Source organism: Pseudomonas sp. AP3_22 TE3818 (genome assembly GCF_053628995.1).
The window spans coordinates 4,201,869-4,258,915 of record NZ_JBRJHL010000001.1 but is presented as its reverse complement, the minus strand read 5'-3'; the positions used below and the strand labels follow the sequence as shown (position 1 = coordinate 4,258,915).

General features: G+C 60.3%; 53 protein-coding genes (2 of these 53 cut by a window edge). 21 read left to right on the top strand and 32 right to left on the bottom strand.

Features of this window, described 5'->3' with window-relative positions:
* The 9 genes from AB7M25_RS19170 to AB7M25_RS19130 form a co-directional block, all read left to right on the top strand.
* Nucleotides 1-1,466, top strand: partial view of a type VI secretion system Vgr family protein gene (locus AB7M25_RS19170; protein WP_454237844.1) — the 3' portion only. Its footprint begins 952 nt before the window's first position; the window shows 1,466 of its 2,418 coding nt (coding positions 953-2,418); its start codon lies beyond the left edge, outside the window; the stop codon is at nt 1,464-1,466.
* Nucleotides 1,467-1,504: 38 nt separating this feature from the next.
* On the top strand, nt 1,505-4,267 hold the full coding sequence (locus tag AB7M25_RS19165; RefSeq protein WP_454237843.1) for a hypothetical protein: 2,763 nt from the start codon (nt 1,505-1,507) through the stop codon (nt 4,265-4,267).
* Nucleotides 4,264-4,824 (top strand): hypothetical protein, encoded by a 561-nt coding sequence (locus AB7M25_RS19160; RefSeq protein WP_429519390.1) that lies wholly within the window; start codon nt 4,264-4,266, stop codon nt 4,822-4,824. Before AB7M25_RS19165 ends, AB7M25_RS19160 begins: the two co-directional genes overlap by 4 nt.
* A 167-nt stretch (nt 4,825-4,991) precedes the next feature.
* On the top strand, nt 4,992-5,702 hold the full coding sequence (locus tag AB7M25_RS19155; protein ID WP_429519389.1) for a hypothetical protein: 711 nt from the start codon (nt 4,992-4,994) through the stop codon (nt 5,700-5,702).
* A 261-nt stretch (nt 5,703-5,963) separates the two neighbouring features.
* Entirely contained in the window at nt 5,964-6,758 is a 795-nt protein-coding gene (locus tag AB7M25_RS19150; protein WP_429519387.1) for a hypothetical protein, read from the top strand.
* Nucleotides 6,759-7,157: 399 nt separating this feature from the next.
* Nucleotides 7,158-8,321: a hypothetical protein gene (locus AB7M25_RS19145; protein WP_429519386.1), complete on the top strand. Its 1,164-nt coding sequence runs from the start codon at nt 7,158-7,160 to the stop codon at nt 8,319-8,321.
* A gap of 220 nt (nt 8,322-8,541) precedes the next feature.
* Nucleotides 8,542-9,831 (top strand): NAD(P)/FAD-dependent oxidoreductase, encoded by a 1,290-nt coding sequence (locus AB7M25_RS19140; protein ID WP_454237842.1) that lies wholly within the window; start codon nt 8,542-8,544, stop codon nt 9,829-9,831.
* A gap of 25 nt (nt 9,832-9,856) precedes the next feature.
* The gene (locus tag AB7M25_RS19135) at nt 9,857-10,411 is read left to right on the top strand and encodes a helix-turn-helix domain-containing protein (RefSeq protein WP_007976194.1); all 555 of its coding nucleotides are present in this window, start codon (nt 9,857-9,859) and stop codon (nt 10,409-10,411) included.
* A gap of 20 nt (nt 10,412-10,431) precedes the next feature.
* Nucleotides 10,432-11,778, top strand: coding sequence for a glutamine synthetase family protein (locus AB7M25_RS19130; RefSeq protein ID WP_095967701.1), 1,347 nt, complete (start codon nt 10,432-10,434; stop codon nt 11,776-11,778).
* 284 nt (nt 11,779-12,062) lie between these two features.
* On the opposite strand, the gene AB7M25_RS19125 is transcribed toward AB7M25_RS19130, so the two are convergent.
* From AB7M25_RS19125 to AB7M25_RS19105, 5 genes are all read right to left on the bottom strand, one after another.
* Nucleotides 12,063-13,421, bottom strand: coding sequence for a purine-cytosine permease family protein (locus AB7M25_RS19125; protein ID WP_429519385.1), 1,359 nt, complete (start codon nt 13,419-13,421; stop codon nt 12,063-12,065).
* 5 nt (nt 13,422-13,426) lie between these two features.
* On the bottom strand, nt 13,427-14,104 hold the full coding sequence (locus AB7M25_RS19120; protein ID WP_429519384.1) for an isochorismatase family cysteine hydrolase: 678 nt from the start codon (nt 14,102-14,104) through the stop codon (nt 13,427-13,429).
* A gap of 91 nt (nt 14,105-14,195) precedes the next feature.
* Nucleotides 14,196-14,348 (bottom strand): hypothetical protein, encoded by a 153-nt coding sequence (locus AB7M25_RS19115; protein ID WP_429388692.1) that lies wholly within the window; start codon nt 14,346-14,348, stop codon nt 14,196-14,198.
* A gap of 200 nt (nt 14,349-14,548) precedes the next feature.
* Entirely contained in the window at nt 14,549-15,592 is a 1,044-nt protein-coding gene (locus AB7M25_RS19110) for an LLM class flavin-dependent oxidoreductase (RefSeq protein WP_102701572.1), read from the bottom strand.
* Between the two features lie 229 nt (nt 15,593-15,821).
* Nucleotides 15,822-16,307 carry a flavin reductase family protein gene (locus AB7M25_RS19105; protein WP_429388691.1) on the bottom strand — a complete coding sequence of 162 codons (486 nt, stop codon included), beginning with the start codon at nt 16,305-16,307 and terminating at the stop codon, nt 15,822-15,824.
* Nucleotides 16,308-16,630: 323 nt separating this feature from the next.
* Here AB7M25_RS19105 and AB7M25_RS19100 point away from each other — a divergent pair, with 323 nt between their 5' ends.
* Entirely contained in the window at nt 16,631-18,037 is a 1,407-nt protein-coding gene (locus tag AB7M25_RS19100) for a purine-cytosine permease family protein (RefSeq protein ID WP_454237841.1), read from the top strand.
* A gap of 70 nt (nt 18,038-18,107) precedes the next feature.
* Here AB7M25_RS19100 and AB7M25_RS19095 read toward each other — a convergent pair whose 3' ends face one another.
* Complete coding sequence (locus AB7M25_RS19095) at nt 18,108-18,728, bottom strand: glutathione S-transferase family protein (RefSeq protein WP_454237840.1); 621 nt, start codon at nt 18,726-18,728, stop codon at nt 18,108-18,110.
* Between the two features lie 460 nt (nt 18,729-19,188).
* Here AB7M25_RS19095 and AB7M25_RS19090 point away from each other — a divergent pair, with 460 nt between their 5' ends.
* Nucleotides 19,189-20,289 (top strand): polyamine ABC transporter substrate-binding protein, encoded by a 1,101-nt coding sequence (locus AB7M25_RS19090; protein ID WP_454237839.1) that lies wholly within the window; start codon nt 19,189-19,191, stop codon nt 20,287-20,289.
* Between the two features lie 209 nt (nt 20,290-20,498).
* Here the strand turns inward: AB7M25_RS19090 and AB7M25_RS19085 are convergent, their stop codons facing one another.
* Nucleotides 20,499-21,287 carry an AraC family transcriptional regulator gene (locus tag AB7M25_RS19085; RefSeq protein WP_429388684.1) on the bottom strand — a complete coding sequence of 263 codons (789 nt, stop codon included), beginning with the start codon at nt 21,285-21,287 and terminating at the stop codon, nt 20,499-20,501.
* A gap of 84 nt (nt 21,288-21,371) precedes the next feature.
* Here AB7M25_RS19085 and AB7M25_RS19080 point away from each other — a divergent pair, with 84 nt between their 5' ends.
* The gene (locus tag AB7M25_RS19080) at nt 21,372-22,370 is read left to right on the top strand and encodes a bile acid:sodium symporter family protein (RefSeq protein WP_218480554.1); all 999 of its coding nucleotides are present in this window, start codon (nt 21,372-21,374) and stop codon (nt 22,368-22,370) included.
* Here AB7M25_RS19080 and AB7M25_RS19075 read toward each other — a convergent pair.
* The 7 genes from AB7M25_RS19075 to ribBA form a co-directional block, all read right to left on the bottom strand.
* Nucleotides 22,283-22,585, bottom strand: coding sequence for a hypothetical protein (locus AB7M25_RS19075; RefSeq protein WP_454237838.1), 303 nt, complete (start codon nt 22,583-22,585; stop codon nt 22,283-22,285). The two genes, AB7M25_RS19080 and AB7M25_RS19075, sit on opposite strands and share 88 nt — an antisense overlap.
* A gap of 337 nt (nt 22,586-22,922) precedes the next feature.
* A complete protein-coding gene (locus tag AB7M25_RS19070; RefSeq protein WP_429388682.1) occupies nt 22,923-24,638 on the bottom strand; it encodes an amidase in 1,716 nt (571 codons plus the stop codon).
* A 415-nt stretch (nt 24,639-25,053) separates the two neighbouring features.
* Nucleotides 25,054-26,208, bottom strand: a complete 1,155-nt coding sequence (locus AB7M25_RS19065; protein ID WP_429388681.1) for an ABC transporter ATP-binding protein — start codon at nt 26,206-26,208, stop codon at nt 25,054-25,056.
* A 16-nt stretch (nt 26,209-26,224) separates the two neighbouring features.
* Nucleotides 26,225-27,034: an ABC transporter permease gene (locus AB7M25_RS19060; protein WP_007976227.1), complete on the bottom strand. Its 810-nt coding sequence runs from the start codon at nt 27,032-27,034 to the stop codon at nt 26,225-26,227.
* A 6-nt stretch (nt 27,035-27,040) separates the two neighbouring features.
* Nucleotides 27,041-27,985, bottom strand: a complete 945-nt coding sequence (locus AB7M25_RS19055; RefSeq protein ID WP_167399510.1) for an ABC transporter permease — start codon at nt 27,983-27,985, stop codon at nt 27,041-27,043.
* Nucleotides 27,982-29,007: an ABC transporter substrate-binding protein gene (locus tag AB7M25_RS19050; RefSeq protein WP_429398636.1), complete on the bottom strand. Its 1,026-nt coding sequence runs from the start codon at nt 29,005-29,007 to the stop codon at nt 27,982-27,984. The genes AB7M25_RS19055 and AB7M25_RS19050 overlap by 4 nt, the downstream gene beginning before the upstream one ends.
* 302 nt (nt 29,008-29,309) lie before the next feature.
* Complete coding sequence (ribBA, locus tag AB7M25_RS19045; RefSeq protein ID WP_429388676.1) at nt 29,310-30,419, bottom strand: bifunctional 3,4-dihydroxy-2-butanone-4-phosphate synthase/GTP cyclohydrolase II; 1,110 nt, start codon at nt 30,417-30,419, stop codon at nt 29,310-29,312.
* A 70-nt stretch (nt 30,420-30,489) separates the two neighbouring features.
* On the opposite strand from ribBA, the gene AB7M25_RS19040 reads away from it, so the two are divergent.
* A complete protein-coding gene (locus AB7M25_RS19040) occupies nt 30,490-30,786 on the top strand; it encodes a DUF1330 domain-containing protein (protein WP_429388674.1) in 297 nt (98 codons plus the stop codon).
* A gap of 200 nt (nt 30,787-30,986) precedes the next feature.
* Here the strand turns inward: AB7M25_RS19040 and AB7M25_RS19035 are convergent, their stop codons facing one another.
* From AB7M25_RS19035 to AB7M25_RS19015, 5 genes are read right to left on the bottom strand one after another with little or no spacing between them, the layout of a single operon-like run.
* Nucleotides 30,987-31,700, bottom strand: coding sequence for a hypothetical protein (locus tag AB7M25_RS19035; protein ID WP_454237837.1), 714 nt, complete (start codon nt 31,698-31,700; stop codon nt 30,987-30,989).
* Nucleotides 31,697-31,915 (bottom strand): hypothetical protein, encoded by a 219-nt coding sequence (locus tag AB7M25_RS19030; protein ID WP_454237836.1) that lies wholly within the window; start codon nt 31,913-31,915, stop codon nt 31,697-31,699. The genes AB7M25_RS19035 and AB7M25_RS19030 overlap by 4 nt, the downstream gene beginning before the upstream one ends.
* A gap of 29 nt (nt 31,916-31,944) precedes the next feature.
* Nucleotides 31,945-32,406: a curlin gene (locus AB7M25_RS19025; RefSeq protein ID WP_429388673.1), complete on the bottom strand. Its 462-nt coding sequence runs from the start codon at nt 32,404-32,406 to the stop codon at nt 31,945-31,947.
* Nucleotides 32,407-32,466: 60 nt separating this feature from the next.
* Nucleotides 32,467-34,716: an Ig-like domain-containing protein gene (locus tag AB7M25_RS19020; protein WP_454237835.1), complete on the bottom strand. Its 2,250-nt coding sequence runs from the start codon at nt 34,714-34,716 to the stop codon at nt 32,467-32,469.
* A 35-nt stretch (nt 34,717-34,751) separates the two neighbouring features.
* A complete protein-coding gene (locus tag AB7M25_RS19015; RefSeq protein ID WP_429388670.1) occupies nt 34,752-36,098 on the bottom strand; it encodes a hypothetical protein in 1,347 nt (448 codons plus the stop codon).
* A gap of 279 nt (nt 36,099-36,377) precedes the next feature.
* On the opposite strand from AB7M25_RS19015, the gene AB7M25_RS19010 reads away from it, so the two are divergent.
* From AB7M25_RS19010 to AB7M25_RS18990, 5 genes are all read left to right on the top strand, one after another.
* The gene (locus AB7M25_RS19010; RefSeq protein WP_454237834.1) at nt 36,378-37,823 is read left to right on the top strand and encodes a sensor histidine kinase; all 1,446 of its coding nucleotides are present in this window, start codon (nt 36,378-36,380) and stop codon (nt 37,821-37,823) included.
* Nucleotides 37,824-38,008: 185 nt separating this feature from the next.
* Nucleotides 38,009-40,816, top strand: a complete 2,808-nt coding sequence (locus tag AB7M25_RS19005) for a multicopper oxidase domain-containing protein (RefSeq protein ID WP_429388667.1) — start codon at nt 38,009-38,011, stop codon at nt 40,814-40,816.
* A gap of 17 nt (nt 40,817-40,833) precedes the next feature.
* The gene (locus AB7M25_RS19000) at nt 40,834-41,946 is read left to right on the top strand and encodes an SCO family protein (RefSeq protein WP_429388665.1); all 1,113 of its coding nucleotides are present in this window, start codon (nt 40,834-40,836) and stop codon (nt 41,944-41,946) included.
* 103 nt (nt 41,947-42,049) lie between these two features.
* A complete protein-coding gene (locus tag AB7M25_RS18995) occupies nt 42,050-43,543 on the top strand; it encodes a sensor histidine kinase (RefSeq protein ID WP_429388663.1) in 1,494 nt (497 codons plus the stop codon).
* Nucleotides 43,512-44,945, top strand: a complete 1,434-nt coding sequence (locus tag AB7M25_RS18990; protein ID WP_429388661.1) for a sigma-54-dependent transcriptional regulator — start codon at nt 43,512-43,514, stop codon at nt 44,943-44,945. The genes AB7M25_RS18995 and AB7M25_RS18990 overlap by 32 nt, the downstream gene beginning before the upstream one ends.
* A gap of 18 nt (nt 44,946-44,963) precedes the next feature.
* Here the strand turns inward: AB7M25_RS18990 and AB7M25_RS18985 are convergent, their stop codons facing one another.
* Nucleotides 44,964-45,344, bottom strand: a complete 381-nt coding sequence (locus tag AB7M25_RS18985) for a hypothetical protein (protein ID WP_429519376.1) — start codon at nt 45,342-45,344, stop codon at nt 44,964-44,966.
* Nucleotides 45,345-45,516: 172 nt separating this feature from the next.
* Between AB7M25_RS18985 and AB7M25_RS18980 the strand changes: the two genes are divergently transcribed.
* A complete protein-coding gene (locus tag AB7M25_RS18980) occupies nt 45,517-46,329 on the top strand; it encodes a class I SAM-dependent methyltransferase (protein ID WP_454237833.1) in 813 nt (270 codons plus the stop codon).
* 14 nt (nt 46,330-46,343) lie between these two features.
* Here the strand turns inward: AB7M25_RS18980 and AB7M25_RS18975 are convergent, their stop codons facing one another.
* The 4 genes from AB7M25_RS18975 to AB7M25_RS18960 all read right to left on the bottom strand — a co-directional run bounded on the left by AB7M25_RS18975 (nt 46,344) and on the right by AB7M25_RS18960 (nt 48,957).
* Nucleotides 46,344-46,652, bottom strand: a complete 309-nt coding sequence (locus tag AB7M25_RS18975) for an addiction module antidote protein (protein ID WP_429388657.1) — start codon at nt 46,650-46,652, stop codon at nt 46,344-46,346.
* Nucleotides 46,653-46,654: 2 nt separating this feature from the next.
* A complete protein-coding gene (locus AB7M25_RS18970; protein ID WP_454238368.1) occupies nt 46,655-46,903 on the bottom strand; it encodes a type II toxin-antitoxin system RelE/ParE family toxin in 249 nt (82 codons plus the stop codon).
* A 31-nt stretch (nt 46,904-46,934) separates the two neighbouring features.
* A complete protein-coding gene (locus tag AB7M25_RS18965; protein ID WP_454237832.1) occupies nt 46,935-47,726 on the bottom strand; it encodes a ChbG/HpnK family deacetylase in 792 nt (263 codons plus the stop codon).
* Between the two features lie 190 nt (nt 47,727-47,916).
* Nucleotides 47,917-48,957 (bottom strand): AraC family transcriptional regulator ligand-binding domain-containing protein, encoded by a 1,041-nt coding sequence (locus AB7M25_RS18960; protein ID WP_454237831.1) that lies wholly within the window; start codon nt 48,955-48,957, stop codon nt 47,917-47,919.
* Nucleotides 48,958-49,028: 71 nt separating this feature from the next.
* Here AB7M25_RS18960 and AB7M25_RS18955 point away from each other — a divergent pair, with 71 nt between their 5' ends.
* The gene (locus tag AB7M25_RS18955; protein ID WP_454237830.1) at nt 49,029-49,943 is read left to right on the top strand and encodes a LysR family transcriptional regulator; all 915 of its coding nucleotides are present in this window, start codon (nt 49,029-49,031) and stop codon (nt 49,941-49,943) included.
* 186 nt (nt 49,944-50,129) lie between these two features.
* Here AB7M25_RS18955 and AB7M25_RS18950 read toward each other — a convergent pair whose 3' ends face one another.
* Entirely contained in the window at nt 50,130-51,050 is a 921-nt protein-coding gene (locus tag AB7M25_RS18950) for a LysR family transcriptional regulator (protein WP_429519372.1), read from the bottom strand.
* A 94-nt stretch (nt 51,051-51,144) separates the two neighbouring features.
* Here AB7M25_RS18950 and AB7M25_RS18945 point away from each other — a divergent pair, with 94 nt between their 5' ends.
* Complete coding sequence (locus tag AB7M25_RS18945) at nt 51,145-51,984, top strand: AraC family transcriptional regulator (protein ID WP_429561674.1); 840 nt, start codon at nt 51,145-51,147, stop codon at nt 51,982-51,984.
* Between the two features lie 341 nt (nt 51,985-52,325).
* On the opposite strand, the gene AB7M25_RS18940 is transcribed toward AB7M25_RS18945, so the two are convergent.
* From AB7M25_RS18940 to AB7M25_RS18910, 7 genes are all read right to left on the bottom strand, one after another.
* A complete protein-coding gene (locus AB7M25_RS18940; RefSeq protein WP_454237829.1) occupies nt 52,326-52,682 on the bottom strand; it encodes a hypothetical protein in 357 nt (118 codons plus the stop codon).
* Nucleotides 52,683-53,042: 360 nt separating this feature from the next.
* On the bottom strand, nt 53,043-53,606 hold the full coding sequence (locus AB7M25_RS18935) for an NUDIX hydrolase (RefSeq protein ID WP_218500422.1): 564 nt from the start codon (nt 53,604-53,606) through the stop codon (nt 53,043-53,045).
* Nucleotide 53,607: 1 nt separating this feature from the next.
* Complete coding sequence (locus AB7M25_RS18930) at nt 53,608-54,360, bottom strand: GntR family transcriptional regulator (protein ID WP_015095667.1); 753 nt, start codon at nt 54,358-54,360, stop codon at nt 53,608-53,610.
* 88 nt (nt 54,361-54,448) lie between these two features.
* Nucleotides 54,449-54,838, bottom strand: a complete 390-nt coding sequence (locus AB7M25_RS18925; RefSeq protein WP_007991919.1) for a carboxymuconolactone decarboxylase family protein — start codon at nt 54,836-54,838, stop codon at nt 54,449-54,451.
* Nucleotides 54,839-54,948: 110 nt separating this feature from the next.
* Complete coding sequence (locus AB7M25_RS18920; RefSeq protein WP_454237828.1) at nt 54,949-56,400, bottom strand: NAD-dependent succinate-semialdehyde dehydrogenase; 1,452 nt, start codon at nt 56,398-56,400, stop codon at nt 54,949-54,951.
* Nucleotides 56,401-56,547: 147 nt separating this feature from the next.
* Nucleotides 56,548-57,033, bottom strand: coding sequence for a flavin reductase family protein (locus AB7M25_RS18915; protein WP_007978701.1), 486 nt, complete (start codon nt 57,031-57,033; stop codon nt 56,548-56,550).
* A gap of 12 nt (nt 57,034-57,045) precedes the next feature.
* Nucleotides 57,046-57,047, bottom strand: a 2-nt sliver of a protein-coding gene (locus AB7M25_RS18910; RefSeq protein ID WP_429389770.1) for an aldehyde dehydrogenase. Its footprint extends 1,480 nt past the window's final position; just 2 of its 1,482 coding nucleotides fall inside the window; its start codon lies off the right edge, out of view; the stop codon is cut by the window's right edge — 2 of its three bases fall inside, at nt 57,046-57,047.

The following is a 57,047-nucleotide window of genomic DNA, read 5'->3' as shown; positions in this document are numbered from 1 at the left end:
TTTTCTATGCGCGCCTGCGCCACGAACGCTACCTCAACAACCAGACCCACCTCAGCGGCACCAGCAGCAGCGCCACCCTGGCCCCAGGTCAGGTCCTGACCATCAGCGGCGACGCCCCCAAGGCCTTCGCCTCCCGGGTGGTGATCACAAAGATCACCACGCGCGCCGCCCGCGACCGCAGCCTGACCTGCGATTTCGAAGCCATGCCCTACGCCTTGCGCCTGTGCTTTCGCCCAGAAGTACCGCCCAAACCACAAATCGCCGGCACCCTGCCAGCGCGCGTTACCCACCCCCAGAGCAACCCCCTGTACACCGAAATCGACATGCAAGGGCGCTACCGGGTCAAGTTCCTCTTCGACCGCGACACCTGGCCCGCCGGCCGCGAAAGCAAATGGCTGCGCCAGGCCCGCGCCTACGCCGGCGACACCTACGGCCTGCACCTGCCGCTGATCGCCGGCACCGAAGTGGCCATCGCCTTCGAACAGGGCGACCCGGACAAACCCTACATCGCCCACGCCCTGCACGACGACCAGCACCCCGACCTGGTGACCCAGCGCAACGACCACCGCAACGTGCTGCGTACGCCGGCCAATAACAAGTTGCGCATGGACGACACGCGGGGGCAGGAGCACATCAAGCTCAGCACCGAGTATGACGGCAAGAGTCAGCTGAATCTGGGGCATCTGGTAGATGGCCAGCGGAAGAAGCGTGGGGAAGGGTTTGAGCTGAGGACGGATCAGTGGGGGAGTTTGCGGGCGGGCAAGGGCCTGTTCATCAGTGCCGATGCACAGGCCAAGGCGCAGGGCCCGGTGCTGGACATGGACGCTGCCGTCGGCCGCCTGCAACAGGCCGGCGAACAGCTGCAAAAGCTGTCGGTCGACGCCCAGGCCGCCAATGCCAATCCGGCGGACGTGGCAGCACAGCTGAACCTGCTGCGCCAGGACCTCGAACAGCTCAAGTCCCAGGTCCTGCTGCTCAGCGCACCGCAAGGCATCGCCCTCACCAGTGGCCAGCACCTGCAACTGGCGGCCAAGGACAACCTGATGCTCAACGCCGGTGGCGAGGCCGACCTCAGCGTGGTCAAGCGCCTGTTCATCGGCGTCGGCCAGGGGCTGAGCCTGTTCGTGCGCAAGCTCGGGATCAAGCTGATCGCCAATCAGGGGCCGATAAGCGTCCAAGCGCAAAACGACAAGCTGGAACTGATCGCCCGCCATGGCCTGGAGATCACCAGCACCGAGGACGAAGTCCGCATCACCGCCAAGAAAAAAATCATCCTCAATGGCGGCGGCAGTTACCTCACCTTGGAGCAGAGCGGCATCGAATCGGGCACAGCGGGCGACCACAAGGTCAAGGCGGCGCATTTCGAGTACAGCGGTGCGGTCACGCAAGTACCGGAGATACCCGTGCTGCCGCCATTGCACGATTACGCGACCAAGCATCTGGGCTTGACCAAAATCTCCGGTTAATCCGGAACGCGCTGCTTCATCACAAGGAACGGATAAACATGCTCGGCTACATTTTTGAGGTTATCAAGGACGAGATCAGCTATCGACGCGAGCGAGACCGGCGCGCCGCGCTGCCACCTCCGACCCCCGATACACAATCGCCTCCTGCGACACCATCACTCGGCATGCGCATACTCTCGCCACCAGCGCGACCGACAGTGTCAACGGCGCCGCTGAAGAACTGGAGACACCCCTTCGGCGACCGTGGCAACCCGTTGCAGCAGTTGACCCAACTGGCCAACGCCCAAGCCGGTTACTACCCGTTGGGTCGCAATGGCATGTGGCATGGCGGCGTGCATTTCGATTCCAGTACCACAGGCTCCGATGCGCTGTCTCAGGTGCACTGTCTGGCTGACGGCGAGGTCGTGGCCTACCGGGTTCCCGAGCACACACCGCTTAGCACCTTTTATCCAGCGGCAGGGGGCACCCTCAAAGCGCCGTTTGCTTCGGGGTTCGTGCTGGTCCGGCATCACCTGCAAGCACCGAAGATGGATGGCAGCGGCGAAGAACCGCCTGGTCTGACCTTTTACAGCCTGTACATGCACCTGGAAGATTGGGCGCATTATGAAGCGGCCCCACAGGTGCCACGGCCAAGCTTCTGGTCTTATAACCCGGTACTTCGCGTCAAGCCCGACGCGCCCGACAGAATGCCTGGCCACCCGGAACAACGGGGGGCGAATGTCCGGCACAAGGATCGTCAAGGCCAAGTGATCGACTTTCTGCCCGTCGGTACGCCAGTGACGATCAGTGGCAACGGCAACTTTCGCAAGTTGGAAAACAGCCATGGCCCGGCGTTTCTACGTACTGCGGATGGCTCGTTACAGGGCTATGTGAAATTCAACTCGCTGGAACGTTTGCCGAGTGGCGAATGCTGTGTGGTCACTGACGAATTGAGTGTTTACCCGGAGCCGAGTTCTGAGGAAATACCGCTGGGCAAGTTGTTGAAAGGGGCATCTGTAACCCTCAGTGGCGAAGGCGAATTCCGCAAGCTGGAACGCGTCGCCCAGTATGTGTACTTCGACTCGTTGCAGAGTGAGCGCAAACCGAAGATTTTCGATGACGTGGTAGTACTCGACCAGCCAGCGCCCATCAAGGCCGGCGAGCTGATCGGGCATCTCGGCCCGTATCAGGAATGCGACGGAACCGCGCCACAGCAAAAGCTGCACCTGGAGGTCTTCAGCGATGATGACGTGGAAGCCTTCTTCGCCGCGAGCCGTGTCTGGGCCCAGCGCCTGCCGGATAAACACAAGACCTGGCTGAAGCTGGCAAAGGGCACGCCCGTGTCGGCGCATCAAGATCACATCAGCGCCCGTCTTTTGCCCATCTGGAGCCGCGACAATCCCGGCAGCGATGCCGACCTGCTGGTGCCCAAAAGCCTGCTCGACGGCTTGCCGAACGAGCGGAAAATCCGGGTGCCTACCGGTGCCAGCGGCAAAACCTACAACTGGTACCGCCTTGAGGGCCTGCTCTATGACGCAGCCGGAAAACCGCTGGACGGCTGGGTGCGTGAGGAAGTGGGCGTCACACCCTGGGTCAGTCCCTGGTCCTGGGACGGTTACGACGTTCTCTACAACTACGCCCTGCCGCAGTTGAGCCTGTCCTATCTGTTCAGTGTCACCGGCGTACTCGGTGAAGAGTCGAAGGAGCGCCTGCGCGCCCGGGCGGAAAAGTGGGACAAAGGGCGGATGCAGACGCGCCTGTACGAAATCATCGACCGAGACCGCAACGGCAAAATGACCGCCGACGAATTGCAAGCGGCATTGCGGGTGCCCGCGCTGGCGCAATCGTTGGCACAGTTGGTGATCCTCAGCGAAAGCGAATGGTTATACCGGCAGAGCAAGTGGGATGCACTGGATGAAGTGTTGGGGCATACCAATTCGGCACCGATTTTGAATTGGGTGGCGGAGAAACAGCGAATGAAGCAGTTGAGCTGGTGGGGTGAGGTGGCGGGGAAAGTTGGGTTGTCTAAGGAAGGGATGGTGTTTCACATTCATCCGATTGGATTGTGGGGCAATTTCATGAGTAAGAGGTTTACTTTTACACTGAAAATCATGAGGCAGATATATCCGAGGTTGGGGCTTGATCGCGATAGTGATCTAAAAGAAATTGCAGGGGAACTCAATGCCAATATTGAATTCTACAAATTAGACACGCCCTTGCGACGAGCACACTTTTTTGCGCAAATCCTGCAGGAAACAGGAGATCAATTAGCCACTGAAGAGAGCTTTGTTTACAAGGTTAATGATTTGATTCGGTTGTTTAAATATTTTAAGAACAATCCAGAAAAAGCAAGTGCACATGGATATAAAATAGATCGTGGAAAAATAAAAGAAAATGGTTCGCCCATGAATAAATTTGATTTTGAGGTCATTGCCAATGGCGCATATGGCGCACGAAGGGAGCTTGGAAATAGAGGGTATTCAAGTGGGGATGGTTGGAAGTACCGTGGGAGAGGACTTAAACAGTTAACAGGACTGCATAACTATACTGAATTTAATAAGTGGTATCGACTAAATGCCATTCAATGGCTTGGTGATGAACAGGACTTTGTGGAGAATCCAGATCTTCTTAGAAAGATGAAGTATGCTACGCGATCAGCTGCGAGTTTTTGGTTGATAAATAAACTGTATGAAGTCGCAGATAAAGGTAGTTCGCCAGAGACTGTTGATAAGATAACAAAAATTGTCAACTTTCACACGGATAGTCATCCCGACAGAAGAAGGCGATTTATTCGTATTTGGGGTGAGGGGTTTCTTCAATGATTAAGTTTAAGTACGCCCATCTTCTAATTTTATTGCCCGTAGTGGATGGTGCTTGGGCGAAAGATCCTTACGTCGACATTGATACTACTATGTGCAGAGAAGGTGAGGATATTTATATAAGCTGCGCATTAGATGGCGGCGCTGATCCGTATAGCTATGATGGCCCAGTGGCTTCTATTTGCGCCAAAGCTAATGTTTCTCCTGATGTCGGATACGTGCAGTATCGCTATGGAAGGCCAGTTGATGGTGCGCTAGAACAAAAAATAGAAATGCAGTTTCCAGAAAAAAAGACTCCACCTAGAGGAATATTTAGGGTTTATAGTTCTAGAAATATTGACGGCGCTGATACTGCTTTGCGTTTCTCTAGTGGAAAGTATAGTTATTCGTTTGAAAGTCACGGTCTTGATGGTTATAAGGTTGTAGTAAGGAATCAAGGTCGAGAGGTTTTCAATAAAAATTGTACTTTGCCAGGGAAAAATTATTTGATTGATAAAGCATATGATGGAATAGAGTACATGGATCTTGGTAATCAGAAAATGTCCGAACTTAACGAGTAACGTTGAATTCGTATTGTGATAACCAGTTGGGAAGTCGCTGCGACACCGTAACTAGGCATGCGCATACTTTCGCCATCAGCGAGACCGACTGTGTCATCGCCGCCGCTGAAAATTGGAGCCCCCCCCCTTGGACGCGTTAGGTACGACGTAAAAATTAAGGAGTGCCTATGAAAATCTCAAACAAAATTGGTAGGGTGTTAGTGGCGGTAACTATGCTTATAGCATTCGAAGCTTTAGCGAATGAGTGCAAGAAAAGCATTTCCAGTTCACGTGTATTTCACCAATTAAAAACAGAAAGAAATCTTATTTGCATTGTTTCTGACAATGGCAAGGTTGTCATATCTGTATATCGGAACAATGAGTGGGTTGCGCCGATTTCAAAAAATGCGGTATTGCTAGATGAGTCTGATTTGGCAGATGATGCTGTTCGTCTTGAGCCCGCAGGCGATGGATTTCAGATATTCTTGGAGTATCCCAATAATATTTATCTCGTTGGATTTGATGCGGATGCGCAACGTGTTGTCGAATCATATGTATTGATAAGACTGAATTCCATTTCACCGAGCGCCCCTCCTCAACAAATGCACCTTGCATTAACTTCGGAACAACGGGCGGCACTAAAATTTGAGAGTCTTGCCAAAGCCAATGTTTTCGATCAAGAACATTTAAGTCTTGAGCAGCCGTTAAATGCAGTGATAACCGCGAAAAAATCACAAGTTTCATATTTTTTTAATGAATCAAGCTCCTCGGGTAATTATTTGATTTATGGTGACGACGTAAAAGTAGTTGACTTCAATAGTGGGTGGATAAAAATTCGGTATGGATCTTCGCAACATAACGAACGCAGTGGGTGGGTTCCGTTGGCGGATATATTGTGATGGTTGACGCGTTAAGTGGTGGGAGAGATTTTTAGTCGCGCTATTGCGGGCAGCTTACACTTGGCTATTGCTGTTTCGTGTTGATTTTTGAGAAAAAGGCGCGGTATATAAAAAGCATGAAGCTAAAGGTGATATCAATATCCTGATTGATAAGGAGCCGCTCAATGTAAGCCTTGTCACGCTTGCCGTAAATGGCGGAAGTAACGGGTTGAACGAACGAACCGATATATTTAATGCGCTAATGAAAGAATGGGGGCTGAAGTGAAATTTTATCAAGTAAAAATCTTCTCGTTGATCGTTTGTTTGATGGGTGTAGATTTTCTGCGTAATGTCACTTTTGCTATTGAAACAGTTCCAGTGGTGAAAATAGAAAGGCAATCACCTCTTTCTGTTTCATTGCTAGAGCAAGGAGTAACGCACAAACTTTCAATTTCAAAAAATATACATGATGAAATCGATGAGATATACACTGATTTTCACCTGCAAGATCTTAATGGCGATGGTGTGCATGAAGTTGTGGCAACGCTGGATGATCATGGAAGCGTAAACCAATGTTCAAAAGCTTACATAGTAAATCTGGCAGATTACTCACTGGATAATCTGGTTTTCGGTAATGGCCCATTGTGCAACCATAAAGTTGACCAAGAATACTTGATTAGCTCGTACAGAGATGGCGCGATCTGGAAACAGGACATCTACAAAGTTGAAGGGCGTGCGACACAAATAGTTTTTGCGGATAGCTGTATAGGGTGTGGCGAAGTTGTAAGAAAAAAATACGACTTGGATGGAGGTTATTTTCAATATCTTGCGCATGACAGTAGAAACTTTAAAGAGCGCCATCCAATATTTGCAATGGTTTCATCGATGAGGGCCGAAGTTTTTAGCAGTCCCGGAGTCTTGTCTGGAAAATATTTGACACGCTGGGATAAGGTGGTAGTGGTCCAAGTAGATGATTCAAGTTCAGGCATTCCCTGGATTAAATTCAGATTTGAAGGGGAGGTAATTACCGATGGGTGGATTAAGTGCGGCGACATTGAAGATTGCAATAATTTGTAGATCTAAACAATGCCTGGCTAATTTTTAGTGTGCAAAGTTTAATCGTCAGCAGCCTTCATTGTCCCAACCATCTTTTGAAGAACGGGAGATCAGAGTGCTGGCAGCTCACAGAGAAGAAGCGACTAAATTTGGGAAAGGTTTAAAATGCGATTGCTGGGATTGATTACGTATTATTTTAGTTTTTTTTTGGATTTTGACTGCTATTGCCGCAGAGAGACATCCGGCGATTAAACAAAACGACATTCCAGTCGCCTTAGACGATCATTTATGCGCCCGTGGTTGCGTATTGATTTCTTCGTTGTCTGAAATGGAAGCGAATTAGCCATGCCGGTCAGACTAGATAGAGTACCTCCTCTCGCACTGCGTCCTGCACAACCTGGGCTTTTGCGTTGGCTCGGCTTGCTGTTGCTGTTGCTGTGTTTGTTGGTGGGTGTGGGCGGAGGGGTAGTATTTAATGATGACCCCTTGCCCCAGTGGCCTGTTGATTTCTGGGGCTTGGCCGTAGGTGTACCGATCTTCGGTTGGTGTGTGCTGGGCTTCTTGCGAGTGGCGGTGTATTTCGGCCAACAAGGAGCAGCCGATGGGTGGGATGCAGCCCGTGAGGAAGATCTGATTCGTAAAATTCGTCAGGGTCGGCGCTCTCAGCAATTGTTGAGTGTGAGCCTGCACACCGCTTTTCGAAGTCCAGAAGACCAGCAAGATGAGCAGTTGAATAAGTTGGACAGCGGTACTCAATCTCTGAAGGCTCAACCGACACGACTGGGCGAAGGACCATTACGCCACAGTCGTTTGCATTGTGGTGCGGATGAATCGTTGAACGACTTGCTGCTGCGGGTGATGACGCAGGTACTCAGCGACTTGGCGCAAACCCTGGCTCAGGTGCCTGACGATAGGCCATTGGCTTTGTTGTTAGAGATCGAAAGCAGCTTTTCGGAAGATTTGTTGTGCCGAGTGTGGCAACAGGCGTGGGCTGAGTCGGGTATTCGCCAAACAACGGTACCCGTCGAGGGCTGTGGATTGGCCGCAGTTGATCAGTGGCTCGACCAACGCATCAACGATCAGGCGATGCTGATGATTGTAGCGTTACAGCTTGCGCCGGAGCAGACCGAAGGCACCGCGGAAGTCGCCGTTGGTTTGCTGTTGGGCAACCGCCTGACGCAATCCACCCTGGCACCCATCGCCTACCTCCACCGTCCTGAGCAAGAGCGCGAGCCGACCGACGCCGACCTGCTCTACGCCACGCGCCAGGCCCTCGACTGGGTGCCGCTGCAAGCGCAGGCGGTCGAGCGGGTCTGGCGGGCGGGGATCGATGCGCAACGTCATGCCGCCATCGCCACCGTGTTGAGGGAGGTGCCCATGCCGGTCCAGCTGCCACAGGGTGTGTGCAACCTCGATGCGTTGCTCGGGCAGCCGGGGAAAACCTCCCCCTGGCTGGCCATCGCTGCCGCTGCACGAACGGTTGAGTGCGGTGCCGGGCCGCAATTCATTTTCAGTGGTGGTGGCGCTGCCACGACTGGGCTTTGGGGCGCGGTGTTGATGCCGGTGTCTGCACTTCCGATATAGGAAATCTCGAATGCAGTTTCGACGCTCTGTAAGGGGCCGGCGGGCTGTTGCTCACCGGTCTGGTCTCGGAGGAATTGCTCTAGCATGACATTCAAGAAGCGCAACGCCGAGTCCCGCACCTATTGCAGAATCTTTTCTTTTACGACTTGAAACATTGCCTGTGTGAAATTAACCGTGTATTTTTTCATGAAATTAAAAATACAAAATTTCACGAGGCCGTATGTTTCAGCAATCCACCCGGCATGTCGCCAGTTACTACGCCCATAGCTGCGCCGATCAACTGGTCAATCGGACCACACTGGAAGGTGAGCAAGACACCGAAGTGCTGATCATCGGGGCCGGTTTCAGTGGATTGCACACGGCGTTGCGCCTGGCGCTGGCCGGCAAGCGCGTGACCTTGCTCGAAGCCAGCCGGGTGGCCTGGGCCGCGTCCGGGCGTAATGGCGGGCAGGCGATTCTCGGCTGGTCGTGTGACATGCCGCCGCTGGAAGCGGCGCTGGGATACGAGCGAGCGCGGCGATTGTGGGACGGCATGCGCTGGGCCGCGCGCGAATTGCGTGATCTGTCTGGCCGTCATGAATTCGATTGCGACTATCGCGCCGGCCACCTCTGGACTTCGGTGATGCCGCGGCGAGTGGGGCTGCTGACCGAGTGGCAGCACGAGGCCAGCCACAAGTGGGGTCACGACAAACTGCAATTCATCCCCCGGCAACAGCTGCCGGAATGGGTGGCCAGCGAGCGTTATCAGGCCGGCCTGTTCGACCCCGAGGGCGGGCACTTGAACCCGCTGAAACTGGCGCTGGGCCTCGCGGAGGCGGTTGAGCGGGCTGGCGGCCGTATCTACGAGCAAAGCAAGGCGCTGAGTTATGGCGAGGAGGGCGAAGGCTTTGTGGTGACGACCGAGCGCGGTCGTATTCGCGCCGATGTGCTGGTGCTGGCGTGCAACGCTTACCTCGATCGGCTCGACCCGCAACTGGCGAGTTGTGTGTTGCCGGTCGGCACCTATCAGGTCGCGACCGCGCCGCTCACCAGGGACCAGGCCACTGCGCTGCTGCCGAGCAACGTGTGCGTGACCGACAACCAGTTCGTGCTCGATTATTTCCGCCGCACCCCGGATAACCGCCTGCTGTTCGGCGGCGGTTGCACTTACCTGGGCGGGATGCCCAAGGACATCGCCGCCGCGACCCGGCCGTTCCTGGAGCGGGTGTTCCCGCAACTCACGGGCGTCGAGCTTGAGTTTGCCTGGGGCGGACACATCGACCTGACCCTCAAACGCACGCCGGATATCGGACGGCGCGGCGATCTGTACTGGATGCAGGGCTATTCCGGGCATGGCGTGCTGCCGACACTGGCCGCGGCGCGGGCGGTGTCCGACGCGATCCTCGGTCAACCCGACGAACTGTCCCTGTACCAGGGCCTGAACAACGGCAGTTTTCCCGGCGGCAAATACCTGGCCGCGCCGCTGGAAGCCATCGGCAAAGCCTGGTATCGACTGCGCGACAGTATTTGAAGCGACACTTTCTGGAAGCCTCTTGATGGACATGCAAGAAGAAATCTCGGCGCTGGCGATCCTGATCCAGGACCTGCGCAAGCACAAGAAGTACACCCTCAAGGAACTGGCGGACAAAATCGGCCGCTCCGTCGGTTTTCTGTCCCAGGTCGAGCGCGGCCTGTCGCGCCCGACGGTGGCGGACCTGACCGCGATCAGCGAAACCCTCGGCGTGCCGACCACCTATTTCTACAGCCTGCCCAAACCCATGGCGTTGTCCTGGGTCACTCGCCCGGACGAGCGCCGCACGCTGTACTACGCCGACGGCATTACCGACATCCTCGTTTCGCCAAAAATGCGCGCGTCGTTCTCGATGCTTGAAAGCCAGCTCGAACCCGGCGCCAGCAGTGGCGACCGGCACATGAAGGACAGCTCGGAGCAGGGCGGTTATGTCCTCGAAGGGCAACTGACCCTGTGGCTCGACGACAACGAACCGGTGACCCTGCATCCCGGCGACAGCTTTCAACTGGCCAGCCATGCGCACTGCCGCTACGGCAACCTGTCCGACCAACTGACCCGCGTGCTTTGGGTTTACACCTGATAACAACAAGGACCAAAACGATGGATGCCGTGTGCTCTGAACTGCTGGCCGAAGTTCGCAACTTCCGCCACTGCAACCCCGAAGTGCGTTATGTCGACCTAATCTCCCTGGACATTCCGGGGCATTTCTACGGCAAGCGCTACCCGATCGAGATGCTGGAGAAAGTCGCTGCCGGCAGTGCACTGAAACTGCCGCAAAACTGCGTGCTGCTCGGCACCCAGGGTGGGCTGTTCAAGATCGGAGACTACTGCTTCAACGATGGTGACCCGGATGCGTTGCGGCGTTTGGTGCCTGGCACCTTGAAGCTGGTGACCTGGGAAAAGCAGCCTCTGGGCCAGATGCTGATCACCTCCGACGGCACGGAAAAACCCATCGAATTCGAACCCCGTGAAGTGCTGGCCCAGGTGTTGAACCGCCTGCACCGTAAAGGGATTTTCCCGGTGGTGGCCTTCGAGCTGGAGTTTTACCTGTTCGACAGCCGCTTGAAGGACGGCCTGCCTCAGTTCCCCCGTGATGAATTGACTGGCGATGCCGATGATCAGCCGAACATGCACATCGAACGCTTGTCGCGCTTCGCCCCGGTGCTCGATGAGATGGTCGAGACCGCGCGAGCCCAAGGCATCGATGCCACGGTGATTACCGCCGAACTCGGCCCGGGCCAGTTCGAAATCAACTTCGGCCATTGCGATGACGGCCTGCGCGCCGCCGACTGGGCGGCCCTGTTCTGCCGCAGCACCCGGGGCGTGGCGCTCAAGCACAACCTGCGTGCCAGTTTCATGGCCAAACCTTACCTGCAACACCCCGGCAGCGGCATGCACGTGCACGTCAGCCTGTATGACCAGGCCGGCAACAACTTGCTGGCGGCGAACGGTCAGCGGGCGCTGCGCCATGCCGTGGCCGGTTGCCTGGAGGTGTTGCCGCACTGCATGCCGATCTTTGCCCCGAACCACAATGCCATGCGTCGCTTGAGCGGCACGGTGAACGTCGCGTCCCGCGCCAGTTGGGGTTTCGAGGACCGCGATGCGTGCTTGCGTATTCCGGAGTCGGACGTCAAGAACCTGCGCATCGAACATCGCCTGGCGGGCGCCGATGCCAACCCGTATCTGGCGCTGGCGGCGATCCTGGTGGGGTTGGAGCAGGGCCTGGAAGGGGAGCGCGAGCCGATTGCACCACTCAACGAAGACCGCAGCAGTGGCATCGATTTCCCGTTGGAAATGCTCGAAGCGGTGCAGTCCATGCAACATCATTCAGCCGTGCGCGAAGGCTTGGGGGCGGAGTTTGTGGACGTCTATTGCGAAAACAAACGTCAGGATCATCTGGCATTTCTGCATGACATCAGCGCGCGGGAATATCGCTGGTTCTTGTAGTCGCCCTTAGAAAACATGTGGATATATAAAGGCTTAGAGCATTTAGTAACTGGATAGTGAATAAAAATATCTTGTTACAGGCCGAAATATTCCGTAATATCCGCGCCGCGTTCACCACCACGGTTTATGCATTTTTAAGTCCCGGGCGTCCATCAGCTGCCCGGGATTTTTTTTGCCTGAAATTTATGGATCCTGTAGGAGCCGGCTTGCTGGCGAACCGGACGATGCGGTGTGTCAGGCAGGGCGCTTTCGCTGGCAAGCCAGCTCCTACAGGTTTTGCAGTGTCAGGCAGGTCCTGGTACTGACACGCGAACGGAGCGACTCATCAGCCAGTAATAACTCACCGCCGGCACCAGCAACCCGACCACCCACGCCAGATCCACCCCGTCCAGCGCCGTGGCCACCGGGCCGACGTACAGCGTGGTGTTCATGAACGGAATTTCCAGGGCGATCGCCAGCAGGAAACTGCCGCAGGCAATCCGGTTGACCCGCCCGTAGATCCCGTTCAGGTCGAAGATGTCGTCAATCCGGTACTGCCCTTTGCGCAGGCAGTAGTAGTCCACCAGATTGATCGCCGTCCACGGGATCAGGAAATAGCTCATGAAGAAAATGAAGTTCAGGAAGAAGTTGATGAAGTCGTCCTGACTGATGGTGCACAGGGCCGTGGCCACCAGGCTGATCAGCAGCATGAACACACCGCGCACCCGTGGCGTCACCTTGAGTCGGGCGAAAGGCTCGATCACGGTGATGGTCGACATGAACGCGCCGTACAGGTTGAACACGTTGATCGACACCTGGCCATAGACGATGAAGGCGAACAGCAGCACCGCGCCAGTGCCGAACAAACCGGCGACGTGCCCGCCGACATTGCTGGAAAAGTCGCCGATGCCGACGCTCAGGATCGCCCCGAGAATCATCATCCACGCGCCGCCGCTGACCGTGCCGGCATAGCTGTACCAGAACACCTGGGCGGTCGGCGTAGTGCTCGGCAGGTAGCGCGAGTAGTCGGCGACGTAAGGCGCGTAGGACAGTTGCCAGGTCACGGCGATGCTCACCGCCACCAGGAACTTCGACAACGAGAAGCCGGTCGGCAGCCATTGTTCGGCCGGGATCGGCAACTGCAAGGCGAGCACCGTGGCGGCCACGAACACCACCAGCGACAGGATCGACAGCAGCTTCTGCAAGCGGTGAATCAACCGATAGCCATAGAGGGCGACGACGAAGCACAACGCGCCGATCAGGTAGATGTTGCCGGACATCGGCAGCGGGCTGACGGACTCCAGCGCCTGGGCCGCGAGCAAGGTGTTGCTGACGAAGAAGCCCAGGTAGATCAGCATCACGAACAGCAGCGGCAACACCGCCCCCAGCACGCCGAATTGCGCCCGGCTCTGGATCATTTGCGGAATGCCCAGCTTCGGTCCCTGTGCCGAGTGGGAGGCCATGAAAATCGCCCCCAGCAACGAGCCGACGATGATCGCCAGCGCACTCCAGAACAGGTTGAGCCCCATCACCACCGGCAGCACGCCGGAGGCGATGGTGGTGATGTTCATGTTGGCGCCGAACCAGATATAGAACAGCGAACCCGGCTTGCCGTGGCGTTCGGTTTCGGGGATGAAATCGATGCTTCTTTTTTCGACTTGCATGGCGATCACTCCTGAGTCCGGACGAGACGGGATTGCAGACGGGCGATGGTGCCGGGCAGCTCATGGGGCTGATGGGCAAACAGGTCCGGACGCTCGGGGATCAGGCTCAGGTAGTCGCGCTGTTCCAGGGCGCGCAGGCATTCGGTCGTGGTGAGGATTTCCAGCGAGTAGACCCAGTTGGCCATGATCAGCAGCGCCGAATAATGCCCGGCCTCGGTGGTCGTGGTGCAGGCATCACTGACCAGGCGTACGCGATAGCCCAGGGCGAAGGCATCGAACACGCTGGTCAGTACGCAGACGTCGGTCAACACGCCGCAGACGATCAGCGTGTCGACCTCCATGGCCCTGAGTCGGGCATCGAGGTCGGTGCGGTGAAAGGCGCTGTAACGGCCCTTGTCGATGATCCATTCACCGGACTGCGGCGTCAGCGACTCGATGATTTCCACTTGCCGGGTGCCGGCGCGGTAACCGCCGGGGCCACCGTCGGCGGCCAGGGGTTCACCGTGGGGCAGGTCGCTGCCGTCGGCCTGATTGATGTGGCGGGTATAGAGGACAGGCATCCGCTGATGGCGGGCGGTATCGAGCAGGGCGGCGGTATGGGCGAGCACCCTGTCGAAGTTTTCCAGGACGAAACCGTCCTCCTGCTGCATGTCGATGATCAACAGCGCGTTGTTATTGTTCATTGGGCAAACCTGATCAAAGGCGAAACACAAGGCACCGCACGCGCCAGGCCATGGCGAGACGCGGGGTGCGTGATTGGCTGTTCGGGTGGGCTCAGTGAACTATTTGCCAGAAGCCGTTCTGCTTGGCCGAAACGCAGGCGCGCAGACGCTTGAAATGCAGGTGCGAGGCGGTCCATTCACCGCGCAGGTAAGCCCGCGCGGCGCCGGAGGGAAGGGCGAGTGATGGGAGGCGATCAGTGAACATGGAAATCGACCCCCTGTAGGAGCGAGCTTGCGAAAGCGGTGTGCCAGGCACATCAATCCCTGTGGGAGCGGGCTTGCCCGCGAAGGCGTCATCACAGCCAGCATAGATGTTGACTGACCCGGCGCTTTCGCGAGCAAGCCCGCTCCCACAGTTGAGGTGGGCTGACCCCCGGCCTCGCATTCGGGAGCAGGGTGGCGCAATCAGCGAAACGCTGGCACCACATGCTTGATAAACAGCTCCAGGGATTTTTTCTTCTCCGCGTGGGGCAGGCTGTTATCGCACCAGAAGCTGAATTCGTCGACCCCCAGTTCCTGGTAGTACTTGATGCGCGGAATGATTTCTTCCGGGGTGCCGATCATGGCGGTCTTGTGCAGGCTCTCGAGTTCGAACTCGGGGCGACCGGCGAATTTCTCTTCCGGGCTCGGCGCGAGGAAGCCGTTGACCGGGGTGGTCTTGTTGCCGAACCAGGCATCGAAGGTGCGATAGAACTTCGAGATCGCCTTGGCCCCGACTTCCCAGCCCTGCGGATCGTCGGCGGTGTGCACGTGGGTGTGTCGCAGCACCATCAGTTGCGGGCGCGGCACGCCAGGATTGTTGTCCAGGGCCGCCTGGAATTTGTTCTTCAGGTCGAGGACTTCCTCGTCGCCTTTCATCAGCGGCGTGACCATGACGTTGCAGCCGTTGGCCACCGCGAAGTTGTGGGAGTCCGGGTCGCGGGCTGCGATCCACATCGGCGGGTTCGGCTGCTGGATCGGCTTGGGCACGCTGGTGGAGGTGGGGAATTTCCAGATGTCGCCGTCATGGGCGTAGTCGCCGTTCCACAAGGCCCGCACCACCGGAACCATTTCCCGCAACGCCTGGCCGCCGGAGGAGGCGGGCATGCCGCCGGCCATGCGGTCGAATTCGATCTGGTAGGCGCCACGGGCCAGGCCGACTTCCATGCGCCCGTTGCTGATCACGTCGAGCAACGCGCATTCACCGGCCACCCGCAGCGGATGCCAGAACGGCGCGATGATGGTGCCGGCACCGAGGTGAATGGTAGTGGTCTTGCCCGCCAGATAAGCCAGCAACGGCATCGGGCTCGGCGAAATGGTGTACTCCATGGCGTGGTGTTCGCCGATCCACACGGTGCTGAAACCACCGGCTTCGGCCATCAGCGTCAGTTCGGTCAGGTCTTCGAACAACTGGCGGTGGCTGACGCTTTCGTCCCAACGTTCCATGTGTACGAACAGGGAAAACTTCATGACGCTTACCTCGGATCTTTTGTTGTTGGCCTGTCGACTGCGGGCCTGATGGATATTGGTATACCATAATACGGAATGACTGCAAAACATTTCTCTGCCGGCAACCCCGGGTTCTGTGGGAGCGGGCTTGCCCGCGAAGGCGGAGTGTCAGGCGACATCGATGTCGAGTGTGCCGGCCTCTTCGCGAGCAAGCCCGCTCCCACAGGGGGATGCGGTGATATCAGAGGGATCAGGCCAGAACAGGCAGGGCACCCATCTTGCCGTGGCAATACACCAGTGGCCCGCTGCTCTGCCGGGGCACGATCAGGTTCTTCACCGCGCCGACCATGATGGCGTGATCGCCACCTTCATATTCGCGCCACAACTCGCATTCGATGACCGCCGTGGCGTTGGCCAGGATCGGGTTGCCCAACTCGCTGAGCGTCCACTCGATCCCCTGGGCCTTGTCCTTGCCTTTGCGCGCGAAGGCATAGGCTTCGCTTTGCTGGCCGCCGGAAAGCACGTGGATCGCAAAACGTTTGTTCCTGATCAGGACCGGATAGGAGTCGGAGCTGTAGTTGGGGCAGAACAGCACCAGGGCCGGGTCCATCGACAGCGAGCTGAAGGCGCTGGCGGTCAGGCCGACGATTTGCCCATCTTCATCGAGCGTAGTGATCACGGTCACTCCGGACGGGAACGAGCCCATGACTTGTTTGTAGATGGCGGCATCGATCATTGGACGGTCCTCGGGTGGTGTGACGCGTTTTTATGTGTTTGTAGGTCTGATGGTATACCGTAATACATCGATTGCAAGGTCTTTTTGAGTGAACCGATAAACGTACGGCTTTCGTCGCAAACCCAATAATTACGGGACTATTGGCTAGAAAATGTGGGCGTGAATCGGGCAGGATACCGGCTCAGAGGCTTGTTCAAAGACCGGATCAGTCTTGTTTAAAGTTTGGAATACCATAATATGGTCCGCATCTGAGGGGCGGCCAGAGAGTCCCCCCGGTTTGGCTTCATACAAAGATAAGAACAGACAAACTCGAGTTCATGCACATGTCCCAGATGTCCCGGCAAGATCCGTTGATCGAGAACCACACGGTCGACTACGTTCCACTCGCAGAGCGCCATGGGAAGGCCCGCGATCTTTTCACCCTGTGGTTCAGCACCAACATCGCGCCACTGCCCATCGTCACCGGCGCCATGGTGGTCCAGGTGTTCCACCTCAACCTGTTCTGGGGCCTGCTGGCGATTGCCCTCGGGCACATGGTCGGCGGTGTGGTGATTGCGCTGGCGTCGGCCCAGGGGCCGTGCATGGGCATTCCGCAGATGGTCCAGAGTCGTGGTCAGTTCGGCCGCTATGGCGCGCTGCTGATCGTGTTTTTCGCCGCGTTGATCTACATCGGTTTCTTCATTTCCAACATCGTGCTGGCGGGCAAGTCGATTGTCGGCATTGCGCCGTCGGTTCCGGTGCCGGCGAGCATTCTCATCGGTGCCCTCAGCGCCACGGCCATCGGGGTGATCGGTTATCGCTTCATCCATACCCTCAACCGCATCGGCACCTGGGTCATGGGCAGCGCGTTGCTCGCCGGTTTCCTCTACATCTTCGCCCATGACCTGCCGGCGGACTTCTTCACTCGCGGCGGGTTCAACCTGTCGGGCTGGCTGGCCACGGTCTCGCTGGGCATCATCTGGCAGATCAGCTTCTCGCCGTATGTGTCGGATTACTCGCGCTACCTGCCGGCGGACATCGGCATCACCCGGCCGTTCTTCGCCACTTACCTGGGGGCGACCCTGGGCACGATCCTGTCGTTCACCTTCGGTGCCGTGGCGGTACTGGCGACGCCCGAAGGCACCGAGGCGATGACGGCGGTCAAGCAGTCCACCGGTTGGCTGGGGCCGATCCTGATGGTGTTGTTCCTGCTCAACATCATCAGCCACAACGCCCTGAATCTGTATGGTGCGGTGCTGTCGATCATCACCTCGATCCAGACCTTCGCCAGCCAGTGGACGCCGAGCATCAAAGTGCGCGTGGTGTTGTCGGGCATCGTCCTGGCGGGTTGTTGCGTGGTGGCGCTGGGTGCCTCGGCGAACTTCATTTCGCAGTTCATCGGCCTGATTCTGGCGCTGCTGCTGGTGCTGGTGCCCTGGGCGTCGATCAACCTGATCGACTTCTACCTGATCAAGCGTCGCCGCTACGACATCGCCTCGATCTTCCGCGCGGACGGCGGCATCTACGGGCGTTTCAACCTGCACGCGATCATCGCCTACTTCATCGGCATCATCGTGCAGCTGCCATTCGCCAACACTTCACTGTATGTCGGGCCATACGCCAATCTGGTGGACGGCGCGGACCTGTCGTGGCTGGTGGGGCTGGTGGTGACATGCCCGTTGTACTACTGCCTCGCTACGCGAAGCCAGGCGCAGGAAAGCCGTGCGATGAAGTTCGGCTACACCGACTGAGGCAAAATCGTTTGGCGTTCGATTGAAAATGCCCGGCGCGTCGCCGGGCATTTTTGTGTTCGCTGACCGCTCAGGGATGCTTGAACACATTCAGGCCGCGTTGTACCGCCGGCCTGGCTTCGACCGTGTCGAACCAGCGCGATAGCTGTGGAAGCCGCTTCCAGTCCAGCCGGTCACGGAATGCCATGGCAATGGTGAACGCCGAAATGTCGGCCATGGAAAACTGTTCGCCGGCCATGAATTCGCCGGTCAAAAAACTTTCCGAGTAGGTCAGTTGTTCGATCACCCGCAGATCGATGATCGCCGCCGCTTTGTCCTGGCCTGCCTGGTGCAGAAAAAACGCGGCATGGCTGGGGGCGATGACGTCGGTCACGAAAAAGAAATAGCGGTCGATCACCCGGGTACGCACAGGTCCCGGCTGCGCCGGTGCCAGCTTTCCGGGGGCAATGGAGTCGGCGTACTGGATGATGGCGTTGGACTGGTTGATGACCAGCGTCGGCGTCGTCCCGTGATCGATCAGGGTCGGCACTTTCCCGGCCGGGTTGAGCGCCAGGTAGTCAGGCCCGCGGTGCTCCTGTGCATACAGGTCGAGCTTGCGTGCCGTGTAGGCGATGCCCGCCTCTTCGAGGGCGATCGCGGCCCGCAGACTGTTGCCGGAATTGGCGCCGAACAGCTCTATCCGATCGTTCATGGGCATTGCTCCTTGGGGTGACACACAGGCAGCCAGCGAACACTGCCGATGAGGTCAGTATGATGAAAATCCGCCGCACCGATATTCAAAAACAGTGATCGTCCATACCCCTGCGCGACAAGCCGTATCCTGCTACGAAAACAACTTTCACCGCGTTTGATAATAGCCAGCCGAAATGTTTTAAGAGTTTTGTCTACCTGCCCACCGTCCCACAGAAAAAACGATGTATGGGTTGGCCGCCGCACCGTCGGCGAAACGTCCCGCGACGCTGATCAATGCGGACAGGTATTTTGGCCGTTTCGATCTCCTTTTGGCCTGACTCACGCTGTGAACCGGCCCCGCCCTCGGCAAGAATCACAACCAGAAACTTCACTTCCTTGCCCTTGGCAATTTTCAAGGCCGCTGCCGTGTACAGAACATAAAAACCATCGAACTCACGCCACACTTGGGGAAATGATCCATGGACTCAATGAAACGCATACTGGGCGCCACCGTTTGCGGACTGTCGCTGCTGGCCAGCGCGGTGCACGCCGAACAGCAGAAATTGCGGGTGTACAACTGGGCGGACTACATCCTGCCGTCCGTACCCAAGGATTTTGCCAGGGACACCGGGATCAAAGTGACCTGGGACACCTTCGACACCAACGAGTCCCTGGAAGCCAAGCTGCTTACCGGCAACTCGGGCTACGACCTGGTGGTGCCCTCGAACCAGTTCATCGAAACCCAGATCAAGGCCGGCGTGTTCCAGAAACTCGACAAGTCCAAACTGCCGAACTGGTCGCACCAGGACCCGGCGTTGCTCAAGCTGCTGGACAAAAACGACCCGGGCAACCAGTACGGCGTGCCCTACATGTACGGCACCGTGCTGATCGGTTTCAACCCGGCCAAGGTCAAGGCGGCGCTGGGCGAGAATGCGCCGGTGGACAGCTGGGACCTGGTGTTCAAGCCCGAGAACATGGAGAAGCTCAAGGCCTGTGGCGTAGCGATGCTCGATTCGCCATCGGAGATCCTGCCGCTGGCCCTGCATTACCTGGGGCTGGACCCGAACAGCCAGAACCCGGATGACTACGAAAAAGCCAAGGCGCTGATGCTCAAGGTCCGCCCTTACGTTACCTACTTCAACTCCGCCAAGTACATGACCGACATCGCCAACGGCGATATCTGCGTGGCCATCGGGTATTCCGGCAGCTTCTATCAGTTCGGCAACCGCGCCAAAGAGGCGGGCAACGGTGTGGTCGTCGACTGGCGCCTGCCGAAAGAGGGCGCGCCGATCTGGTTCGACACCTTCGCCATCCCGAAAAGCGCCAAGAACGTCGCCGAGGCCCACGAATTCCTCAACAACCTGCTGGACCCGAAAGTCATTGCGCCGATCAGCGACTTTCTCGGTTACCCGAACGCCAACAAGGACTCGCTGGCGCTGATCGACAAGAACATCACCGGCAACCCGAACCTGACACCCACCAGCGAGGCATTGAAGACGCTGTACGTCGTGCAGCCATTGCCGCAAAAGCTCGAGCGGGTGCGCACGCGGGTGTGGACCAGCATCAAGTCCGATCAGTAACCCCGGAAACTGGTGGGAGCGAGCTTGCTCGCGAAGGCGTAGTGTCAGTCAATGCAGGTGTCGACTGATCCACCGCCATCGCGAGCAAGCTCGCTCCCACAGTTGAATGTTGTTGTGCACAAATTCTGCGTACGACATAAAGCCCCCTGTGGGAGCGAGCTTGCTCGCGATGGCGGACTGACAGGCAACAGAGATGTACGGCGCAAGGCTCAGCGAAAAAACTCACCCGGTGTCTCGCCGAACTGCTGACGAAACGCCGCAATAAACGCCGACGTCGAGTCATAGCCACAAGCCAACGCCACATCCGTCACTCGCTCACCCTGTTCCAGGGGTGTCAGGGCGCCGAGCAGGCGCAAACGCTGACGCCAGGCGCGAAAGGTCAGGCCGGTGTCGCGCAGGAACAGGCGACTGAGGGTTTTCTCGGTGACGCCGAATTGGTCGCTCCAGTGACTGAGGGTGGTCTGTTGCTCGGGGTGCGACTCCAGGCTTTGCGCGATTTGTCGCAGTCGGCTGTCCTGGGGCAGCGGCAGCATCAGGTCGATCTGGGGTGCCTCAGCCAACTGATCGAGAATCACCTGGGCCAACCGGCCGTGCGCTCCGTCCTGATCGTATTCCACCGGAATCTGACTGAAGGCACGGATCAACTCGCGCAACAGATCGCTGACCCCCAACACATGACAGCCCGGCGGCGCCCAGGTCGAGACACTGCAATCGATGTACAGGCTGCGCATTTCCGTGCGCGGCGAACTGAACACCCGGTGCGGCATGCCCGCCGGAATCCACACCGCACGCTCCGGCGGGGCGACGAAGCGCCCGGCGCCGGTCTGGATTTCGAGCACGCCCTGGATCGCATAGGACAACTGCACCCACGGGTGGCTGTGGCGCCGGGTCAGGGCGCGATTGGGCAGCGATTCGGTACGGCCGTAGAGCGGTCGAGGCAGGCTGGACAGCCCGGGAATACTGCGCCGGATACTTTTGTCATGTCCTTTAGGCGGCATCGGTGGGCTCATCGGCGTTAGTCGGTAATATCCAGTCACGTTAGAGTCGCTTTCACGTACTGGCAACCCCCGGATGATCAACCCATGACGCGCCCCCGTTTGTTACCCGACAACTTCACCCTGACCCTGATCGGCGTGGTCGCGCTCGCCAGCCTGCTGCCTGCCAGCGGTCAGGTCGCGGTCGGTTTTGGCTGGCTGACCAACATCGCCATTGCGCTGCTGTTTTTCCTGCACGGCGCCAAGCTGTCCCGCGAGTCGATCATTGCCGGTGCCGGGCACTGGCGCCTGCATTTGCTGGTGTTCAGCCTGACCTTCGTGCTGTTCCCGCTGCTCGGCCTGGCGCTCAAGCCGCTGCTGTCACCGCTGATCGGCAACGACCTGTACATGGGCATGCTCTACCTGTGTGCGCTGCCCGCCACGGTGCAGTCGGCGATTGCCTTTACTTCGCTGGCGCGGGGCAACATCCCGGCGGCGATTTGCAGCGCGGCGGCGTCCAGCCTGTTCGGGATTTTCCTCACGCCCTTGCTGGTGACCCTGCTGCTCAATGTGCATGGCGAAGGCAGCTCGACCCTCGACGCCATCCTCAAGATCAGCGTGCAGTTACTGCTGCCGTTCATTGCCGGGCAGATCGCGCGGCGCTGGATCGGCAACTGGGTGGCGCGCAACAAGAGTTGGCTGAAGTTCGTCGATCAGGGTTCGATTTTGCTGGTGGTCTACGGCGCGTTCAGCGAGGCGGTGATCGAAGGCCTCTGGCACCAGATTCCGCTGCTGGATCTGGTCGGGCTGGTGGTGGCGTGCTGCGTGGTCCTGGCGCTGGTGTTGGTGGCCTCGACCGTATTGGGCAAGGCGTTCGGCTTCAATCAGGAAGACCGCATCACCATTCTTTTCTGCGGCTCGAAGAAAAGCCTGGCGACCGGTGTGCCGATGGCGCAGGTGTTGTTTGCCGGTAGCACCATTGGCGTGTTGATCCTACCGTTGATGTTGTTCCACCAGATTCAACTGATGGTCTGTGCGGTGCTGGCGCAGCGTTTTGCCAATCGGCCGGAATCGATTCCGGAACTGATGGCCCAGGTCGATCCCTGAAAATCCCGGAAAACTGTAGGAGCCAGCTTGCTGGCGATGGACTCAAGTGCTCCGCGTTTATCCAGCTCACACGCGTTATCGTTAACGACCATCGCTGGCAAGCCAGCTCCTACAAGGGGCCATGCCCACGCTGAACCTGTAGGAGCCAGCCTGCTGGCGATGGACTCAAGTGCGCCGCGTTTATCCAGCTCACACGCGTTATCGTTAACGACCATCGCTGGCAGGCCAGCTCCCACAAGGGACCATGCCCACGCTGAACCTGTAGGAGCCAGCCTGCTGGCGATGGATTCAAGTACGCCGCGTTTATCCGGTTAGCACGCGTTATCGTTAACGACCATCGCTGGCAAGCCAGCTCCCACAAGGGACCATGCCCACGCTGAACCTGTAGGAGCCAGCTTGCTGGCGATGGATTCAAGTGCGCCGCGTTTATCCGGTTAGCACGCGTTATTGTTAACGACCATCACTGGCAGGCCAGCTCCTACAAAGGACCGCGTTTATCCAGCTCACACGCGTTATTCGTTGACGACCATCGCTGGCAAGCCAGCGCCTGCATTAGCGCTGGTCAGCCGCCAATGGCGGGGTGCGCGGCGGGATCATGCGTTTGCTGCCGGTGGACTCGAACGCCGATGCCAGGTGCAGCAGTGACGAGTCGTCATAGGCGCGCCCGGCAAACGTCAGGCCGACCGGCATGCCGATGTCCGGCATCACGCCCATCGGTACGGTGACCGTTGGCACGCCGAGGTGGCGGATGGCGAGGTTGCCGTTGGCGACCCATATACCGTTGCTCCAGGCGATATCCGCCGAATGCGGATCGACGTCGGCATTCGCTGGCGCTACATCGGCGACCGTCGGGAACAGCACCGCGTCGAGGCCCAGGCGATCCATCCAGTCTTCCAGATCGAGCTTGCGGGTCTTCTCCAGTCCGCGCAGGCCGTCGGGCACTGTGCTGATCTGGTCCCACGGCGTGATGCCGCGCTCGGCCATGCGCACGTATTCGTCCATGCCGGCGACCAGGTCGCCCTCGCGGTTGGGCAGGGTGCCCGGGTCGTGAGGGAAGATCAGCGGGCCGTCGACATCGACCAGGCGATTCAATTTCGGATCGCCGTTGGCCTGCAGGAAGTCATCGAACGCCCAGGCGGTCAGGTCCCACAGTTCATGGTGCAGAAATTCCTTGGAGACGATGCCGCGATTGAACACGGTCGGCGCGCCAGGGCGATCGCCTTCGCAATTGGAGACCAGCGGGAAGTCCACGTCGATCACTTGCGCCCCGGCGTCTTCGAGGGCCTTGCGCGCCTGTTCCCAGAGACCGATCACCGAAGGACGGGTGTTGATGCGCTGGCCGGTCGGGCCACCGATGCCCGGTGCTTCGGAGGTGCCGGCTTCAGGGTCGGCGTTGATGTACATGCGCGGAATGCCGAACTTCTTGCCTTTGAGCGCTTCGCTGTTCGCCGCCAGTGCGGCATAGGATTGCGGGCGTACCTCGGACGATTTCGGAATGGGCACCCAAGGCTGCAAGCGCCACAGGTCACCACGAGTGTCCGGGTCATCGGCCACCACCACGTCGAGCACTTCGAGCAGGTCGGCCATGGTCCGGGCAAACGGCACGACCACGTCCATGGTCGGGGTCAGCGGCCAGTTGCCGCGTACCGAGATCACCCCGCGCGAAGGGGTGTAGGCGCACAAACCGTTGTTCGAGGCCGGGCCGCGACCACTGGACCAGGTTTCTTCCGCCAGGCCGAAAGCGGCGAAGCTGGCCGCGGTGGCCGTGCCGGCACCGTTCGACGAACCGGAGGCGAAAGGGGCGGTGAGGTAGCCGGCGTTGTACGGGCTCTCGGCGCGGCCGTAGACGCCACGCTGCATCCCGCCGTTGGCCATCGGCGGCATGTTGGTCTTGCCCAGACAGATCGCCCCGGCGGCGCGCAGGCGTTCGATGGTGAACGCATCGCGATAGGCGACCAGGTCCTTGAAGGCCGGGCTGCCGGAAGCGGCAGTGAGGCCCTTGACCAGATAACTGTCCTTGGCGGTGTAAGGGATGCCGTCCAGCGGACCCAGCGTCTGGCCCTTGGCGCGACGGGCGTCGGCGGCCTGTGCTTCGGCGAGGGCCTCGGGGTTGCGCACCACCACTGCGTTCAGTGCCGTGGGCGTCTCGGGGCCGTCATAGGCGTCGATCCGCGCGAGATAGGCCTGGACCAGTTCAACCGAGGTGGTCTGGCCGGATTCGAGTGCGGCGCGCAGCTCGGCAATGGAAACTTCGGTGACTTCGATCATGCTGCCACCGCCGCTTGCAGGTGGAGGGTCCCAAACACTTCACTTTTCTCGAAATGGACTTTCATATCGTTATTCTCGTTGCACTGTGTGGCACGACAGGGTCGGGTGTTAAAAATACTGAGCACTATTTAGCATTAAACCGGGATTTTAGGAATCCGTTGTCCAATTTATCTTACAGGTGACTTCACGCCATCCCTGGAACCTGTAGGAGCCGGCTTGCCGGCGATGGACTCAAATGCGCCGCGTTTAATCAGATCACACGCGATATCGTTAACGACCATCGCTGGCAAGCCAGCTCCTACAACTGATCTGATCTTCAAACCTGTGCAAGCCCCAAAAAAAGGCCACCACAACCCGACGTTGTGGTGGCCCGAGGGTGACTCATTATAGTGGCCCGCGCGCGCAGGCCAATGGATCAGTGAGCGCCGGCAGCCTTGTTCAGGTCGCTTTCGGCCCATTCGGTGTAGACGCAGGCGTCTGCGGTGGCCCAACGCACCCGCACCGAGTCGCCCGCCTTGAGCGGCATGCCGGCGGCGGACAGTGCCTTGACCGTCATCGAGGTGCCGCCAGCAGTGATCACGCTGCAGGTCTGGCTTTCGCCGAGGAACAGCACTTCCACGACCTTGGCCGAGACTTCGTTCCAGCCGGCGGCCAGCGGTTCGGCAAGGGCTTGTTCATTGCTCAGGGCCAGGGCTTTTTCCGGGCGTACCATCAGCAGCACGTCCTGGTCGGTTTGCAGGCTGGCGGTGAGTCGGATCGACAGCGCTTGCCCCTCGAAGGTCGCCACCGCATTGCCCTGGGCCTTGAGCTTGAGGAAGTTGGAGTTGCCGAGGAACGAGGCGACAAAGGCGTTCGGCGGATTCTGGTAAAGGTCATAACCGCTGCCCAGGCCAACGATCTTGCCGTGGCTGAAAATCGCGATGCGCTGGGACAGGCGCATGGCTTCTTCCTGATCATGGGTCACGTAGACGATAGTGATGCCCAGGCGCCGATGCAGCTGGCGCAGTTCATCCTGCAAGTCTTCGCGCAGTTTTTTGTCCAGCGCGCCGAGGGGTTCGTCCATCAGCAAAATGCGTGGTTCGTAAACCAGTGCGCGGGCGATGGCGACGCGCTGTTGCTGACCGCCAGAGAGTTGCGAAGGGCGGCGATGGGCAAATTGCTCAAGCTGCACCAGCTTGAGCATCGCATCGACCCGGCGTTCGCGTTCGGCCGTGGCCAGTTTGCGAATGGCCAGTGGGAAGGCGATGTTGTCGCGCACGGACAGGTGCGGGAACAGCGAGTAGCGCTGGAACACCATGCCGATGTCGCGTTTGTGCGGCGGCACGTTGATCAGCGACTGGCCGTTGACCAGGATCTCGCCGCTGCTCGGCGTTTCGAAGCCGGCGAGCATCGACAGCGTGGTGCTTTTGCCCGAGCCGCTGGAGCCGAGGAAGGTGAGGAATTCACCGTCCTTGATGTCCAGCGAGATGTTGTCCACGGCGGCAAAATCGCCGTAGTGCTTGTTCAGGTTACGCAGGCTGACCAGGGGTTTGTCATTTTGCTGCGCGGAATCTTTGATCACTGCACTCATGTCGTACTCCTGGCGCTCAAGCGCTGATTTCGTTGCGCCGGCGCAGAGCGGCGGCGATCACCATGACCAAGACCGAGAGGCCGATCAGCAGCGTCGAGGCGACGGCGATCACGGGCGTCAGGTCCTGGCGCAGGGTGGTCCACATTTTCACGGGAAGGGTTTGCAGGGTCGGGCTGGCCATCATCACGCTCAGCACCACTTCATCCCACGAGACGAGGAAGGCGAAGAGGGCGCCGGCAACCATGCCCGGGCGGATCGCCGGGAAAGTCACCTTGAACACCGCTTGCAGGCGCGAGGCGCCGCAGATCACCGCCGCATCCTCGATCGACTGATCGAACAGCTTCAGCGAGTTGATGATCGAGATGATGGTGAACGGCAACGCCACGATCACATGGCTGACCACGAAGGCGAACATGGTCCCGGTGTAGCCCAGTTTCAGGAACAGCGCGTACACCGCCACGGCGATGATCACCAAAGGCACGATCATCGGCAGGGTGAACAGGCCGTAGAGCATTTCGCGGCCGGGGAAGCGGCCGCGCACCAGGGCGAACGCGGTCGGCAAGCCCAAAGCGACGGCGAAGAACGTGGTCAGCACCGCGACCTTGAGGCTGGCCATCGCCGCGTTCATCCAGTCGGCGTTGGAGAAGAACTGGCCGTACCATTTCAGCGTCCAGCCCGGCGGCGGGAACACCAGCCATTGCGACGATCCGAACGACAGCAGCACGATGAACACGATCGGCAGCAGCAGGAACAGACCGATCAGCCCGGTGGTGGCATAGAGGCCGAAGCGCATCCGGCGGCTCATGGCATTGGGGGTCAGGAGCATGACGGCTTACCTCGCGTTGCTGGCGCCAACCGGGGATTCCGGCTGGAGCTTCAGGTAGAAGTAGAACAGCACCAGCGTGATCACGATCAGCAACGCGGCGCCGGCGCTGGCCAGGCCCCAGTTGAGGAACGACTGCACCTGCTGAATGATGAACTCGGGCAGCATCATGTTCTGCGCACCGCCCAGCAGTGCCGGGGTCACGTAGTAACCGAGGGACATCACGAACACCATCAGGCCACCGGAGAACAGCCCCGGCCGGCACAGCGGCAGGAACACCCGGAAGAAGTTGGTCCAGGGGCTGGCGCCGCAGATCGAACCGGCCTGCAGGATCATCGGGTCGATGGCCTGCATGGTCGCCTGCAACGGCAGCACGATGAACGGGATCATGATGTAGCTCATGCCGATCACCACGCCGGTGAGGTTGTGCACCATCTCCAGCGGTTGATCGATGATGCCCATCGCCATCAGCGCCTTGTTGATCACCCCGGAGGCTTGCAGCAACACCAGCCAGGAGTAGGTGCGGGCGAGCAGGCTGGTCCACATCGACAACAGCACGATGTTGAGGATCCAGCGCCCCCAGCCACGCGGCACCAGGGTGATCGCCCAGGCCAGCGGGAAGCCCAGCAGCAGGCTGAACAGCGTCACCAGGCCCGCCACCGAGAAGGTGTTGAGCAGGACCCGGGCATAGGCCGAGTTGGCGAACAGTTGCTCGTAGTTGCCCAGGCCCGGCACCGGCTCCAGCACGCCGCGCAGCAGCAGGCCAATCAGCGGCGCGAGAAAGAACAGGCCGAGGAACAGCAGGGCGGGGACCAGGTTGCTGGCGCCACGCCAACGCTGCTTGAGCGACGGCGAGGGTTGCTTCGCAACGGTCTGGCCGACTGCCGAACCGGCAGCGCCGATGGCGCTCCCGGAGGCCGTGGAAGGTCGAGGCGCGGTTGCCGTCATTTTCATTTGACCAGCCATTCGTTCCACCGTGTCGCAATGGCCGGACCGTTCTTGGCCCAGTATGCGAAATCAAGAGTGATCTGATCCTTTGCGTAAGCGGTCGGCAGGTTCGGGGCCAGCGCCGAGTCCAGGCGCGCCACGCTGTCGACGTTGACCGGGGCGTAGGCGGTCAGGTTGGAGAAGTCGGCCTGTCCCTTGGCGCTGCTGGCGTTGGCCAGGAACTTCATCGCCGCGTCCTTGTTTTTCGAACCCTTGGGAATGACCAGGATGTCGGCCATGACCAGGTTCTGCTTCCAGCTTACGCCGACCGGGGCGCCGTCTTCCTGCAGGGCATGAATCCGGCCGTTCCAGAACTGGCCCATGCTTGCTTCACCGGAGGCCAGCAGTTGTTGCGACTGCGCGCCGCCGCCCCACCAGACGATGTCTTTCTTGATGGTGTCGAGTTTCTTGAACGCACGGTCCAGGTCCAGCGGGTAGAGCTTGTCCGCCGCTACACCGTCGGCCAGCAGCGCCAGTTCGAGCACGCCAGGGCTTGGCCATTTGTAGAGGGCGCGTTTGCCGGGGTAGGTCTTGGTGTCGAACAGCGCGGACCAGTCCTGAGGCTTGCTGGCGCCGAGCTTGCCTTCGTTGTAGCCGAGGACGAAGGAGAAGAAGAACGAGCCGACGCCGTGATCGCTGACGAAGCGCGGGTCGATCTTGTCGCGATCAATGACTTTGAAATCGAGGGGTTCGAGCAAGCCTTCGGAGGCGGCGCGCAGGGCGAAGTCGGCTTCGACATCGACCACGTCCCATTGCACATTGCCGCTTTCGACCATGGCCTTGAGCTTGCCGTAGTCGGTCGGGCCATCCTGCACAACGGTGATGCCGCTGGCCTTGCTGAACGGATCGGCCCAGGCCTGCTTCTGCGCATCCTGGGTGCTGCCGCCCCAACTGACGAAGTTGACGCTTTCAGCCGCCAGCAATGCCTGGCTGGTGACGCTCAGCAGTCCCGCAAAAAGAACCGCGGTCGCACGTTTGTTCAACACCATTTTCACGCCCTCATTGTTGTGTTTATGAGCGGGGCCTTCGAGTGCCCGCCTATCGGGAGCAGTAGGTCCGTCGAGTCAGTGCTGACTGTCCGGTCTATGGAATATCATATTATGGTATTCCAAACTTTGTGCAAGCACTTTGCCGTACCGGCTATCAGCCAAAAGTGGTTTTTCAGAAATGTGAATCACCCTTTGTAGGAGCTGGCTTGCCAGCGATGGTCGTTAACGATTACGCGTGTTTGCAGGATAAACGCGGCGCCTTTGGGTCCATCGCTGGCAAGCCAGCTCCTACAGTGGGTAGATCATTCGGTGAATGGGATGCTCTCCACTACCTCCAGGTCGTACCCGGTCAAGCCCGCATATTTCAGCGGCGGACCGAGGTGACGCAGCTTGCCGACACCCAGGTTCTGCAGGATCTGCGCGCCGGTGCCTACCTCCGAATAAATCCGCGACTGCGAACGGCTGAACTGCCGGGGCGGCTGGGTCAATTGCGGTACGCGTTCCAGAAGCGCCTGGGAGGATTCGTGATTGGCCAGCACCACCACCACGCCGTGGCCTTCGGCGGCGACACGCTGCAAGGCGGCCCACAAGGTCCAGTTGGTCGGCCCGCTGTACTCGGCGCCGACCAGGTCGCGCAACGGATCGATCACATGCACGCGCACCAGCGTCGGCTCTTCACGGCGCAAATCGCCCATGACCATGGCCATGTGGACACCGCCTTCGATGCGATCCTCAAAGGTGATCAGACGGAAGGTGCCGTGCACCGTCGGCAGATCACGTTCACCGATGCGCACGATGGTGTGTTCGGTGCTCAGGCGGTAGTGGATCAGGTCGGCGATGGTGCCGATCTTGATTCCGTGCTTGCGCGCGAACACTTCCAGGTCGGGGCGGCGGGCCATGGTCCCGTCGTCGTTCATCACTTCGACAATTACCGAGGCGGGCGTATGGCCGGCCAGGCGGGCGAGGTCGCAACCGGCTTCGGTGTGACCGGCGCGGGTCAGCACACCGCCTTCCCGGGCGCGCAGCGGGAAGATGTGCCCGGGTTGCACGATGTCGGCGGGACCTGCGTTGGCGGCGACGGCGGCGGCCACGGTGCAGGCACGATCGGCGGCGGAGATACCGGTGGTCACACCGACGGCGGCCTCGATGGACACGGTGAACGCGGTGCTGAACACGCTGCCGTTGCTCGGCACCATTTGTTCCAGGCCCAGGCGTTTGCAGTGTTCGTCGGTCAGGGTCAGGCAGATCAGGCCACGGGCTTCACGGGCCATGAAGCTGATCGCCTCGGGTGTGCAGCAGTCGGCGGCCAGCAACAGGTCGCCTTCGTTTTCCCGGTCTTCATCGTCGACCAGCAGGACCATTTTGCCGAGGCGGTAATCTTCGATGATTTCTTCGATGCTGTTGAAGGCCATGCTGGAGTCTCGGTGTTTGTGGGATGAGTAATGTGGTATACCATAATACAAAACAAGCTGAGAGGTCACTATGAAGGCGTACTGGATTGCTCACGTGGATGTCACCGACCCTGATCAATACAGCCAATACACCCGGCGGGCGCCGCAGGCGTTTGCCTTGTTTGGCGGTCGGATTCTGGCGCGGGGTGGGCGTAGCGAGGCGATGGAAGGTCGGGCGACGCCGCAGCGCAGTGTGGTGATCGAGTTTGATTCCTATGAGCAGGCGGTGGCTTGTTATCACTCGGCGTTGTATCAGGAGGCGCGTGGGTATCGTGAGGGGGTGGCTTTGGCTGAGGTCATCATCGTCGAAGGTGTGGCGCCGCTCTGAACTGCGCCGCCTGACCCTGTAGGAGCTGGCTTGCCAGCGATGGCGGCGGGCTCTGTAGGAGCGAGCCTGCTCCGGGCGGTGTTCCGACGAAAAACCTAGAGAGCACAGTCGGGAGTCAGGCTCCCCGCATCATCGTTGACCTCCATCGCGAGCAAGCTCGCTGCTACAGGCCGATATGTACACCCTCAAAAATCCACCTATTACTGCTGCAACACAGTGGCCTGGTTGGTCGAACCATACTGTTGCACGGTGGCTGTCTGGGTCATGCCGCTCTGGTCGATGTTGGCGATGTTGCCGGTGCCACCCTGGATGACATAGGCCACGTTCATGGTGTCGGCCTGTTTGACGGTGATCATGTTGTCGCTGCCGTCCTGATTGAACTCGGTGCTGTTGCCCGTACCCATTGTGCTGCCCATGGCCAGGTTGGTCTCGCCGCGCTGGTCGGAGATCAGGATGTTGTCGGTGCCGTTCTGGTCGAAGTACAGCTCGTTATACACATTGTCCTGGCTGACGGTGGTTTTGTTGCCGGTACCGGTCTGGTGGGTGGTCACGATATGGCCGGTGCCGTTCTGGGTGAAGTTGGCGACGTTGTCGTAGCCATTCTGGTTGATGGTCGCACGCTGGTTTTTGCCGAACTGGCCGCCGGTCTGCGGGCCTTTCCAGTTGCTGGCGTAGACCTTGTTGCCGTCACCCGCGGCGGTGACATTGAGCACCTGGTCAGTGCCGTTTTGATAGGTGTAATGCACGTTGCTGTTGCCTTGTTGATACAGCGCCAGGGTCGAGTGGGTGGATTCGTACTGGTCGGCATAGAGGGCGTTGAGGTTGCCGACCTGCAGCACCGAAGCCACGTTGTCATCGCCAAAGCTCTGGTCGACTATGGTTTCGTTGGTGTTCCCGTATTGGTTGATGGTCAAGTTGCCGCCCTGGTGGCGGTGTCTTGCACCGCCGCGGCATCGTTGCCCAGACCCTGTTGCTGTTGATTGGCGCTACTGAGCGCAGCCGCGACCTGCTTCACGTCGGCGATGTTGGGGGTGCCGTCCTGAAACTGGTTGGAAATGCTGTCTTCAGCCATGGCCTGGGCACTGACCATGACGAGGATCGCGGCGGTGAGGGGCGTCAATTTGAACATGATTGAATCTCCATTTCGGGTGCAGTGCTTTAGCGATATTGTTTGACCGAAACGCTCATGCCGTTCCCGGACTGGTTCACGGCGCTTTGCAGCCCCGTGCCGGCCTGGTCGATGCTGGCGCTGTTGTCATTGCCGTTCTGCGAGATCCGGGCGCGGTTGTGGCTGCCTGTCTGGGTAATCGAGGCATCGTTACCGGAGCCTTGCTGATTGATCATTGCCATCAAGTCGCTTCCTTGTTGCAGGATGTAAGCCTCCTGATTGCTTCCCGACTGGACGATGGTGCCGAGCAACGACTGACCGTTCTGTTGCAGCATCGCGACGTTGGCCTGGCCGTTCTGGTCGATCAGCGCGTGCTGACCTGTCGGGGGTGGCAATTCACCAAGATCGCCACCGGGGCCGAGGTCCTCGTTTTCCATCAGATCGTCGGCGTGCACGCCTGTAATGCCGCACAGCACAAGCAGGCAGAGCAGGGCGGCAGTCGATGTTTTCATGGGCCTGTCCTTAGGGTTGAAGCCGGCCCCATCAACCCGCGTGGCTGATGGGGCGCGGGCTCAGTTGGCGATCACCGGCACCGAACGCACGGAGCCTTGGGACGAGGTGATCGTGGCGGTCGGGTTCGCCGACGGAACCACGGTGGTGGTGTTGTTCACCGTCAACTTCCAGCGTCCATTCACCGGTACGGAGGTGGTGCCCAGGGTGACCAGCCCGGCAGGGGTAGTGACCTTGATGGTGATGGTGTTGCCGGTGGTCACCGATGAGGTGCCGGCAAAGTTCCAGGTGAAACGGTTATTGGAGCGGGCGCTCACCGTTGCGGTGGTCACTGCGAAGGTTTCCGCAGCAGGCCGTGGCGAGACCTGCACCGTGACCGTGGCCGGTGACGTCGACACCGCGCCGAAGCTGTCCCGGGCGAAGTAGGTGAAACTCGTGGTGAAGGCCGTGGGAACGGAGGCCGGTGGCGTGTAGGTGAGCACCGTGCCGTTACTGCTGACGGTGCCGCGACCTGTCGGTGGTGGAGTGAAGCTGGCGACGGCCAGCGGCAGGTTGCCTTCCGGATCGGTGTCGTTGGCCAGCACGTTGATCGGGATCGCCACACCCAGGGTCGTGACGGCATCGGCGACTGCCACCGGAGGCCGGTTAGGCGCCACGGTAATGGTCACGGTGGCCGCCGTCGTCGAGGCCAGGCCTTTGACGTCCTGGGCCTTGTAGGTGAAGGTCGCGGTCAGCGGCGCGTTGACCACGGCCGGAGGGGTGTAGACCACTGCCGCGGTGCCGCTCAATGCCACGGTGCCCTGGCCGGCGGCCGGTGGGGTCAGGGCGGTAATGCTCAGCGGTGTGTTGCCATCAGGGTCCCTGTCGTTGGCCAGCAGGTTGAGGGTGATCGGCACGCCGAAGCTGGTGCTGCCGGTATCGGCGACGGAGATCGGTGCCTGGTTGGCGCCGGTGTCCGGTGCAGTGCCGACAACGACGACCGGCTCGGTGTCGCTGCCACCGGCGGCGGATTTCACCGTGACAGTTGCAGGTGGTTGGGCCAGGTCAGCCACCGTCAGGCGTTGCAGGGTGCCGGATTTCGTCAGTCGTCCGAAACCCTGGGCGACCATGTCCGGTACCACCACTTCGTCTGTGGAGGTGGCTTCGATCAGCAGGCTGTGGTTGCTCCAGCTATACCGAGCGGTCTGGATTTTCACCACGTCCGAGAGCTTGCTCGACACCGCGGTCGGGCGGGTGGTGCCGGCCGGGTTGGTGGCGGTCACCACCACGACCGGAGGCACGGTGCCGTTGGCCAGCAGATGCTGGGCGAAGAACGTGCCGTTGTTATCGCTCACCATGCTGGTCTGGCAAGGCGTCGGTGGCGGGCCGGGCACCAGGGCGATGCTTTCGCGAAAGCACAGGGTCGAGCCGTTGGCGGCTTTGGCGAACACTTCGACCCGGGTGCTGTTGCCCCCCGTGCCGGCGGTGCGCCGGTAGGTGGCACGGCTCATGTCCACCGCGGTTTGGGCGCGGCTGTCGAGCACCTTGCCGGCCACGGTGAAGAGGTTGGTCTGGAGGGTCCCGGCCGGGCCCTGGATGCGCACGAAGTTGGTGTTGTTGGGGCTGCCGGTCACAGCCTCGGTGAGGTTCGGGTCGCCGATGAAGGTTTCGATGGCGCCGGTGTCCGGATTCACCGCGGTGTAGGGGCCGTTGACGCTGCGCAGGAACGGCCCGAGCGCGCCGTTGACCGCACCGGTGAACACCCCTGGCGCACCGATGCCGACGTCCCGGGTGATGTTGATCGCGCGGCGGCCCGGGCTGGTGACGTTGACCGTTTCCACACCATAGGGGTGAGTAATGGTGTAGGTCCCGGCAGTGGGAATGTTTATCCGCATGCGAATCCGCGCGAAGCTGATCTGGTCGCCGTCGACCGGATTGCCACCAGCAAAGGCAGCCTCGATCCCGGCGACATAAGCGTCCATGCCATAACCGGCGGCATTGTTGGGGATGTTGGTCTCGGCCAGGTACCAAAAGGCTTCGTCCGGCCAGTTATCCGGGAACACCATCGGCTGGGTGTCGTCGAAAATGCCGGGTGTCGGCAGCAGGGTGCACATGTAGGCCGGCGGCACACTGGCAGCGACCCGTGTGCTGACGGCGCGGGACTGGCACAGCTCCATCGACAGCAGATTCTTGTCCTGATACCAGATCGGGAATTTCCCGGTGGCAAAGGTGTAAGGGCCGGGATCGACGGCGGCGAGTTGCGCGAAGGCACTGCCGGACAGCGATAGAGTCAGTCCCAGGGCGTTGACCGCCAGGCGTGGCCATTTGTTCATGATGCCTCCTGATGAGGATCTGGGCATGTGAGCGTTCATTGCACGATGACCACTTCTTCGGTATCGCTGCCGCCATTGGATGACGTCACGCGAACCTGGGCTGGCGGAATCGGCGTGATGCCGGTGGCCAGGCTTTTCACGGCGCCGTCGCCACTCAGGGCGCCGATGGCAAGACCGGTACCGGTGGTGGCGGTGAGCACCGGTGGCGATGTTTCATCGCTGGTCGAGGCGGTGATGCTGATTTGCCCGGTGTTCAGGCTGTACTCGGCACGTGAGATCGTCACCAGGTCGGTCAGCGGCATGGGCAAGACGGTCGGCGTGCTGCTTGGGATCGCCAGGTGGTTGTCGGCGGTCACCTGCAAGGTGCTCGGCAGGGCCGGATTGGTCGGCGACTGCGCATACCAGTGGCCGGTGGTGTCCGCTTCGGAGAAGTTCAGCACCGGGTTGTTGCTGGTCAGGGTCACGCTGGCCGGTGGCGGCGGGGCCATCACGAACACATCCTGCTGGGCCACCGGTGCGCTGGCGCCGGCATGTCGCGAGTAGGTGCTGCGTTCGGCGATCACCGGGGTCGGCCGGACCACTGTCGACAACTTGCCGGAAACGGCAAAGAGGGTGGTGCGCAAGTCCAGGCCATTGGGGCCTTCGATGCGCACGTAGTTGGTGTTGAACGGGCTGCCGGTGACGGCTTCGTTGAGGTTCGGGTCACCGACGAATTTTTCCGCCTGGCCCGTGGTCGGGTTGGTCTCGGTGTAGGGGCCGTTGACGCTGCGCAGGAACGGCCCGACGTCACCCTTGAGCGCGCCGTTGTAGGTTTTTGGCGCGCCGATGCCGATGTCCCGGGTCATGTTGATCGCCCGCCGGCCGGGGGTGTCGATATTGAATACCTCGACGCCGTAGGGGTGGGTGATGACATAGGTGCCGGCAACCGGCACGTCGACGCGGATACGGATACGGGCGAAGCTGATCTGATCGCCCTCCAGCGGATCACCACCACTGAAGGCGGCCTCGAGCGCCGAGACATAGGTCAGGTCGATGCCTCGGGCGGCGTCGACGATGGTCGTTTCGCCGGTCGCCCAGAACGCTTCGTCGGGGAAGTTGGTCGGGAAGACCAACGGTTGGGTGTCATCGAAAATCCCGGGGTTGGGAATCAACGAGCACATGTAAGTCGGGGCTCCAGGTGCGCTGGCAACCCTGGAACTGACAGCCTTTGACAGACACAGGTCAAGTGTTCGGCCGTGGGCATCTTGATACCAGGCGGCGAAATTGCCGTTGGCTGGCAGGTAGGGGCCGGGGTCTACGGCAAACAGCGCTGCCTGGGCGATGCCTTGGGCCAGAGCGGTCACGACCAGCGCGGTCGCGGTTTTGCACAGTAAAGGGTGCATGAGTATTCCCTCTATCGAAGTACCTGCCCCATAGGGGTGGGTCAGTTGGCTGGGAAGTTGGCAACTTCCATACCAATTAGCGAAAACGCCCGTGAGAGGCCCGGAGTAAAGGCGTGGACGCAGTCGCCGCCGACAGACCGGGAAGTGCTCTAACGGGCGGTTGTCCCCAATGTTGGGGGTGATGGGGCGTAGGGGAGGGTGGGGAATCACAGCCCCCAGGTTCGGGCAATTTGCCTTGAGTGGGCTATAAACCTATGGGGGGTTACCGGGAACGTGTTCATGACCACAATCGCCAAAGTGCTTGCGAGCGAAAGCGAAGTCCGCTTGAGAACGCGCAAGCAGCCGTTCGATCTGCTGCGCTGGTTTTCGCTGATCAGCATGGCGGTGATCGGCACGGTGGCGGTGGCGTTGGGAGCGGTGTCCACGCGGTTCGTGATTACCGAAAGCGTGCAGCGCGATGCGCTATTGACCTCACAGTTCGTACAGGCGATTGCCACGGCCGAGGTGCGCCATCTGTCGATGCCCAACGTGCGGACCATGGGCGAGTTGCTCGACCCACGAACAGACAAGGACTTTCCCGACGTCGACCCGCTGGCCCGGGCCAGTGCCCGTGGTGAATTCCTCGACCATATCGAAAATCTGCCGGACGTGATCCTGGCCAATATCTATGCCCCCGACCGCATGGTGATCTGGTCGACCAACCCGTCCTTGATGGGTACCACGATTCATGACGATGAAGACCTCGAGCGGGCATTCAACTCGAAGACGTCCGTGTCGACCAGTTACCACGATGTGGACAAGTCCCGCATGGAGCAGAAGTTCGTGGCGCCCCCCAAATTCATCTTCCTCGAGAACTACATTCCCCTGTTCGACGCCGATGGCACCACGGTCACGGCGATGGTCGAGATCTACAAGGAACCGCAGGACCTGATCAACCGCATGGAGCGCGGCCTGGTGCTGATCTGGCTGGCGACCGCCCTGGGCGGCGCTCTGATTTACCTGGGGCTGTACTGGATCGTGCGGCGTGCGGCGATCCTGCTGGCGACGCAGCAGAAGCAATTGATCACCAACGAAACTTTCGTCGCGCTGGGGGAGATGTCCTCGGCGGTCGCCCACAGTCTGCGCAACCCCTTGGCGAACATCCGTTCCAGCGCCGAGCTGGCGATAGAGTTCGACGACGGTCCGGCACACGGCAACATCAACGACATCATCGGTCAGGTCGATCGCATGTCGAATTGGGTACGGGAGTTGCTCCAGTCCCTGCGACCGCTCAATGACGAGGCGGAACCGGTGAACCTGGTGGCTGCACTGCACGACAGCCTGCTGGCTTACGAGCAGCAGATCGGCAAGGCCAGGGTCAACGTGGTGTTCGAGCCGGACCAGACGCCCATGGTCCTGAGCCAGCACGTGCAACTGACCCAGATCCTCAACAGCCTGCTGTCCAACGCGGTGGAAGCCATGGACAGCGGCGGAACGCTGACCATCCGGATCGAGCCGCGCGAAGCCCAGCGTGTCAGCGTGACAGTCAGCGATACCGGCATAGGCATGAGCGAAGAACAGCGCACCATGGCCTTCCGGCCGTTTTTCACCACCAAGCAGAGCGGGCTGGGCGTCGGGCTGGTGCTGGTCAAGCGGATCATGGAGCGTTTTGGCGGTGTGGTGACCCTCGATAGCCGTGAGGGCGAGGGCACGACCGTCCGTCTGTCGTTTATGCTGGTCCCCTGAAAACGGGGATGGACCATCCCCGTTAGCGGGTGTCACTCCCCAGCCCTTTCCGCGCTCATGGCACATTGATGCTGATAAGCCATTGTTTTGTCGAGTGTTAATACTTTTGTATAAAACAGTTACAAAGCTGGCGAGGTCCTTGCACAGCCACCATCACCCCCTTCACGACATCGAGGCGGCTGGTGATGGAAAGAAAAGCGCGGCACACCTTCAAACGATTAACACTATTAACGCCTTTGGGCGTCTTACTGACAATGGCGCTGGGCACCGCGACATTGCGCGCCAGCCCCATCGACGACGAGCGACAGCCAGAGCCTACCGATCCTTCGGCGTATTACGACGAACCCGCGGATGAACCGGCGGCGCTCAATGCCATTTTGAGCATGCCGGAGGCCAACCAGGATTCCTTCGATTTGCCTAACGGGAACAAAGGCTCACGGGATTCCACCCGGGTGGAAAACCAACTTCCACCGGCACAGCAAACCAGTTTCAACTACCCCACCAATGGCAAGCCCAGCCCGTTGTTCGGCGCGCAGCCATTTACCCAGCAACTGGTGTTGTTCGAGGAGTTCGGGCCGCAAAAACTCGACCCCACCACGCCTTCGGCGCCGCTGCCGTTTCCGCCACCGGCCATTGGCCCGTTGCCACAACAGGACCCTACCAGTGCGGCGCGCAGTGCACCGCCCAGCGCCGCGCTCGATGCCTTTTTGCGCCAACCGGGGCTGACACCGTTTCCGAGCCAGTATTCCAATGCGGTTGACCGCAATCCGTGGCAGGCGCAGATCGAATATTTCCTCAACCGTCATATCGGTTCTTCCGCCGAAGGTCGTCCACCAGGAAAGGGCTGGTCCCATCAGCGCTGGAACGAGTTCTACCCGCAGAACGCCTACAAAACCGTGCAGACCGGCGCACGGGTCAATGGCGGTCTGCGTGATGCCGTGCAAATGCACCACTACGCCGTGGGCGAGTTCGGTCCTGGCGGTCTGTATCACAACGTCGCCGGCGTACCGGCAACCGACGGCACCTCCAAGGGCGTCGATGCACGCTTTCACCCGAACATGCCGGTGCAAAAGCACAACTCGGTGTGGACCTTCGACGGCACCTTGCCGCCAAAACTGCTGATGGTCAGGTATGGCCAGCCGGTGCTGATGCGTCACTACAACGGCTTGCCCATCGACCCGGGCGCGAACATGGGGTTCGGCCTGCACACCATCACCACCCACGAGCACAACGGTCACGCTCCGGCGGAAAGCGACGGCTATGCCAACGCGTTTTTCTTTCCGGGACAGTATTACGACTATCGCTGGCCGATTCAGTTGGCCGGCTATGACAGCATCAATACCGATGCACAGGATCCGCGCGCGGCGTTCCCTTGCGCCCCGGGTGAAACCCTGTGGACCAACGACGGCAGCCCGGGCCGCAAAACCTGCGACCACGGCACCATCAAGATCCGCGGCGACTGGCGTGAAACCATGAGTACCCACTGGTTCCACGACCACATGCTCGATTTCACCGCGCAGAACGTCTACAAGGGCAACGCGGCGATGATGAACTACTACAGTGCCCTGGACCGTGGCAACGAGTCGGTGAACGACGGCGTCAACCTGCGTTTCCCCAGCGGCAGCGCCTTGCCTTGGGGTAACCGCGACTACGACGTCAACCTGGTGGTGGCCGACAAGGCCTGGGACGCCAACGGCCAGCTGTGGTTCAACCCGTTCAACACCGACGGCTTCATCGGTGACCAGGTGTTGGTCAACTGGCAATGGAAACCGACCCTGGACGTGCGTGCCCGCAGCTACCGGTTCCGCATCCTCAACGGTTCGGTATCGCGTTACTACAAACTGGCGCTTGTGCGTGAAATCAAGGGCTCCAGCGGCGAGTTTCAGGGCCCCAAAGGTTCCGGGGTGTCCTATGCCCGGGTGCCGTTCCACATGATCGCCAACGACGGCAACATCATGGAACACAGCGTGCCCTTCGACGGCACCATGGACCTGGACGCCGACGGCGACAAACAGAACCACAACGCCATCCTGCCCACCCAGGGCATTGCCGAGCGGTTCGACATCATCGTCAATTTCGCGAAAAACGGCATCAAGCCAGGCGACAAGATCTTCTTCGTCAACCTGCTGGTGCATGACGACGGCAAAGGCCCGAAAGAGCCGGTGGCGCTGGCGGACGTGCTCTCGGAGAAATACCTGGCGGTGATCAAGCAAAGCAGCAAGGGACCGCAGTGGGACAGGGGTGATCCGGCGGTGGGCAAGATCCTGCAGCTCAACGTCAAGGCCTACACTGGCCAGGACCTGGCCATGGACCCGGCGCTGTACGAGCCGGCCAAACCGGGCAAGGCGGAAGGCCTGGTGATGATCCCGCTGAAGATCCATCGCGACAATGCCGCCGACAAGGCGCTGCTGGCCAAGGCCCGCCATCGCACCTTCACCTTCGGCCGCTCCGACGGCACCGATGAGGCGCCCTGGACGGTCAAGACCGATGGTGGCTTCGGCTTCCACATGGACCCACGCCGCCTGAACACGGCCACCCAGTTGGCCAGTGGCCCGACCGATGCCGGCGTCAAGGGTTTCGGGACCCTGGAGGTGTGGAACATCAAGCTCGGCGGCGGTGGCTGGAGCCATCCGGTGCATGTGCACTTCGAGGAGGGGATCATTCTCAGCCGCGGCGGCAAGGCGCCGCCAGAGTGGGAAAAATGGGCGCGCAAGGACGTGTACCGCATCGGTACGGAAAAGGATGGCCTGGACAGCGTAGAGATGGCGATCAACTTCCGTGAATTCGCCGGGACCTATATGGAGCATTGTCACAACACCCAGCACGAGGACAACTCGATGCTGCTGCGCTGGGACATTGAACATCCGGGGCAGTTCCAGTTGATGCCGACGCCGCTGCCAAGCTGGGATGGTGTGCGCTACGTGAGCACTGCCGCGCTGCCAACCTTCCGTACCGGTGATGGTTTCGGTCCGAAAGCGACCGCCAAAAAATGAACCGGGAGGGTCTCGACATGAACACGAAGCTGCATTCACCACGCTCACGCGCTTTAGGCATGCACCTGGTGCTGATGTTGGTGACCGGTTTGCTGGCCAGCCAGCTGCTGGTCGCCAGCCAGCCATTGTCGACGCCCACACCGGCCCCGGCAGCCGCTGCCGAACCCGCTGTCGTTGAGGACGCCACCCCCTGGGGTGGCGGCTATTTCCCCAACACCCTGCTGACCGACCAGGACGGTCGGCAACTGCGTTTTTTCGATGACATGATCAAAGGCAAGGTGGTGGTGATCAATTTCATCTTCACCTCGTGCAGCGACTCCTGTCCCCTGGAAACCGCGCGCCTGCGTCAGGTACAGAAACTGCTGGGCGACAGGGTCGGCAAGGACATTTTCTTCTACTCCATCAGCATCGACCCCTTGAGTGATACCCCCGAGGTCCTCAAGGCCTATGCGCAACGCTTCCAGGTCGGGCCCGGGTGGAAATTCCTCACCGGGGAATTCGCCGACGTCACCGAGCTGCGGCAGAAACTGGGCCTGTTCATCGAAGGCATCGATAACGGGCGCAACAAGGACCACAACCTGAGCCTGATCGTCGGCAACCAGGAAACGGGTCGCTGGATGAAAGCCTCGCCATTCGAAAATCCATGGATCCTGGCCGACCAACTGGCCAATACCCTGCAGAACTGGAAGCAGCCCAGCGTGGAAGAAAGCTACGTCGATGCGCCGCAAATCCGTCCGCCAAGCAATGGCGAAGAGCTGTTCCGCACCCGCTGCGCGTCGTGCCACAGCCTCGGCCCACTGGACGGGCAGGGCATCGGCTTGCGCAGCATCGGCCCGGACCTGATCGGCGTGACCCATCAGCGCGATCCGGCCTGGCTCAACCGCTGGATCCGTGAGCCGGACCGCATGCTGGCGGAAAAGGACCCGATTGCGATGGAGCTGTTCGAACGCTACAACAGGATCTCGATGCCCAACCTGCGGCTGGACCAGAAGTCCGCCCAGTCCATCATCGACTTCCTGCAAGAGGAAACCGACCGTCAGCATCCGCCCGTGGCGCCGTTGGCCAGTGGTAGCGAGGAGCCTGAACATCATCATTCAGTTGCGCAACCGAACGTGCCCCAAATGCAATAGCGTCAAAATAGTTACGTTGGCCAGTCAATTGCTATCAATGTTACCTACACTGATTTGATACATGGCTGGAAAGGCTGGTTTTCAAGGACTCAGGACAGACCCCATGCAGATACTGGAACAACAAAAAGTACCTGCGCCGCAGGCCCCGGCAGCGCCGCGCAAGGGGTGGCGGCCGCAGTTCAACTTGCTGCGCTGGTTCTCCCTGGCCAGTTTTTTCATCATCGCCGTGGTGGCGCTGGGGCTGGGTTACATCTCCACGCGCTTCGTGGTCGATGAAAGCATCGAGCGCGATTCGATGCTGACCGCGCAGTTCATCCAGGCCATTGGCGAGGCCGAAATCCGTCATGCCGGAATTTCACCGGGCAGAACCATGGGCGAAATGCTCGACCCGCGACTGGATCATGCCTATGCCGACGTCCGCCCTGAATCCCGGGCCGCCGCACGCGCCGAGTTTCTCGACCATGTGGAGCATCTGCCGGACATCCTGCTGGCGACGGTATACGCCCAGGACCGCACCGTGGTCTGGTCGACCAACTCCGAATTGATCGGTGTGCGCATCGAGGACGACGATGAACTGGATGAATCCTTCGAAATGAAATCGCCGGTGTCCACCAGCTACCACCAGATCGATGAAGAGCGTCCCGAGCAGCGCCTGCTGCACGAACCGGAATACCTGTTCGTCGAGAACTACATTCCGATGTTCAACGCCGATAAAAGCAAAGTGATTGCCATGGTGGAGATCTACAAGGAGCCGGTGGACCTGGTGGGTCGCATCCAGCGTGGCTTCAAGGCGATCTGGCTGGCGACCCTGATTGGCGGCGCGGCGATCTACCTGGGGTTGTTCTGGATCGTGCGGCGTGCAGCGATACTGTTGCAAAGCCAGCAAAAACAGCTGATCGCCAACGAAACCTTTGTCGCCCTGGGGGAAATGTCCTCGGCGGTCGCCCACAGCTTGCGCAATCCACTGGCCAACATCCGCTCCAGCGCCGAACTGGCCCAGCACATCGCCAGCCAGCCGGCCCAGAAAAACATTGGCGACATCATCAATCAGGTCGACCGCATGTCGCGTTGGGTCCGGGAGTTGTTGGTGTCGTTGCGGCCGATGAATGACGACTTTGAAACGGTCGACCTGGTGCTCGCCATCGAAGACACCCTGAGTGCCTTTGAGTCCCTGATCAAGCGTTCGAACGTCGAGGTGCGTTTCTCTCCGGCCAGCGTGCCACCGGTCGTCAGCCACCAGGTGCTACTGACGCAAATACTCAATAGCCTGTTTGCTAACGCACTGGAAGCCATGCCCAAGGAGGGCATGCTGACGATCGAGATCGACTCCTCGGTGCCCGGCTACTTGAGCATGATCCTGACCGACACCGGCAAGGGGATGTCCAAACAACAACAACAAATGGTCTTCAAGCCGTTTTTCACCACCAAACAAGGCGGATTGGGTGTGGGCCTGGCCCTGGTCAAAAGAATAATGGAACGGTTTGACGGCTCGGTCGAACTGACCAGCCGGGAGCAGGAAGGAACCCGCGTTTGTCTCAATTTCAAAGTGGCAACGGGAGGGGTATATGGAGCACAGCATTCTGCTGGTCGAGGATGACGAGATCCTCGCCGAGAATATTCAGACTTACCTGGAGCGCAAGGACTTCGAGGTGACCGTCTGCCACTCGGCTGAAGATGCACTGGAGCAATTGGGTTCTTTCGCACCTGACGTGGTACTGACCGACAACTCGTTGCCTGGCATGAGTGGTCACGACCTGATCCAGAAGCTGCGCATCAGCGCGCCGGATCTGAAAGTGATCATGATGACCGGTTACGGCAACGTCGAAGACGCCGTGGTGGCAATGAAGGAGGGCGCCTTTCACTACGTCACCAAACCGGTGGCCCTGCCGGAGCTCAAGCTGCTGCTGGACAAGGCCCTGGCGACCGACCGCATGGAGCGCACGCTGTCCTTTTATCAGGAGCGTGAGGCCCAGAAGTCGGGGGTGCAGGCACTGATTGGCGAGTCGGCACCGATGGTGTATCTCAAGGGCACCATCAGCCAGTTGCTCGACGCCGAACGGCGGATGGCCAACAGCGATCTGCCGCCGGTCCTGGTGGAAGGCGAGACCGGTACCGGCAAGGAACTGGTGGCCCGGGCACTGCACTTCGACGGCCCGCGCAGCAAAGGCCCGTTCATTGAATTCAACTGCGCTTCGATCCCGTCCAACCTGGTGGAGTCAGAGCTGTTCGGCCACGAGAAGGGCGCCTTCACCGACGCCAAGGACCGTCGCATGGGGCTGGTGGAAGCAGCCGATGGCGGCACGCTGTTCCTCGATGAAATCGGTGAAATGGACCTGCTGTTGCAAGCCAAGCTTCTCAAGCTGTTGGAAGACCGGACCATTCGCCGGGTCGGTTCGGTGAAGGAGCGCAAGGTCGATCTGCGGGTGATCAGCGCCACCAACTGCAATCTCGAACAGATGGTCCAGCAAGGCAAGTTCCGCCGCGATCTGTTTTTCCGCCTGCGCATCATTTCAATCAAGGTGCCGCGCCTGTACGCCCGTGGCGCCGATATCCTGCTGCTGGCCCGGCACTTCCTGGGGCTGCATGGCAAACGCTACGGCAAGCCGAACCTGTATTTCAGCAACCAGGCCGAAGAGTTGCTGCTCAGCTACAGCTGGCCAGGCAACGTGCGCGAATTGCGCAACATGCTGGAGCAAACCGTGTTGCTGGCACAAAGCGACACCATCGCTGCCCATCAATTGAACGTCTGCCTGAGCCTGGTGGATGAGCCACCGATGTTTCATCAGGAGCCGCAACATTTCAGCGAGCAGCGTCCGTCCTACAACGGCGGCGAATCCATGAACCTGCCGGAAGTGGAACGCGACATGGTGCGCAAGATGCTCGACAAGACTGACTGGAATGTCACCAAGTCGGCACGCCTGCTGGGCCTTAGCCGTGACATGTTGCGCTACCGGATCGAAAAGCTCGGCCTCGCCCGCCCGGACAAACGCCAGTGGTAGAGAACGCCTCCCTGGCGCTCACTGCAACATCGGGCCCTGTCTCAGGCAGGAAAGCATGCAATCGGGATTCTCGACTTCCTGGTTCACGTAGACGCCACGCTCCGGATCGTAGGAGCGGATAAACACCCGAACCGTGGCATCGGCCACGGTTGGCAGACGCGAGTCGGTAAACACGTGCTGGCTTGAAACCGGAATGAAATCTCCGGGCGCGGTCGGGATGTATGAACCCGGCGGGATGATGTTCATGGAAGGTGGTGAGGGGTGGGCGAAGGGTTGGTCGGTGCCGTAATAGTTGAATTCACTGCTGTAGTCAGTGGTGTTTGGAAAGTCGTCGGCGCGGGCCGCAGCGGACACGCTCAGGCAGAAGGCGAGCAAAAGCGTCAGGTCGGTCTTATTCATGGCAACACCTGCTAAATCGGTTTAACCACATTTCTTCCAAGGTCATTAACTATAGCTCGCGCCGGGAGCGGCTGTCGGCGCTGCGCGGATTACAAGTTCGCAACACCTTTCAGGATGGGCTTGATCTAGACTCCGGCCGGTCAATTCGACGACCCGACCCCTGGAGCGTGCAATGGAACTGCCGACAAAAGAACAAGCCATCGCCAGCAACCGCGAGGCCTGGAATGACTCCGCCCGTCACCACAAAGACTCCAGCGAATGGCAAGCCTTGTTGAAGGGCGTGGAACAGTCGGATTTTTCCTGCCTGGATGACACCCTGACCGCGCTGCTGGCCCAGACCGGTGTCGACGGCAAGGAAGTGCTGCAACTGGGCTGCAACAATGGCCGCGAAAGCCTGTCGCTGTTCGCCCTGGGTGCACGCAGCGTAGTGGGCGTCGACCAGTCCGACGCATTTCTCGAGCAGGCTCGGGAACTGGCTTCCCGCTCGCCCCATGCGCCGCAATTCATCGAAGCGGACATTCACCACTTGCCTGCCTCACTGCAGGCGCGCTTCGACCTGGCGCTGATCACCATCGGGGTCTTGAACTGGATGCCGGACATCGGCGAATTCTTCCGCCATGTGGCGCGTACGCTGAAGCCGGGCGGCGCGCTGGTGGTGTACGAAACCCACCCGTTCCTGGAAATGTTCGACCCCGAGGCCGCCGATCCTTTTCGCCCGGCCAGTTCATACTTCCGTCGCGAACCGTTCGTGCAGCACGAGCCGATCGTCTATGAGGGCAAGGTCGAACAGCCAGCTGCGCCGTCCTACTGGTTCGTCCACACCCTGGGCGACCTCTTCGGCGCTGCCATTGCCGCAGGGCTGCAGATTCGTCACTTCAAGGAATACCCGCACTCCAATCGTGAAGAACTGTATGACTGCTATCAGCAGCAGGTGGCGCAGTTGCCGTTGTGTTTTACGTGGGTGGTGGTGAAGCCAGCGACATAACACGCAGAATCAAATCAGAGACTTGAGTGATTGACCGTGTGCCCTGGCTGCGCGCAGAGATCTATGCCCAGGGCATGAATGACCTTCAGGACCGTATCGAAACGCGGTTTAGCTCCGGGCGCGAAGGCTTTGTAGAGGCTTTCGCGACCCATTCCCGAGTCTTTGGCAATCTGTGTCATGCCACGGGCTTTCACCACATAGCCGATAGCGCGAAGAAACTCCTCGTTGTCACCGTCTGCGAGTACCTGAGACAGGTACTCGCTAATGGCTTCATCACTGTCGAGCAGTGCAGCCATGTCGAAATTCGTCAAAGTCTGGCTCATGGTCAAACCTCCTTTGCCATTTTTTTTGCGCGTTTGATATCGGCGTTTTGAGATGACTTGTCACCCCCGGCCAGCAAGACAATGACGACACCGCCTCGCATCGTGAAGTAAACCCGGTATCCGGCACCCACGTCCACGCGCATTTCAGAAACGCCATCACCGACTGGTTTGTTATCGCCGAGATTACCCGCAGATGCGCGGTCAATGCGACGAGCGATAGCTAGCTTGGCCCGTTTTTTTCTGAGGAAGATGTAGGCGACTCCTTCGCGAGCAAGCTCGCTCCTACAGACCGCCCTGCGCACGGTGAGGCGCAGCGTCGCCCGCAGCGGTATAGGCCACCCTCGGCACACCCGGCAAGCGCTGTTCCAGCAGCGCACTCAAGGACTCTCCCGGTTCCAGGTAGGCATCGCCGAAGTCGGCGCCGAGCCGGTTCGGGTGGGCGACGATTTCCAGCAGTCCGTCGGCCGGCGGCGCGGCGTTGCGCAGATCCCGCGGGGTGCACACGTAGTCGGCGGTGGTGCCGGCCAAGTGGCTCAGGCGACGGTTGAGCAGGTCCTTGAACACGCGTTTGGGCAGGCTGAGGTTTTGTTTCAGGTTGCGCACCAGACGCACCGGCACCCCCTGGCGGGCGGCGAAGCGCGCGACGATCACGCCGATCGGCCAGATGTTGTGCACGTGTTGATGGGAGTCCAGATGACTGGGGCGCAAGCCGTTGTCCAGGCAGCGTTGCCACTGGGCTTCGAGTTCTTCGAGCACGGCGTGGCGATCCCGGCGCCCGAGCCAGAGGCGGCTGCGAGACCGGTTGAGGTGGAACACACCGGCACCGTCGCAAAACGTCGGGCGCTGCACAATGCTCTGGCTCAACGGACGGCCGTGGGTCAGGTTGAAATGCAGGCCGATGCGGCCTTCGAGCAACGGATGCCGGGCCAGGACGCAGGCTGTTTCGAACGCCGGCATGTTGGCCATGGCGGTGGCGGAACTGATGAGCCCGGCCTGGAACGCGCCAAGGATCACGGCGTTTTCGCAGGCACTAAGACCGAAATCGTCAGCATTGACGATCACTTGCCGAGGCATGTTCACCCTCCTGGAGTTTTTCCGAAGGCGCAGGCGTTTTGACAGCAGGTGCCGCGACGGGCGTCGGGGTTACGACTGTGGCCGCTGCGAATCCACTCAAGATTTTGGACACTCAACCCACTCATCATTTGTAGCTGGAAACTGGGGGTACGCAAAAACCAAAAGCACCCGTGGCGCACGAGCGTGGTTTTTATCGACCTTGCCGGGCTCGCCAGGCGCCCGGCGCGTACCCCAGCCACCGCAGGCATGCGCGGTTGAAGCTTTGTACATCGCTGTAGCCCAGGCGGTCGGAAATCTCCACCAGTTCCAGACCTGTCCCCTGCAGAAAATCTTCGGCCCGGTAGCGGCGGTACTCGTCGAGCAACTCGGAAAAACTCCAGCCTAACGCCTTCAAGCGTCGGGCGGCGGTGCGCTCGAGCAGATGCTGGGTGCTGCACCATTGCTGCCAGTTGGCTTGTGCGAGGTCGACGATCAAGTGGTCGCAGACTTGCTCCAGCAAGGTCGGTTCGCTGTTGCGTCGGGTCTGTTCCAGCAGTTCGACCAGTGTCTGTTCCAGCTCATGATTGCCCGGCGTCAACGGGATGACGAACAACTGTGGATCGAGGCGGATCGAGTGTTGCGCCTGTTGCCACTGCACGGGGGCGCGGAAGGCTTGCTCGTGAGCCTGCGGGTTGGCGGTGCAGGGCCCGGTCAGCCCGATGCCCAGCACCGGATCGCGCTCGAGGCCGCTGGCGAGGAACTTGCGCCGCAACATGCTGCACAGGCTGATGAGGATGTAATCGGCGGTGGCGGCGTTGGCTTTGACGCTGCCGCGATCGAGCAGGCGCAGTTCGACGGTGTCGCCGCCGCGCAGGATCTGCGCCTGGAAGTGCCCGTTGAAAAACGGAAAGAAGCGCACGAAATACTGGCAGGCGCTGTCCAGTGATTCGGCCACATCGAACAGGTACGTCAGGCCATTGGTGGCGGTGGAAACGAAACGCCGACCGGCCGCCAGGCCGATCAGCGGGTCGCCGGTCTGTTCCAGGGCAAACGCCCAGAAGCGCCGCGACATGAACAGCGGAATGCGCATGAAGGGTGTGCGCAACTCGAACAGGCTGCGACGAAACAGGCCTTCGATGTGTTCGCGGTCCACACCGCGTGCCAGCAGCTCTTCGATGGCCGGCAGCAGGGTCGGTGCGTAGAACGCATTGGGTATGGATTGATCGTGCAGTGGCTGATCGCTTTTTGTCATGTAGGGCTCACAGCTTGTTCCGGAACACTGGTTAGGCTGCCCGACGTTAAGCGATTTGCCGGAGCAAGACCATGCTTGATTTACGCCAGCTCGATTTGAACCTGTTGCTTGCCTTCGATGCGATTTACCAGCAGCGCAGCGTCACCCGTGCCGCCGAGGTGATGTGCCTGTCGCAACCGGCCATGAGCAATGCGTTGCGTCGCCTGCGCGAGTTGTGCGGCGATCCGCTGTTCATCAAAAGTCGCCTGGGCGTGACGCCGACACTGGTCGCCCATCGTCTGGCCGACTACGTGCGTGCGGCGCTCGAGTCATTGCGCGATGGCTTGCGCATGATCCCCGCCGCGCGGCAGAACAATCCGCTGCTGCGCATCAGTTGCCTGGATTGCCTGCAACCGGTACTGCTCGATGCCTTGCTCGAATCGCCCCATGCCGATTGGCAGGTGCGTTATTTCCAGCCCCGGCGCCGTGACGCCTTGCAGGACCTGGCCAGCGGCAAGCTGGATATCCTGATCGACCTCGACCAGCCGCTGGCCGGGCTTGCCGGCCTGCACAAGCAGGCATTGCCCGCCGACCATTACGTGTTCGCCTATGGCACCGCGCTCAAGGCGCCGCCGCGCACCCTGCAGGAGTATCTGGAGCAACCGCAGATTCAGGTGTCGAGCCGCCGCGACGGACTCAGCCCGGTGGACTTGCAGCTTGGCTTGAAAGGCCTGCGCCGCCATATCGCGATGAGCACCCAGAGCACCCTGGCCGCGAAGCTGATCGCCGACCGCCAGCCGTTGGGCATCAGCCTGCCAAGCCGGGTCGCCAGTGTGCTGGGCCTGCAACACGTGCCGCTGCCCCTGGACGAACCCGTGGAGTTGAAACTGGCGCTGTACATCGAGTCCCGTTATCGCTTCGAGCGCAGCCGCGAGGAGGCGATGCATTGCCTGCTGCGCGCCCTCGGTGAGCCCCGGGCATTGCAGGCGCTGGCGCGGCGGGCGTGACGCCCACACAACCAGGGTTGTGCATTGCAATGTGGCGAGGGGGCTTGCCCCCGTTCGACCGCGAAACGGTCGTAATACCAATGTTGGTTCTACCCGAAGAAATAGGCTGGCAGTTTTAGGGCCGCTTCGCAGCCCAACGGGGGCAAGCCCCCTCGCCACATGGATTTGTGGAGCTGCTTGAGGGGCCTAATTCGACGCCAGCAAACGCCGGTCAACCGACAACACCGCCTCGACCATCGCCAGCGCCGCCGGTGTCAGGGAGTGGCCGGCGCGGCTGACGATGCCGTAGTGCAATTGCAGGCCGGGATCGCCCTTGGGCACATCGACAAATTCCAGCAGGCGGATCAGGCGCTGGTCGACCAGTTCGGCCAGGGCCTCCATGGTCGCGATGCCCACCGCGTCGGAGCGCATCACCACGCGGCGGATGGCATCGAACTGCGCGCATTCCACGCTCGGGTTGAAGTCCGCCTCGCCCTGTGCGTCGGCGAGGATCTTGCGGATCATCGGTGGAATTCGCGTACCAACCACCGCGTAGTCGAGCAGGGCGCGCAGGGACAGGTCCTGCTGTTGCGCCAGGGGATGACCGACACGGCAAAAGAACCGCCCGCGCCGGGGGCGCAACAGCTGTACCTGGTATTGCGGGTCGCCGGTGAAGTAGCGCGAGTCGGCCACGAGGAATTCGATCTGCTGTTCACGAAGCCAGACCGCCAGTTGTTCCCAGTCGCCCTGGTGAAAACTGATGCGGATCGCCGGGTGCGCCTGGATGAATTCCGCCAGCGCCTCGGGCACCAGCAACTGTGCCGGATAGGGGCCACAGCCGAAGTGCAACTCGCCACCGGTAAGGCCGTTGTATTGCGTCAATTCGTTGTGCAGGGCCTGGCTGCCGGCGAGCAGGCGCCGGGCATGTTGCAACACCAATTCACCCTGGCCCGTCAGGCGGAATTCGCGGCTGCTGCGCTCCACCAGCGCGCAGTCGAGGTCGCGCTCCAGGGTCTGGATGCTGCGACTGAAGGCCGGTTGGCTAAGATTGATCGCCTCGGCGGCGCGCCCGAAATTGCGGTAATCGGCCAGGGCGACAAGGTGGCGGAGTTGTCGTAGATCCATCATGCGTCTCCTGCATTCAGCGGATACTTTTAATGCATTGGATCGATAGCACAGAGGCTGGCATAAGTACACGCCTGTCTTCTCTCCGTAACGTGCCATGACCTGCCAACCGTTCATTTCCAGCGCCTTCACCCGCACCATTCTCAGCCATGCCCGGCAGTCCGGCCTGTGCCAGGACCAACTGCTGCAACGGGCCGGCATCTGTCTTTCGTTGCTCGAAGGGCAGGATCTGCACGTGCCTGCGCACCTGGTCGAGCGTCTGTGGAACGAATGCGAACGTGCGGGTGCGGGGGTGTCGTTTGGCTGTGAACTGGTCAATGGCATGGCGACCACCACGTTGCGGGGTTTGAACATCCTGCTGGACTCCGCCGCCACCTTGCGCGCGAGCCTGGCGTGCTTCACTGATTTCCTGCCACGGGTGACCAACTATGTGGTGGCGGAACTGGAGGAGGGTGACGGACAGGCCCGCCTGCACTTGCGCAGTGCCGGCCGGCAGGCGCATTTTTTCGGCCTCGATGCGGCGACCCTGACGTTGGTGCGCAACATTGCCCGACGTTTGGGGCGGGCGCCGGCCGAGGTGTTTGTCAGCGTTCGCCTGACGCCGCAGCAGGCAGCCGGGCAGTGGTTGCGTAGCGTGGGTATCGAGGTGCTGGAGGGGGCACATCCGTGTTTGAGTCTGCCTGCGGTTAGCCTTGATGAGCCGTTGTTGGGGGCTAATGCGTTTTTGCATCAGAGCATGTTGCGGCATTGGCAGACTGCGGCGGCGCAAGATAGTCGTAGCGACAGTCTGGAGTTGGCGCGGCATTGGTTGACGGCCGGCGATCAGCCGATTGAGCGGATAGCCGAGCGGTTGGGGTATCGGCAGGCCAGTAATTTTATTCGGGCGTTTCGTAAGCGGTTTGGGGTTACGCCCAAGCAGTTTCGTCTGGGGGTGTAGGTTTTGTTGGGGGCATATCCGTTATTTAGGTAACGGCGGCTTATGGTTTCGCCCTTACGGCGACTCCCTTTTTTACAAGCGCCTAAAAAAGGAAGCAAAAAACGCTCGCCCCGAACGTACGGCCCCTCGCTGAGGCTCGGGGTTCCTTCGCTGCGGTATTCATCCGGGGGCATTGCCCTCCGGTCGGCTTCGCTTCGACCTACATGCAATGAGTTCGACTGCGTCGAACGGCGCTGCGCGCCCATCCCCGGATGAACACCTCCGCTCAGCCTGCCGAAGGGGCGGGCAGATCAAAAGCAGCCGAGGCGGCCTACGGGCCGGCCTGGTTTTCCTGACCGTGCTCAATTCAAAACTGTAGGAGCGAGCCTGCTCGCGATGACGGCCTGCCAGCCGACCGAAATCTTGCAGATGTACCGAATACCTGTGGGAGCAAGCTTGTTCGCGAAAGCGGCCTGCCAGCCGACCGAAATCTTGCAGATGTACTGAATACCTGTGGGAGCGAGCCTGCTCGCGAAGGCGGTCTGCCAGCCGACCGAAATCTTGCAGATGTACTGAATACCTGTGGGAGCGAGCCTGCTCGCGAAGGCGGTCTGCCAGCCGACCGAAATCTTGCTGATGTACTGAGTACCTGTGGGAGCGAGCTTGCTCGCGATGGCGGCCGGCCAGTCGACATGTACCTCACAGACGAACGAACCCAACAACCAGGCCGGCCGGTAGGCCGCCTCGGGCGCTGTTGCGGTGTACGCCCCCTCGTGAGGCCGAGCGCAGGTTCTGCGCAGTGGGCAACCCGGCATGGATGCCGGGTTAGCCGCCCCCGGCCATGGATGGCCGATGGCGGCGGGCCCACGGAGCAGGACCGGAGCGAGGGTATGCCGAGCCTAGGCGAGGCACCGAATGTAAGGGGCAGGAGCCCTTGGTTACTTGGGGCTTTTCCAAGTGACCCGCCGTAAGGGCGGAACCATTAGCCGCCGTTACCGCAGAAACGGATAGGTACACCTTCAAAAAAACACGCCGCCTGCAACGCAGCCATCGCGAGCAAGCTCGCTCCCACAGGGGGATCAGCGAATAAAGTGAATCTTCCCGCTGTCATCATTGCCCATGTAAATGCCATAAACCCCGGCCTGCCGCTCCTCGATATAACGCTCGAGAATCTGCCGGATCGCCGGATAGTAGATGCTGTCCCAGGGAATCTCCTCAGGCGCGAAGAACTTGTAGTCGAGGGTTTCCGGCCCGTATTGCCCGGTGATCTCCAGCGCGATGGCGCGGAAGATGATGTACACCTCGCTGATCTTGGGCACGCTGAAAATCGAGTAGGGCGAGACGATTTCCGCACGCACGCCACTCTCTTCCCAGACCTCGCGCAAGGCCGCCTGCTCGGTGGTCTCGCCGCTTTCCATGAAGCCCGCGGGCAGGGTCCAGGTGCCGGGGCGCGGCGGGATGGCGCGCTGGCACAACAGGTATTTGCCGTCCTGCTCGATGATGCAGCCGGCGATGATTTTCGGATTGATGTAGTGGATGTAGCCGCAACCGCGGCACATCAGGCGCTCGTGCGTATCGCCCGGCGGCAGCTGCTGACCGAGATCAGCGCTGCCGCACTTGGGGCAAAAGCTCGGGCTGAACATCTCAGCGACCTATGCGCGGTTCTTTCAGCGCGATGGGCAGGGTGATCGCCGGGATGTCGCCGGTTTCTTCCTGCTTGCGCTTGAGGTAGTCCAGGGCGACGGCAGCGGCCGCGCGCACGTGGTCGACGCAGGCCTGGTGGGCGGCCAGCGGATCGCCGCCCTTGATCGCCTCGACCATGCGTTCCATTTCCTGGTTGCTGGCGCCGCGACGGTTTTCCTGGGACACCGAGGTCGCGCGCAGGTAGCTGATGCGTGCCTGCAATTGGCGCAGCTGAGTGGCCGCGACATGGTTGCCCGAGCCTTCGAGCAGCACGTCGTAGAAACCCTGCACCGAATCGATGACCTGTTGCAGTTCGCCGTCCTTGAGCGCCTTGCGGTTTTCTTCGAGGGCTTTTTCCAGGGCCTTGATGTCCTTGGCCTTGGCGCGCAGGGTGAACAGTTGCACGATCAGCCCTTCGAGCACGCAGCGCAGCTCGTAGATGTCCACGGCATCGGCCAGGGTAATGATCGCGACACGCGGGCCCTTGGCATCGGCGAATTCCACCAGGCCTTCGGATTCCAGGTGACGCAAGGCTTCGCGCACGGAAGTACGGCTGACGCCCAGGCGATCGCACAGATCGCGTTCGACCAGACGGTCTCCCGGCAGGAGCTGGAAGTTCATGATGGCGCTTCGCAGTTTATCCAGCACGATTTCGCGCAGGGTGACGGGGTTGCGATTGACCTTGAAGCTGTCGTCAAGTGGCAGGCGTTTCATGGGGTCCGCTCTGATTGTGGCTGTCCATGCAAAAAGAGCACTTCGATTACGGGAATCCCGGTGCTCGGTCGGATCAAACAGCCAAGGGTTAACTGGAGGCCTCGGCATCGGCTTCGGCGAAGGCTTCACGGGCGAGCCGGAAACTGTCTACGGCAGCGGGGACACCGCAATAAATGCCGACCTGAAGCAATATTTCGCGTATTTGCTCACGACTCAGGCCGTTACGCAAGGCGCCGCGCACATGCAGCTTGAGTTCATGGGGCCGGTTGAGGGCCGAGATCATCGCCAGGTTGATCATGCTGCGTTCCTTGAGGGACAAACCCTCACGGCCCCAGACATGACCCCAGCAATACTCGGTGACCATCTCCTGCAAGGGACGGGTGAAGTCGTCGGCGTTCTCGATGGAGCGATTGACGTAGGCTTCGCCCAACACCTGGGTGCGGATCTTCAGGCCTTTTTCGTATTTTTCGTTGTTCATTCCGATTGTCTCCTGTGGGGGCACGGATCTGTGGGATCCGGCTTGCCGGCGATGGCGTTCTTGAGGACGCATTCGCCGGCAAGCCGGCTCTTACAGGTTGAACGCGCGGCTCAGAGGCCGCCCATAAAGGTGTATTTGAGTTCCAGGTAATCCTCGATGCCGTACTTCGAGCCTTCACGGCCCAGCCCCGAGGACTTGATGCCGCCGAAGGGGGCGACTTCGGTGGAAATCAGCCCTTCGTTGATCCCGACCATGCCGTACTCCAGCGCCTCGCTCATGCGCCAGGCGCGGCCCAGGTCGCGGGTGTAGCAGTAGGCAGCGAGGCCGAATTCGGTGTCGTTGGCCATCTCGATGGCCTGGGCCTCGGTGTCGAAACGGAACACTGCGGCCAGCGGACCGAAGGTTTCATCGCGGGCGACTTTCATCTGCGTGGTGACGCCTGTGACCACGGTCGGCTGGAAGAAACCGTTGCCCAGCCCATGGCGTTCGCCGCCGCACATTAGTTGTGCACCCTGGGCCAGGGCGTCTTGCACGTGCTCTTCGACCTTGGCCACGGCACGTTCGTTGATCAGCGGACCCTGGGTCACACCTTCTTCGAAACCGCTGCCGACCTTGAGTTGCGAAACCCGTTCGGCAAGGCGTGCGACAAAGGCGTCGTGGATGCCGGCCTGCACCAGAAAGCGATTGACGCAGACACAGGTCTGCCCGGCGTTGCGGAATTTGGCGATCAGCGCACCGTCGACGGCACGTTCCAGATCGGCGTCGTCGAAGACAATGAACGGCGCATTGCCGCCCAGTTCCAGCGAGACTTTTTTCAGCGTCGGCGCGCACTGGGCCATCAGCAGCTTGCCGATGGCGGTGGAGCCGGTGAACGACAGTTTGCGCACCAGAGGGCTGCTGGTCAGCTCGGCGCCGATGGCGATGGCGTCGCCGGTGATCACGTTGAAAATACCCGCTGGAATGCCGGCCTGTTCCGCCAGCGCAGCCATGGCCAGTGCCGAGAAGGGTGTTTCCGGCGCCGGTTTGACGATGCACGGGCAACCGGCGGCCAACGCCGGTCCGGCCTTGCGGGTGATCATCGCCGCCGGGAAATTCCACGGCGTGATGGCCGCGACCACGCCAATCGGCTCCTTGCTGACCACGATGCGTGCATCGCCCTTGTGGCTGGGAATGGTGTCGCCGTAGATGCGCTTGGCTTCCTCGGCGAACCACTCGATGAAGCTCGCGGCGTAGAGGATTTCGCCCTTGGCTTCGGCCAGCGGCTTGCCTTGTTCGAGGGTGAGGATTTCGGCCAGGGCGTCGGCATTTTCCAGCATCAGGGCATGCCAACGCTTGAGCGTATTGCTGCGTTCTTTGGCGGTCAGCGCGCGCCAGGCCGGCCAGGCCTTGTTGGCGGCCTCGATGGCCAGGCGCGCCTGCTCGGCGCCGAGGTCCGGCACCTGACCGATCAACTCGCCGGTGGCCGGGTTGAAGATGTCCTGTTGCGCACCATCGGGCGCCTCCAGCCATTGGCCATTGATGTAGGCCTGCTGGCGGAACAGTAACGAGGCTGCTGGGCTCATGCCGGCTCCTGACAAAAAAAGAATATGCACCGCGGTACCTGTGGGAGCGGGCTTGCTCGCGAAAGCGGTGGGTCAGTCATATTAATGTCGACTAACACTCCGCCTTCGCGAGCAAGCCCGCTCCCACAGGGGGATTGTGTCGAGCCATCAAGCCAGGGCAGGCAGCGGACCCAGCTTGCCTTTGTGGTAGATCATCGGTGTCACCGGTTGCTCGGGCAGGATCAGGTTCTTCACCGCGCCGACGATGATCGCGTGATCACCGCCGTCGTATTCGCGCCACAGCTCGCACTCGATGATCGCCGTGGCCTTGGCCAGGATCGGGTTGCCCCGTTCGCTCAGGTGCCACTCGATGCCTTTGGCTTTGTCCTTGCCTTTACCGGCGAAGGCATAGGCTTCGGCGGTCTGCTCGGCGGACAGCAAATGAATCGCGAACTGCTTGCTGTCGCGCAGCACCGGGTAGGTGTCGGAGCCGTAGTTGGGGCAGAACAGCACCAGTGCCGGGTCGATCGACAACGCACTGAAGGCGCTGGCGGTGATGCCGACGATGCCGCCGTCCGGGTCCAGGGTGGTGACCACCGTGACCCCGGACGGGAACGAGCTCATCACGTCTTTGTAAATGCCGGGTTCGATCATTTTCCAGGACTCCT

Excerpts from the sequence above, each read along its gene's own strand:
- AB7M25_RS19165 (WP_454237843.1), top strand. The coding sequence starts at position 1,505 with ATGCTCGGCTACATTTTTGAGGTTATCAAGGACGAGATCAGCTATCGA.
- AB7M25_RS19100 (WP_454237841.1), top strand. The coding sequence starts at position 16,631 with ATGTCCCAGATGTCCCGGCAAGATCCGTTGATCGAGAACCACACGGTC.
- AB7M25_RS19140 (WP_454237842.1), top strand. The coding sequence starts at position 8,542 with ATGTTTCAGCAATCCACCCGGCATGTCGCCAGTTACTACGCCCATAGC.
- AB7M25_RS19105 (WP_429388691.1), bottom strand. The coding sequence starts at position 16,307 with ATGATCGATGCCGCCATCTACAAACAAGTCATGGGCTCGTTCCCGTCC.
- AB7M25_RS18990 (WP_429388661.1), top strand. The coding sequence starts at position 43,512 with ATGGAGCACAGCATTCTGCTGGTCGAGGATGACGAGATCCTCGCCGAG.
- AB7M25_RS19000 (WP_429388665.1), top strand. The coding sequence starts at position 40,834 with ATGAACACGAAGCTGCATTCACCACGCTCACGCGCTTTAGGCATGCAC.
- AB7M25_RS18915 (WP_007978701.1), bottom strand. The coding sequence starts at position 57,033 with ATGATCGAACCCGGCATTTACAAAGACGTGATGAGCTCGTTCCCGTCC.
- AB7M25_RS18925 (WP_007991919.1), bottom strand. The coding sequence starts at position 54,838 with ATGAACAACGAAAAATACGAAAAAGGCCTGAAGATCCGCACCCAGGTG.
- AB7M25_RS19060 (WP_007976227.1), bottom strand. The coding sequence starts at position 27,034 with ATGCTCCTGACCCCCAATGCCATGAGCCGCCGGATGCGCTTCGGCCTC.
- AB7M25_RS18935 (WP_218500422.1), bottom strand. The coding sequence starts at position 53,606 with ATGTTCAGCCCGAGCTTTTGCCCCAAGTGCGGCAGCGCTGATCTCGGT.
- ribBA (WP_429388676.1), bottom strand. The coding sequence starts at position 30,419 with ATGGCCTTCAACAGCATCGAAGAAATCATCGAAGATTACCGCCTCGGC.
- AB7M25_RS19160 (WP_429519390.1), top strand. The coding sequence starts at position 4,264 with ATGATTAAGTTTAAGTACGCCCATCTTCTAATTTTATTGCCCGTAGTG.
- AB7M25_RS19010 (WP_454237834.1), top strand. The coding sequence starts at position 36,378 with ATGACCACAATCGCCAAAGTGCTTGCGAGCGAAAGCGAAGTCCGCTTG.
- AB7M25_RS19065 (WP_429388681.1), bottom strand. The coding sequence starts at position 26,208 with ATGAGTGCAGTGATCAAAGATTCCGCGCAGCAAAATGACAAACCCCTG.
- AB7M25_RS18920 (WP_454237828.1), bottom strand. The coding sequence starts at position 56,400 with ATGAGCCCAGCAGCCTCGTTACTGTTCCGCCAGCAGGCCTACATCAAT.
- AB7M25_RS19110 (WP_102701572.1), bottom strand. The coding sequence starts at position 15,592 with ATGAAGTTTTCCCTGTTCGTACACATGGAACGTTGGGACGAAAGCGTC.
- AB7M25_RS19090 (WP_454237839.1), top strand. The coding sequence starts at position 19,189 with ATGGACTCAATGAAACGCATACTGGGCGCCACCGTTTGCGGACTGTCG.
- AB7M25_RS19155 (WP_429519389.1), top strand. The coding sequence starts at position 4,992 with ATGAAAATCTCAAACAAAATTGGTAGGGTGTTAGTGGCGGTAACTATG.
- AB7M25_RS19050 (WP_429398636.1), bottom strand. The coding sequence starts at position 29,007 with ATGGTGTTGAACAAACGTGCGACCGCGGTTCTTTTTGCGGGACTGCTG.
- AB7M25_RS18965 (WP_454237832.1), bottom strand. The coding sequence starts at position 47,726 with ATGCCTCGGCAAGTGATCGTCAATGCTGACGATTTCGGTCTTAGTGCC.
- AB7M25_RS19030 (WP_454237836.1), bottom strand. The coding sequence starts at position 31,915 with ATGTTCAAATTGACGCCCCTCACCGCCGCGATCCTCGTCATGGTCAGT.
- AB7M25_RS19075 (WP_454237838.1), bottom strand. The coding sequence starts at position 22,585 with ATGGTCGTTAACGATAACGCGTGTGAGCTGGATAAACGCGGCGCACTT.
- AB7M25_RS19070 (WP_429388682.1), bottom strand. The coding sequence starts at position 24,638 with ATGATCGAAGTCACCGAAGTTTCCATTGCCGAGCTGCGCGCCGCACTC.
- AB7M25_RS19085 (WP_429388684.1), bottom strand. The coding sequence starts at position 21,287 with ATGCCGCCTAAAGGACATGACAAAAGTATCCGGCGCAGTATTCCCGGG.
- AB7M25_RS18930 (WP_015095667.1), bottom strand. The coding sequence starts at position 54,360 with ATGAAACGCCTGCCACTTGACGACAGCTTCAAGGTCAATCGCAACCCC.
- AB7M25_RS19095 (WP_454237840.1), bottom strand. The coding sequence starts at position 18,728 with ATGAACGATCGGATAGAGCTGTTCGGCGCCAATTCCGGCAACAGTCTG.
- AB7M25_RS18945 (WP_429561674.1), top strand. The coding sequence starts at position 51,145 with ATGACCTGCCAACCGTTCATTTCCAGCGCCTTCACCCGCACCATTCTC.
- AB7M25_RS18950 (WP_429519372.1), bottom strand. The coding sequence starts at position 51,050 with ATGATGGATCTACGACAACTCCGCCACCTTGTCGCCCTGGCCGATTAC.
- AB7M25_RS19115 (WP_429388692.1), bottom strand. The coding sequence starts at position 14,348 with ATGTTCACTGATCGCCTCCCATCACTCGCCCTTCCCTCCGGCGCCGCG.
- AB7M25_RS18955 (WP_454237830.1), top strand. The coding sequence starts at position 49,029 with ATGCTTGATTTACGCCAGCTCGATTTGAACCTGTTGCTTGCCTTCGAT.
- AB7M25_RS19020 (WP_454237835.1), bottom strand. The coding sequence starts at position 34,716 with ATGAACAAATGGCCACGCCTGGCGGTCAACGCCCTGGGACTGACTCTA.
- AB7M25_RS19080 (WP_218480554.1), top strand. The coding sequence starts at position 21,372 with ATGACGCGCCCCCGTTTGTTACCCGACAACTTCACCCTGACCCTGATC.
- AB7M25_RS19130 (WP_095967701.1), top strand. The coding sequence starts at position 10,432 with ATGGATGCCGTGTGCTCTGAACTGCTGGCCGAAGTTCGCAACTTCCGC.
- AB7M25_RS18975 (WP_429388657.1), bottom strand. The coding sequence starts at position 46,652 with ATGAGCCAGACTTTGACGAATTTCGACATGGCTGCACTGCTCGACAGT.
- AB7M25_RS18980 (WP_454237833.1), top strand. The coding sequence starts at position 45,517 with ATGGAACTGCCGACAAAAGAACAAGCCATCGCCAGCAACCGCGAGGCC.
- AB7M25_RS18985 (WP_429519376.1), bottom strand. The coding sequence starts at position 45,344 with ATGAATAAGACCGACCTGACGCTTTTGCTCGCCTTCTGCCTGAGCGTG.
- AB7M25_RS19005 (WP_429388667.1), top strand. The coding sequence starts at position 38,009 with ATGGAAAGAAAAGCGCGGCACACCTTCAAACGATTAACACTATTAACG.
- AB7M25_RS19120 (WP_429519384.1), bottom strand. The coding sequence starts at position 14,104 with ATGAACAATAACAACGCGCTGTTGATCATCGACATGCAGCAGGAGGAC.
- AB7M25_RS18960 (WP_454237831.1), bottom strand. The coding sequence starts at position 48,957 with ATGACAAAAAGCGATCAGCCACTGCACGATCAATCCATACCCAATGCG.
- AB7M25_RS19135 (WP_007976194.1), top strand. The coding sequence starts at position 9,857 with ATGGACATGCAAGAAGAAATCTCGGCGCTGGCGATCCTGATCCAGGAC.
- AB7M25_RS19055 (WP_167399510.1), bottom strand. The coding sequence starts at position 27,985 with ATGAAAATGACGGCAACCGCGCCTCGACCTTCCACGGCCTCCGGGAGC.
- AB7M25_RS19040 (WP_429388674.1), top strand. The coding sequence starts at position 30,490 with ATGAAGGCGTACTGGATTGCTCACGTGGATGTCACCGACCCTGATCAA.
- AB7M25_RS19025 (WP_429388673.1), bottom strand. The coding sequence starts at position 32,406 with ATGAAAACATCGACTGCCGCCCTGCTCTGCCTGCTTGTGCTGTGCGGC.
- AB7M25_RS19125 (WP_429519385.1), bottom strand. The coding sequence starts at position 13,421 with ATGCAAGTCGAAAAAAGAAGCATCGATTTCATCCCCGAAACCGAACGC.
- AB7M25_RS18995 (WP_429388663.1), top strand. The coding sequence starts at position 42,050 with ATGCAGATACTGGAACAACAAAAAGTACCTGCGCCGCAGGCCCCGGCA.
- AB7M25_RS19015 (WP_429388670.1), bottom strand. The coding sequence starts at position 36,098 with ATGCACCCTTTACTGTGCAAAACCGCGACCGCGCTGGTCGTGACCGCT.